This is a genomic window from Chitinophaga sp. CB10 (assembly GCA_001870995.2).
GTDB lineage: Bacteria > Bacteroidota > Bacteroidia > Chitinophagales > Chitinophagaceae > Chitinophaga.
Genome location: MLAV02000005.1, coordinates 57,672 through 115,342, shown reverse-complemented (window position 1 = coordinate 115,342; position 57,671 = coordinate 57,672). Strand labels below are relative to the sequence as shown.

Sequence of the window (57,671 nt, the reverse complement as noted above, 5' to 3'; positions counted from 1 at the left end):
TTCCAGGCGGCCGCGCGTGCAGGCAGTATGGCGCCGAGCGCCACCACCGGGAAAAACATGGCATTATACCGCATGGTGAAAGCCACTGCCAGCACAACGCCATGTAGCAGAAAAACAAGGGTACCGGGTTTATAGCGTACCCACAACAACAGCGCAAACCAGGTAAACCCGAGGGCAAGGAATAGCGCCTCTGTAATTATATAGTTGCTGAGGTAAAGAAATAAGGGGTTAATCAGTAGAAAGAGCCAGGCGCCATAGGTAAATAATTTACCTGGCCGCAGCATATATAGGATGGTAAAGTACAGGAAGAAGGCGCCGGCCTGCAGGCAAAGGTACTGGAATGCCATGAGCCCTGTTTCGGAACGCAGGAGGCTGTGTTGCAGCTCCAGTATCCGGGAATAGCCAACCGGCCAGAGGTCCGCCTGCAGGTGATACGCTGCGGCGGTCAGGTAGCTTTCGCTATCCGGCGTGATATCCATGTAGGGATAGATCCATTTAAATATCACCAGGTTTACAATAATGACTGCTATGGCTATCCCTGCCAACAGGAGGTTACGCCTGTCGGCAAGGAGGAACTGCCTGAAACTGGTATCCGTCAGTTTGGGGTCGCCGTAAATAGGTAATAACATTCGCGGTTATTTTGAGTCAGGTATGGCTCACTATTTATTTTTTCTCTTCATGATATTCCTGTTCGGTGTTGATACTCCAGATGTTTGCCTTTGTAACAATGCCGTTGCAGATGTTATCCACCGCTACCATGGCCGTTAGCATGGAGTGGTCGGAGTTGTTGTACTTATGCATGCCGTTGCGGCCTACGAGGAAAATATTTTCGAAGGAATCGATGTAGTTTCTCAGTTCATCGAAGCGGTCGTAGGTGCCGAAGTAGGCGGGGTATGTTTTTTCCATACGGAGTACCGTAGCGTCCAGCACATCTGCTTTTTGGGCGAGTCCGATTTTACAGAGTTCGTCGATGGCGATCTGTCGGATCTCTTCGTCGGGGAGTTCCCAGAAGCCGTCGCCCATGTTACAGAAGTATTCCATGCCCACCCAGGTGGTGCCGGGGTCCTTTACCATGAAGGGGCTCCAGTTGTTGAAGAGTTGCAGGCGGCCTACGCGTACATCTTTTTCCTGAATATAGATCCAGGTGTCTTTAAGGGTAATAGGTTTGTACTGGCCGGTTTTGCCGTCCTGGAAGCTGAGGTTTTTGAGCAGGATACCGATGGTGATGAAGTCGCGGTACATGAGCCCTGCCGCAATATTACGCACGTTTTCCGGCACATTGCCCTGTATATCCGCAATCAGTTCCTGCACCGGCATGGTGGAGAAGAAGTAATCGCCTTCGAGCATGACCGCTTCTCCGGTGGTTTTATCCAGCGCTTCGATGGCGGTGACCTGGTTGCCGTTCGTAAATATTTTTTTCACATCGTGTTCCATGAGGATGGTACCGCCGCGTTCTGTTACCTGTCGCGCTACCTCTTCCCAAAGCTGGCCGGGGCCGAATTTCGGATAGAGGAATTGTTCTATCAAACTGGTTTCAACATTTTTCTGGTTGATGTCTTTGGGTTTGCCGGCGTCCCATGCGGTTTTGAGGGCGTGGGAGATGGCTTTGCCGATGGAGATGCCTTTGATGCGCTGGGCGCCCCATTCAGCGGATATCTTAGCGCATTCGATGCCCCATACTTTTTCCGTATAGTCTTTAAAGAACAGGTGGTACAGCGTTTTACCGAAGCGGTTCACCATAAAATCTTCCAGGGATTTTTCCTGTTTACGTGGAAACAGCTGGGCCCACATGTAGGAGAACATGATGCTGATAGTCGTGGTGAGTCCCAGTTTTTTCAGGGTATCCAGGGAAAGCTGGATGGGGTAGTTAAAGAATTTTTTCAGGAAGTAGATGCGTGACAGGCGTTGGCGGACCAGCATAACGAGGTCGGGGTTCCGTGCTTCAAGCGTGTCTGTGCCAGTATTCGCCGGCTTTTTCACATCTCTGGTTTTGCGTTGGTACGTAATGCTGAATGTTTCGGCGGCTTCTTCCTGGGGCGGCATCATATGGAGCCACCATTCCATCACGCGGTCGGATTTGGAGAAGAAGCGGTGGCCACCGATATCTATCCTGTTACCTTTATAGTTCACCGTTTTTGATATTCCACCAATGTCAGTGCTTTTTTCCAGGACTATCGGGATGATGTTCGTGCGTTGAAGTAGTTCATAGGCGGCGGTCAAACCTGCGGGACCTGCCCCGATGATAATTGCTTTTTTTGCTGGCATACTATTATGGTTTTATAAAACAGCCAGTCCGGGTAAAGGGAGCGCAGCTGTTTTTGAGGGTGTCGACTTCAGGGTAGAACAGTGGGGCCGGTCATTTACTGCAATAATGATCTGCCTGCATATACAAGTATAGCAGTCCGTACTGAAATGGTATATCAGCGTTTAAAAAATTAGTGGGTTGGGGGAGATGTCTGGCGCTGCTGCGCTGCAAAACAACGGAATGGCCTTACCAGCGCTGATCAGTATGCCAGGGGGCCGGTGACGCAGATGTGCAGTATTTCCGGTTTTAGGAGCGGAAACGGCGGTAATCTTTCGCGGGTGAAATAGTATATCCGCATTACGTTGGCAACGCTGATGAATAACCGCAGTACCTGGCTAAAACTTCCATTTATAGAAAAACATCGGAGCCGCTTTGCCTTCGCTGATGGTCACATATCCGCTGTTGTCAGTAGTGATGGTAATGGCTTCCCCCTGTGCTTCCGGCTGGTAGGGGAGCTGTTTGCCGGGGCGGGCCATGGCTTGTTCTACGGTTTCGCCGGTCTTGCGGCGCCAGTAATACACCGTCGTGAGGGTTTTGAGTATGATGTGATGACCGTCCTTGGAGATGTCCGCCGATACTACCCATGTAAATGGCAGGGTGATCAGCTTTTGGAGAGTGGTTTTGTCGCCATCCTTGAAATCCAAGCTTGTTTTATAAAGGTGAACGGCTTTTTGCCGTTTGCTGATGATATAGATTTGCCGGGAGATGGGGTCAATCATGAGGGACTCCGCGTCTTTCGGGTGATCCGGGTATTCGAGTTTGAGCACATCGGCGGAGATGCTCCCTTTTGACTGGGGCTTAGAGGCAGGCTCCGGGAACCGGTAGATGCGTACATGGTCGCGGGTGCCGCTGTTATCCCCAATATCCGCCACATATACGTAGTATTTCCCTTTTACGGGGCCGGCCCCTTCGGCGATGTCTTCCCAGTCTCTGTTCGTCCCGTTTTCGATGGTAAGCACACTGATGACTTCCGCTTTATTATTGAGCAGGAATACGTCCGGTTTATTGCCGCTATCGTTATGGGACCAGTAGCAGTTTTTCAGCGGCACGGAGGAGGCTATGCCGGAGGCTTCCTTGAGCTTTTTATCGTTGATGTAGCCCATCAGCCGGGGGGTGACGGTAGCGGTCTGGGCAAAGCCCTGCAGGGAGGCGGCGATCAGCAGGAGGGAAGCAAACACAATCTGGCGCATAAAATGAACGGTTTAGCAGGCGTTAATTTAGGGATAATTCCCGGAAAAAGGCCGCGACGGTTGATACTGAGCGGGTTTTGAAATTTTTTTCTGAAAAAATATCCTGAAAAATTTGGAGGAAATGAAGAATGTCGTAATTTTGCCGTCCTGAAACGATAATGCCTGATAGTATAACGGTAGTACGACAGACTCTGACTCTGTTTGTCTTGGTTCGAATCCAGGTCAGGCAACAAGCTAAAAGCCGCAAATTTTCTTCCTGAAAGATTTGCGGCTTTTTTTATTTCCTTTTTTTCATCTTCATTGCAGGAAGAGCAGTTTTGTCATTTGTCTGCGGTTTCGTCGAATCTTTGTAATAATCTGATTATCAATTATATAAATTCAATTTCATTGGTTTTTTCAGGCAATAAATTCCGTATTTTAGTGGGATAACTTTTTCTCATGGAGCAGATCACGTTACCTAAATTCCATACCAATGCTGCCGGTAAAGTCAGAAACACGAAACTACCACGGAGTAAGTCCTTATGGCCGCTCTATGAAGCTATCAGTAACTCCATCCATGCTATTGAGGAAAAAGGAAATATTGCCTCCGGCCAGATCACTATCCGCATCCTGCGGAGAGGTCATTCCGCCACGCTGCAGGAGATGGAAAATGTGGAGGTGGCGCCCGTCACATCCTTTGAGATCGCAGATAACGGCATTGGTCTGAACGAAGATAATTACCAATCTTTTTTGACGGCCGATTCCGAATACAAAATTGAAAAAGGCGCCAGGGGCATCGGGCGGTTCGTATGCCTGAAGGCATTCAGCTCGATGACCTACGACAGCGTCTTTTTTGATCAGGATGGGGTACCCTGCAAGCGTTACTTTACGCTTAAGCCCACCGGCTTCTATGAGTATGCGCTCGGGCCTTTCGATACTTTGACTACAGGTACCAGGGTTATTTTGAATAATGTACATCCTGAATTTGAGCGGTATATCCCTAAAGAAATAAAGGAAATCGGAGAAAAGATAATTGAGCATTTCCTCGTTTATTTTGTATTGGAAAGATGTCCCTACATCCGGTTGATAGATAGCAATGGAAAAGAATTGTTACTGCAGGACCTGTACAGCGATAATATCAGGAAAAGCTTACTGGAAACCACTATCGTGCTGGGAAAGCATACGTTTTACCTGCATTTAATAAAGTTGTTTGATTCTAAAGGGAATCATAAACTTCATTACTGCGCCAATGAAAGAGAGGTCTCGGATGAAAGTTTATTGAAGTATTTGCCTGATCTCGGCAAATCCGTCCGGGATGCAAACGGATCAGAATTTACTTACCAGTGCTATATTACGGGGGACTATTTAAATGCAAATGTGAACAGTGAGAGAACCGGATTTAGTTTCCCGCTGGGAGATGCGGAGGAAGCTGAAGAAGTAGATAGTGAGGAAGAGTTATCCCTGACGCAGATCAGGTTGGCTATTATTGATGCGCTTGAAAATATTTTACAGGATTATTTGTATAGCCTGAGAGAAAATAAATTCTTACAATATCGGGAGCATATCATAGCGCACGCGCCTCAATTCAAGCCTCTCTTAAAATATAAGCCTGACAGCATCAGGAAAATGCCGCCCAACCTTTCAGGCGGCAAGTTGGATATAGAACTGTTCAAAATTCAGCATGACCTGGAAATCGAAGTGAAAGAATTAGGTATCAGCGTGCTTGAATCATCGTCCGATTTCAGGTCGTCTAACGAATACCTGCAGCTATATGAAGATTATATAGAGAAGTTTAATGATATCGGAAAGTCTAATCTCGCCAGGTATATTGTTCACCGGAAGGCTGTTATCGCACTGTTGGATAAATTTTTGGGAAGTGATGACCAGGGTGAGTTTCAAATGGAGGAAACTATTCACAATATTTTTTTCCCCATCAGAAAGGAGTCTGATGAAATCAGTTATGAACAACAGAATTTATGGCTGATAGATGAGCGGCTTTCTTATCATTATTATCTGGCTTCCGATAAGCAATTAAATCAAATTCCGGTCCTCAACGGAGCTGAAAGTAAAGACCGGTTAGACCTGTTGATCTTTAATTCCAGCTTTGCATTCGTAAATGATGAAGCTCCTCATAATTCAATCGTCATCGTTGAATTCAAAAGACCGGAACGGGATGATTATTCGACTGCACAGGAGAAGAAGAATCCGCTTGACCAGGTTATTGCATATATACGAACCATAAGAGAGCATGGGGCGACGGACAGAAGAGGTAAGCTTATACAGGTGGATAAGGAACGGACGCCTTTTTATGCCTATATCATTTGTGACTTTAATCAGCGCTTAACCAAAGTACTGGAAGACCGGGATTATAAAAGAACGCCGGACAACCTGGGGTATTTCTCTTTTCATGAAAAATACAATGCTTATGTAGAAGTAATCTCCTATCAAAAACTTTTGAAGGATGCCAAAAGCAGGAACCGGGTGCTATTTGACAAGTTAGGACTTCCGTAAAAATCTTCTACATGATGGCCTGCAATCGCCGCCACCTACACCACCACCGGCGGCACTCCTTCATACCTCACCTCCTCAATCACCGTTTCATCATCCGGCTTCGCCTTCCGCACTGAATTCACCGTCCAGTACTGCAACACATCCGATGGCTGTTCATACTGCAGTACATCGCGTATATCCGTGTCCGTTAGATCCGGCTTAATCCATTCCTCCGCCAGTTCATTGGTCAGCATCATGGGCATACGGCCCGCATTGTCCCCGCCATTGTGGATTTGCCGCATGACGTTGTTGGCGCTGCGGGTCAGCAGGGAAAACGTGGGGATGCGCTCGGGTTTATCCACATCCCAGGAGTTGGACAACGCCCAGAGCCCGGCAATGAAAAACACTTCCTGCTCCTGCGACTTAATATAATACGGCACTTTATTTTTCAATCCCGGCACTTCCCGGTATTCAAAAAAGCCGGTAACGGGGATGAGGCAACGCTGATTACGGATCGCGTTCCACAGCGTCTTAGGTTCCAGTACCTTCTCGCTGCGGGCGTTGAGGAACATCTGCCGCTGCCGCTTCACCTTCTCCGGCGTATTCAACATCTTCGGGATCGGGCCCCAGTTAAACAATGCCAGCTGCGGCACTTCGTGGTTGACCACCACCGGCCACTGCGGGTACGACATCCCGATTTTATGATACGTAGGCTCAAACTGCAAATTAGCGCCGGGCGCCGTCTGCAGCAGGGGCATAATCTTAAAAATGCTTTCAATCCTGGTAGTAAAGGCGATATCGTAACACATATGCTATCCGGTGATTAGTTGGTATAAAGGTACTTGTATTTCCTCTTGCCCGTACCGGAGCGCAATAATTAGTTCCCCGAAGTGTGTAAACAGCTCCGCCTCAACGGTACTGCTCGGCCGCCAGTTGGTATGGATCTGCATATATCGTTTCAGCTTTTCTGCGACCTCGCCACCTGGCTCCCAGGTTTTACCTTTCAGCATCGCGGTAAATACCTTGTAGCCTGGGGGCTGGCCTGCAGCAATAAATAATTTGTCCATCTCTTCAGGGCGATGCGCCTGGTATATATATTTTCGTTTGTCGAACCGGATGTGCTGAAAGTGCTGGTTCGCCTCCCCGATATCTTTATAGGGCGTTATCAAAAACGCCTCTTTCGTTTCCTTATCTCCGGGCTCAATGCCGGGCAAATAACTCTGCCTTACAAATAAAGTATAGCCTTGGCCCAGGAAGGCCGTTAGTACCGGCGGCGTAAACAATGCTAGCGGATTAAACATGACTCTACTATTTACGCATGTCCACAATCACCGCCGTTACCACTCCCCATACCTGGAAATCAGTATCTTCTGTGATAAGTACCGGTTTGTAAAAAGCATTTTCAGCATGGAGCACCCAGTTGCGGCCGGCTTTCACCAGGCGTTTGATCGTGTATTCCCCGTTTACCATCGCCAGGATAATATCGCCGGTACCGGGGCGTAACGACCTGTCAATCACCGCCATCGCGCCATCCGGCATGTTGGCGCCGGCCATCGCATCCCCCTTGATCTGAAAGATAAAAGTACTGTGGGGCTGGGAGTGAATTACCCTCGAAAGGTCTATCGTTTCTTCCATGTTGGCATTATGCAAGGGTAGGGTAACAATTTCTCCACTCAACTTCATCGCTTCCATAATCTGTTTTTTAAAATGCTAATATTATTGGCAAAATAAAACTAAAATTCTTAGTTAAAAAAATATTCTGCGAAGGAATTTTAAAAACTTTGAAAGCTATATTGGGAGCGGATTGTAAGAAATATATTGGGCCTCAATAATATGTGTATTTTCACTGATGAATACAGCGCAGCAGCATAGTTGGTTAAACGCCTGATCAGCCCTCCCTGAATTCATCCAGCAACCGCTTCACCTGCTTCGCATACTTCCCATACCTGGTATTTACATAAAGCTCCGTCACCACGGCCAGCCCCAGGATAACCCCTATCAATACCAGCAATACACTAGCCGCCTGCGATTTCGATATGGCCGCCCCCTGCATAAACAACGCATCCACCGGAATCTTTTCCTCATTGACAATAATCATCCCTATAAACAATACCAGGAAAGGCACCAGGCAATAAGTAAAGGCCTTATACAGCTCAATGCTCAGCTTAATATCATAATACACGGCATACAGGTTGTCCTTCGAGGTCAGGGCCGTATTGCTCATATTTTTATAAAACAAGAACAGCTTCGTAAAAAAGTACCCGCATATCAGCACGAAAATGAAATACAGTAAATAAAAAGGAAAAATCAACAGCGGGTTAAATTTCAGTGTAACCGGCGCAAACCCGATGATGATCACCGCCGCCAGCTGCATAAAAAATTCGTACCGCAGGTGCCTGCGAACCTTGTCTACCGGCATTTTGGCGGATTTTAATTTTTCCAGCGCATGGGGAATGTTAATGTTGCCGCCGGATTTATCGCTGTTCCATAAAGCATGTAAATTATTATCAAAAGTCATAACCTTGTTGTTGAATGAGTGCTTTTAATTTTGTTTTTGCCCTGTTCAGTTTAATACGGGCGTTACCTTCTGTAATACCTAAGTTTTCTGCTATTTCCCGGTGGGAGTAATTCTCGAGATGATAAAAGATAATAGCCTTTTCCAACCGTTCCAGCTTTTGTACCGCCTGGTAAAAATGCGCCAGCTGCAGCTCTTTGGTATGGCTGGTTTCATCGGCAGGGATTTCAGGGACGGCGTCAGTGGTGGCAGGCTGCTGCTGATCCTTCCTGAAAAACACAAGGGCCGTGTTGAGCGCCACGCGATACATCCAGGTCGAAAAGCTGCTCTGGTGGCGGAAATTATCATACGATTTCCAAAGCTGCAGTATAATCTCCTGTGCCAGGTCGTCCTGGTCATCCTTCGTATCCATATACATCCTGGATATCTTGTGAATGATGCCCTTGTGTTGTTCCATCAATTCCAGAAACGCTTGTTCTTTAGTTTTCAAAGGGATGATGCTTTAGTTCAGAATGGGTTCTACCGTATAGCCCTGGTTTTGCAACAGCCGGATCAATCCATCTTCCCCACCCAGGTGAGCCGTTCCAACGGCGAAGAAGTTACTGCCTTTTTGCATCATTGCAGGCATTTTCTTTGCCCAGTTGGCGTTCCTTACATGCAGCAGCCAGTGTTTGGCGTTTTGATCCATGGACTTGTCCGCCGTCATTTCCCGGTACAGCCGCTGCAGGTCCTCCGCTTTGTAATACGCAATCATATTGCGCATGATGCCGGCATTCTCTTCAAAGTCTTTTATCTGCGAAATCGTATAGTCGTCCGTGAAAGTTTTGTTGAAAAACATTAACTGCGCTTCCACTGATTCCAGCGTGTCCAGCTTGATTCCCCGGGCATTGGCCAGCTTCAGCAGTTCCGCTTCATACTGCTTCAGGTCCGTGCAGGGGAACGTCGCGATGGCCATGATACTATTAATCGTTGCCAGCGTGAAATGATCGAATTTCTCCAGCGGCGTTTTCAGAAATTTCCGCAGGATCGAGTCCAGTTCCCTATAGGTAGCTGGGTCCAGCCGTTTGCTCTGCGGCTCCTTACTGATGGCGGATGCCTGCAATACCTGCATCGCTTCCGGGCTGAACAGGTCCGTTTCTACCACGTATTTATCCGCGCTTTCCAGCGCCGCCTTTACTTTCGGCTTAATTTCAAAATCGCCGGCGCAAATCAGGTGAATCGTTCCAAACAGGTAGGAAGGCTTGTCCAGCCCGTTCCCACTGATCTTCCACAATACCGACTGCGCATCCGCATGCGGCGTAAACAGGCCTAAAAGAAGGCAAAAGGAGAGGATGTTTTTCATGATGTAAATGTTTTTGTTCCATTAGTATCCACCATTGCACTTTTGTTACACTTTCCTTTAAAATTTTTTGGGAGAGATGTCTAATGCCCCGATGCCTTACTGCAACGGCATGACCCCCTGCGCCATTCGTTCTGCCAACGCTACCCCGTTCCCCGCAGGCTTAAATCTCTCCCTAAACCCTAAAAAGAAATAACAGCGCTTATACATTAAATATAACAGTGCTTATACAAATGCTGCCTCCCCTGAAACCCGCTACTGTTAAGGATTTGTTACTATCCGCTCCCCCTGAAAAAAAATGTTTGTTTTATTGGATTTCTTTCTAATTTTGTACCCGAATTATGAAACAGAATATCCATACACATCATCACCATCATACTTACCTCACCGGTAGGCTGGGATGATTTTGTGTATATAAACATATTTGATCATCATCAAGGGCTTACCGGATCGGTAAGCCCTTTTTATTTGTCCAAAAGATGAAACTTAAAATCGCCATCCAGAAATCAGGCCGCCTGCACGATGATTCCATCAAACTGCTGAAGGAATGCGGGATCGACATCAACAACGGTGTCAACAAATTAAAAACCGAAGCCAGTAACTTCCCGCTGGAAGTCTTCTTCCTTCGTGATGATGATATTCCGCAGTACATCGAAGACGGCGTGGCCGACATCGGTATCGTTGGCGAAAACGTAGTGCTGGAAAAGAAAAAACAGGTCAACATCGTTGAGAAACTGGGCTTTGGCAAATGCCGCCTCTCCATGGCCGTACCTAAATCCGCTGAATACAACGGCGTGCAGGACCTGCAAAACACCCGCATCGCCACCAGCTACCCGGTGATTGTAGAAGAGTTCCTGAAACGGAATAACATCACCGCGGAAATCCACGAGATCAGCGGTTCCGTGGAAATCGCGCCAGGCATAGGTTTGGCCGATGCCATCTGCGACCTCGTGAGCAGCGGTTCCACCCTGTTCATGAACGGACTCAAAGAAGTGGAAACCGTCCTGAAGTCGGAAGCCGTACTGGCCGCTTATCACCACCTGCAACCGGAACAATCCCGGCTGCTCGATAAACTGCTGTTCCGCATCCAGGCCGTTAAAAAAGCGAAGAACAATAAATACATCCTGCTTAACGCGCCTAACGACAAACTGCAGGAAATCATCAGCCTGCTCCCGGGCATGAAAAGCCCTACGGTACTGCCGCTCGCCGAAGCCGGCTGGAGCTCCGTACACTCCGTGCTGAACGAAAATGATTTCTGGGATATCATCGAAAGCCTCAAAGCCGCCGGCGCACAAGGCATCCTCGTGGTACCGATCGAAAAAATGGTGATCTAAACTGAACTTGAATCATGCAGATTTATAAATACCCGGAGGCAAATACCTGGAACGAGCTGCTGAAACGCCCGGTGATGGACACTTCCGCGCTGGAGCAAAAAGTAACCGCCATCCTCCGGGACGTGAAAGAAAATGGGGACGCCGCCGTCAGAAAGTACGCGGAACAATTTGATAAGCTCGCCGCTCCTTCTTTTGAAGTAGGGCCGGCCGACTTCGAAGCGGCAGAGGCAGCGCTGGAACCCGCGCTGAAAGCGGCTATCCGGCAGGCGGCTAAAAATATCACGACCTTCCACAGCGCACAGCAGTCCATCCCGGAAGTGATCGAAACCATGCCCGGCGTACAATGCTGGCGCAAATCCGTGGCCATCGAAAAAGTAGGCCTCTACATCCCCGGCGGCTCCGCTCCGCTCTTCTCCACCATCCTCATGCTCGGCATCCCCGCTAAGATCGCCGGCTGTAAGGAAATCATCCTCTGCACCCCTTCCCTGCACCCGGCCATCCTCTACACGGCAAAGCTGGTAGGCATCTCCCGGGTGTTCACCATCGGCGGGGTACAAGCCATCGGCGCTATGGCCTACGGAACGGCTACCGTGCCGCAGGTGTACAAAATATTCGGCCCCGGTAACCAATACGTTACATGCGCCAAACAACTGGTGAATAAAGACGGCCTCGCCATCGATATGCCCGCCGGCCCTTCGGAAGTGGCCGTGCTGGCGGATGAGAGCTGCGTGCCCGACTTCGTGGCGGCGGATCTCCTTTCCCAGGCGGAACATGGCCCGGATAGCCAGGTGGTACTCGTTACCACCAGCGAAAAAGTGATCAACGACGTACAGGCCGCGCTGGACGCCCAGCTGGCACTGCTGCCCCGGAAGGACATCGCTACCGGCGCCCTCGCCAACAGCCGCATGATACTGGTGGATAACCTCAGCACCGCCATGGCCATGCTCAACGCCTACGCGCCGGAACACCTCATCCTGGCCTGCGAAGCGGCAATGGATGTAGCGGGAATGGTTACCAACGCGGGCTCCGTGTTTATCGGTAATTATACGCCGGAAAGCGCGGGCGACTATGCTTCCGGCACCAACCATACCCTGCCTACCAACGGCTACGCCAAAGCCTATAGCGGCGTATCGCTGGATAGCTTCGTGAAAAAGATTACCTTCCAGCAGATAAGCCCGGACGGCCTCACGCAAATAGGCGCTACCATTGAGGCCATGGCCGCGGCAGAAGGACTGGACGCGCATAAACAGGCCGTATCGGTACGACTCAAACAAATTAATAACAGGTAATAAATCTTTGGAAATGTTCGATCTCAACACCCTCCTGAGGGACAATATAAAAAGACTGGTGCCGTATTCCTCCGCCCGCGACGAGTTCAAAGGCGAAGCAAGGATCTTCATCGACGCCAACGAAAACAGCTTCGGATCGCCGCTGCCGGTAAGCTACAACCGCTACCCCGATCCCATGCAGTGGAAGCTGAAGTACAAACTGGCGGATATCAAAGGCGTACCGCCGCAAAATATCTTCCTCGGCAACGGCAGCGATGAACCGATCGATATCCTCTACCGCGCGTTCTGCCGCCCGGGTGTGGATAACGTGGTGCTTTGTCCGCCTACCTACGGCATGTACGAAGTAAGCGCCAACATCAACGATGTTATCATCCGCAAGGTGAGCCTCACGCCGGACTTTCAGCTGGACCTCGCCGGCCTGCAGGAAGCCGTGGACGAAAATACCAAACTGATTTTCATTTGCAGTCCTAATAATCCTACGGGTAATTCCATCAACCGTGCGGATATTGAAATCCTCCTCAACAACTTCGATGGGATCGTGGTGGTCGACGAGGCGTATATCAACTTCGCCCGCCAGAAGTCCTTCATCCAGGAACTGACGGAATATCCTAACCTGGTGGTGATGCAAACGCTCTCCAAAGCCTGGGGACTGGCGGCGCTCCGCATCGGTATGGCCTTCGCCAGCGAGGATATCATCAACGTGTTCAACAAGGTAAAAGCCCCGTATAATATCAGTCAGGCCGCACAGGAACTGGCATTGCAGGCGCTGGATAATGTAGCGCAGGTCAACGAGTGGATCCGCGAAATCGTGATCGAGCGGGACCTGCTTTCCGCCGCCATGGAGCAGCTGCCGCTGGTAAAGCAGGTGTACCCCAGCGACGCCAATTTCATCCTCGTGCAAACCATCGATGCCAGGGGCATCTATAATTACCTGACGGAAAAGGGCATTATCGTGCGGGACCGCTCCAAGGTGGAACTCTGCGCCGGCTGCCTGCGCATCACCATCGGCACCCCGGCTGAAAACCTGGAACTCCTGGATGCGCTTAAATCTTATCAACCACAAACTGAAAAAACTGTTTCTGCATGAAACGCGTGCTCTTTATAGACCGGGATGGCACCCTGATCAAGGAAGTGCCGCCCACTTACCAGATCGATAGCCTGGATAAGATTGAATTCTATCCCAAAGTATTTGTGAATATGGCCCGCATTGCCTCGGAACTGGGCTACGAGCTGGCCATGGTAACCAACCAGGACGGGCTGGGCACTGCCTCCTTCCCGGAAGATACCTTTTGGCCGGCCCAAAACTTCATCATCCGCGCTTTCGAAAATGAAGGAGTGCATTTTGATGAGGTGTTTATCGACCGCTCCTTCCCGGCGGATAATGCGCCTACCCGCAAGCCAGGTACCGGCATGCTCACCAAATACCTCACCGGGGAATACGACCTGGAAAATTCCTTCGTGATCGGGGACCGTATTACGGACGTGCAGCTGGCCAAGAACCTCGGGGCAAAAGCCATCTGGATGAACGAAGGCACCGGCCTGGGCAATGCTGAAGTGCAGGACAGCGCCGCCGCCCTGCGGGAAGTGATCGTACTGGAAAGTACCGATTGGGACCGGATCTACGAGTTCCTTAAAGTAGGACTCCGCACGGTAACGCATGTACGTAAAACCAACGAAACGGACATCACTATAAAGCTGAACCTGGATGGTACCGGCAAGGCGAAAATAGCGACCGGGCTGGGCTTCTTTGACCATATGCTGGACCAGATTGCCCGCCATGGCAGCATCGACCTGGAAATCACCGCCAAAGGGGATTTGCATATCGATGAGCACCATACGATAGAGGATACCGGCATTGCGCTGGGAGAAGCCATTGCCAGGGCATTGGGGGATAAGAGAGGGATAGAGCGGTATGGATTCACCCTGCCAATGGACGACTGCCTGGCGCAGGTGGGGATCGACTTCGGCGGCCGTAACTGGCTGGTATGGGAGGCGGAGTTTAACCGGGAAAAGATAGGAGAGATGCCTACGGAAATGTTCTATCACTTCTTTAAGTCGTTTTCCGATGGCGCCCGGGCCAACCTGAACATCAAAGCGGAAGGCCAGAACGAACATCATAAGATAGAAGCAATTTTTAAAGCTTTTGCCAAAGCCGTGAAAGTGGCTGTAAAGCGCAACCCGTCAAAAATGCAACTGCCTAGTACGAAAGGGGTGCTGTAATTTTTTACCCGGCGGGGAAAAAAATTATTTGCATTTAATGTAAAAATGTTTCATTTTTGCTTTCACTATGCAGAAAAACATGACAAATAAATATTGGTGGTGGCACGGAATCAATCCTTGATCTGTGTTACAGTGCCATGTTTCGTCTTGAATCATATTTGAAGGGCTCGCTGTTACACAGCGGGCCCTTCGGCTTTTTATCCGGTTCCCATTACAAAAAAAATCACTTTCACTTTTTAGGTTATCATATCAGTCATGCGTACCATTCAAGTAAAAACGAGATCCAAACAGATGCTGGCGGACGTATTCACGCCGGTGGGTATCTATCTGCGACTCCGTGACAAATTCCCCGGTTCTATCCTCCTCGAAAGTACCGATTACAGGGCCAGCGAAAACAGCTTCTCCTTTATCGGTATCAAACCCATTGCGGGGATTGAAGTTACATCCACCTCAAATTTTGAATTCAAGTATCCCAACCTCCCGGTAGAAAAGAAGCAGCTCAAAAACAGGGATGCTGTAACGGGGGAAATCGAGAAGTTCCTCAAAAACTTCACCTTCACGGGCAGCAATCCCATCCCGCTCGCACAAAGCCTCTTCGGGTACACCACCTTTGATGCGGTACAGTTCTTCGAAACGATTGAATTCAACAAGGAAAAACAGTCCGCCAATGTGATCCCGCTCATGCGATACCGTTTTTACCAGTATGTGATAGCGATCAACCACTTTAAAGATGAATTATACCTCATCGAAAACCAGGTGGACGGCATCGAAAGCGAATTTGAGCTGATAGAATCGCTCATCCGCCACAAGGATTCACCCGGTTACCCTTTCAGCGCTGTAGGCGAAGAAACCTCCAACATGTCGGACGCGGAATACATGCAAATGGTAGAACAGGGAAAACAACACTGCTTCCGGGGGGATGTTTTCCAGGTAGTACTCTCCAGAGCCTTCCAGCAGTCCTTCACCGGCGACGAATTCAACGTGTACCGCGCCCTCCGCTCCATCAACCCTTCCCCTTATCTCTTCTTCTTCGATTACGGCGATTATAAATTAATGGGTTCTTCACCGGAAGCCCAGCTGGTGATCCGTGACGGTAAGGCTACCATCCACCCGATTGCCGGCACCTTCCGCCGTACCGGGGATGACGCGCAGGATAAAATGCTGGCGGATAAACTCCTCCAGGACCCGAAAGAAAATGCCGAACACGTGATGCTGGTAGACCTGGCCCGTAATGACCTCAGCAGGAACGCCAAAGAGGTAACCGTGGAGTCCTACAAGGAAGTGCAATATTACTCCCATGTGATCCACCTGGTGAGCGAAGTAACCGGCAAGCTGGAACCGGGCCTGAATCCTTTTGCCCTCCTGGCTTCCACCTTCCCTGCCGGCACGCTCTCCGGCGCGCCCAAATACAGGGCCATGGAAATAATAGACCAGTATGAACCTACGCCCCGCGGCTTTTACGGCGGCTGTATAGGCGCCGTAGGTTTCAACGGCAACTTCAATCATGCTATCATGATCCGCTCCATACTCAGCAAGATGAATACGCTGTATTACCAGGCGGGAGCCGGCGTGGTGGCCAAATCAGTAGCTTCCTCCGAGCTGGAAGAAGTGAACAATAAACTCAATGCTTTAAAACAGGCCATCCTGCTGGCGCAAAAAATTTAGTCATGAATATCCTTGTATTTGATAACTACGACTCTTTTACCTATAACCTGGTTCACCTGGTTGAAAAAATTATAGACGGTAAAGTAACCGTTGTGCGTAACGATGAAATTCCTTTGGAGAAAGTAAAGGATTATGATAAGATCATCCTGTCCCCCGGCCCCGGCATCCCGGAAGAAGCGGGACTGCTGCTGCCTTTGATCAGGGAATACGCCCCTACCAAATCCATCTTCGGAGTATGCCTTGGTCAGCAGGCAATAGGCCAGGCTTTCGGCGCTTCCCTCATCAACCTGAAGGAAGTTTACCACGGGGTAGCCACCAACGTGAAGATCATTGCGGACAACGGCCGCCTCTTCCGCAACATGCCTAAAGAGCTGGAAGTAGGCCGCTACCATTCATGGGTAGTAGATGAAAAAACGCTCCCTTCAGAGCTGATCATTACCGCCAGGGATGAAGAAGGCTACATCATGGCGCTGCAGCACGAAAGCTATGATGTAAGCGGCGTACAGTTCCACCCGGAAAGTGTACTCACCCCGCAGGGAGAGCAGATATTGAGAAACTGGCTGGAAATGTAACCTGCCGCCACGTTTCACGCTTATCTAATTCTTCAGTCTATCACTAATATCACCATGAAAAAGATTTTAAATTACTTATTCGAACATAAAACATTTAGTCGCGATGCCGCTAAGGAAATACTGACCAATATCTCCAAAGGCATGTATAACGACAGCGAGCTGGCCGCGTTCATGACCGTGTTCCTGATGCGCTCTATCACCATCGATGAGCTGCTGGGCTTCCGCGATGCGCTGCTCGAGCTCTGCATCCCCGTTAACCTCAACGGCTACAACGTACTGGACATCGTAGGTACCGGGGGGGATGCAAAAAATACGTTTAATATTTCTACCTTGTCGTGCTTTGTAGTGGCCGGCGCCGGCGCTAAAGTAGCCAAGCACGGTAACTACGGCGTATCCTCCGTTAGTGGCGCTTCCAACCTCATGGAGCTGGTAGGGTACAAATTCAAGAATGACGACAGTAAGCTGAAAGCTGAGCTGGAAGCGGCCGGCATCTGCTTCCTGCATGCGCCGCTGTTTCACCCGGCATTGAAAAATGTAGCGGGGATCCGCCGCCAGCTGGGTATCCGTACCTTCTTCAACATGCTGGGGCCACTGGTAAACCCCGCTTTTGCGCAACATCAGCTGATAGGCGTGTACAGCCTGGAAATGGCCAGGGTGTACAACTATCTCTTCCAGCAAACGGATAAGCAGTTTGTGATTGTGCACAGCCTGGACGGATACGATGAAATATCCCTTACCGCCGATACCAAGGTGATCACCAACAAGGGTGAGCAGGATTGGACGCCGGAGCAGCTGGGCAAGCGTAGAGTACACCCCGAGGATATCTATGGTGGCAATACGCCGGAAGAAGCAGCTAAAATATTTTTGAAAATACTCAAGGGAGAAGGCACCTGGGCGCAGAACTCCGTCGTATTTGCCAACGCGGCGATGGGACTGTATAGCCTCGGTACCTACCAGACCTACGAGGATTGCTTTGCCGCCGCCGTGGAATCGCTGGAATCCGGCAAAGCATACAAATCTTTCCAGAACCTGATAGCATTACAATAATGAAAAATATCCTGGCAGAAATAGTTGCCCACAAACATACGGAAGTAGCTGCCCGCAAACAGTTGCGCAGCACGGCAGAACTGGAACAGGCGCCGTTGTTCGGAAGAGAAACATTGTCCCTCTGCCAATTCCTGCGCATGCCGGAAAAGACGGGCATCATCGCGGAGTTCAAACGCCGCTCTCCCTCCAAAGGCCTGATCAACGGCAATGTAACCGTGCAGCAGGTGACCACTGCCTACACCCGTTACGGCGCTTCCGGCCTCTCCGTGCTGACGGACGAAAAGTTTTTTGGCGGCACTTCTGACGATTTGCAGCAGGCGCGCAGCTACAACCAGGTGCCTATCCTCCGCAAGGATTTTATTGTGGATGAGTACCAGATTGTAGAGGCCAAAGCCATCGGCGCGGATGTGATCCTGCTGATTGCGGAATGCCTGGAAGCGGCGGAGGTAAAACAGCTTTCCACCTTTGCGCATAACCTGGGCCTGGAAGTATTGCTGGAAGTGCATAGCGAATCGCAGCTGGAAAAGGTGAGCGAGCATGTGCATCTCGTGGGGGTGAACAACAGGGATCTCATGACCTTCCAGGTGGACTTTAACCGTTCCTGCGAGCTGGCCCCGAAAATTACGGCCGGTAAGGTAAAGGTAGCGGAAAGCGGGATCAATGACCCTGCGGCTATTGTGACCTTGCAAAAGGCGGGCTTTGAAGGTTTCCTGATCGGGGAACATTTCATGCGGCAGGAAGACCCGGCACGGGCTTTTGAAAACTTTGTATCCGAAATGCGGAAGCTGGCTGGGAGATAGGAGCGGGTGGTTGCTCGCAGAGTGGCGTAGGGTGCGGATGGTTGCTCGCAAAGTGGCGTAAGGTGCAAAGAGGCAAAGAGGGGTGGGGGTCTTTGCAGATAGAGCGGATGGTTGCTCGCAAAGTGGCGTAAGGTGCAAAGAGGCAAAGAGGGGTGGATGTTTTTTGCAGATAGAGCGGATGGTTGCTCGCAGAGTGACATAAGGTGCAAAGAGGCAAAGAAAGGTAAGTATTGTTTTTAAGCTGTTAAGACTTGTGTTTGGTTACCTGCCTGTAAGCAGGCCGGCATCCAGCTTTGCGGGAAAAGGGCCGAAGGCCCACTTTGCTCCCTTAAAAACAACAAAACACAATCCTTTGCATCTTTGCGAGAAAAAATCCGCTTTAATCATCCTTTGCGAGAAAAAAATCCGCTTGCACGATCAAAACACCCCCCTCGCCAATAAATGACAAAAAACTAAAGAACAATCCAAATGCAAATAAAAGTTTGTGGCATAACAAAACTCAGCGACCTGCAAATGCTGGTAGAAAACAAAGCCGATTTTGCCGGCTTTATCTTCTACGAGCGCTCGCCCCGCTTTGCCGGCAACCGCATCGATGCCCGCTCTGTACGCGAAACCAAAGGCATCCGCAAAGTAGGCGTATTCGTAAACGCTTCCATGGAGCAGGTGCTGACCACCGTGGCAGCCTATGCGCTGGACCTCGTGCAGCTCCACGGGGATGAAACGCCGGAGTTTTGCGCGGCTGTGCAAACGAAGGTACCTGTCATCAAAGCTTTTCGTATAGGCGCCAGCGTCAACTGGGAAAAGGAGATCGCGCCCTATCTCCCGGTTACGAAATATTTCCTGTTCGATACCGCTTCCGAAAAAGGATATGGCGGTACGGGGGATCGCTTCAACTGGGAGCTGCTGCAACAGTATCCTTATCAACACCCGTTCCTGCTCAGCGGCGGTATTGCCCCCGGCCAGGAAGCGGAGATCGGCAGCCTGCAACTGCCACAGCTGTTTGCGGTGGACATCAACAGCAAGTTTGAAGACAGTCCGGGCGTAAAAAATGCTGAAAAAGTAAGCGTATTTGTAAAGGGCCTTCGCAACGCCCTGCAACAGGTACCCTAAACGAACTAATATTGATCAACATAAAAATTATTGTATCATGGACATTGCGATAGATACTAGCAAATCCAGGTATCATGTGGATAAGAACGGCTACTACGGAAGATTTGGCGGCGCCTATGTTCCTGAAATGCTCTATCCGAATGTGGAAGAATTAGAGCAGCAGTACATGGAAGTCCTGCGTGATCCCGGTTTCCAGGCGGAGTTTGAAGACCTCCTGAAAAACTATGTAGGCCGCCCTTCCCCGCTGTACTATGCCAAACGATTATCCGCCAAATACGGCGCGAAGATATACCTGAAAAGGGAGGACCTGAACCATACCGGCGCGCATAAAATCAACAATACCATCGGGCAGATCCTGCTGGCGAAGCGGTTGGGTAAAAGTCGCATCATTGCTGAAACCGGCGCGGGGCAGCACGGGGTGGCCACGGCTACCGTTTGCGCCCTGATGGGTATGGAATGCGTGGTGTATATGGGAGAAGTGGACATTGAGCGCCAGGCGCCCAACGTGGCCCGTATGAAAATGCTGGGCGCAACGGTGGTACCTGCCAGCAGCGGCAGTAAAACGCTGAAGGACGCTACGAACGAGGCAATCCGCGACTGGATCAACAACCCGGTAAATACCCATTACATCCTCGGCACCGCTGCCGGCCCGCATCCTTATCCGGATATGGTGGCCCGTTTTCAGTCGGTTATCAGTGAGGAGATAAAAAAGCAGCTGCTGGAACACGAGGGGCGTGAACACCCCGATTACCTCGTTGCCTGTATTGGCGGAGGCAGTAATGCTGCCGGCACATATTTCCACTTCCTGGACGTTCCGGAAGTGAAAATCATTGCGGTAGAAGCGGGGGGTAAAGGCATCCACAGCGGCTACTCTGCGGCCAGTACCAAGCTGGGTAACATCGGTATCATACATGCCTGCAAAACGCTGCTGATGCAAACGGAAGACGGGCAGATCGTAGAGCCGCACAGCATTTCAGCCGGGCTGGACTATCCGGGCATCGGGCCGATGCATGCGCATCTGTACGAAACAGGCCGCGGTGTCTTCCTGGACGCTACGGACGATGAGGCCCTGGCTGCCGGTTATGAACTGAGCCTGCTCGAAGGGATCATCCCCGCCATGGAATCCGCACATGCCCTGGCCAAGCTGAAAGACCTGGACCTCAAGCCCGAAGACGTAGTGGTACTGTGCCTGTCAGGCCGCGGTGATAAGGATTTGAACACATATATCACCCACATGAAAAAGTAAAGCGTATGCAGAACCGTATAGATCAACTGTTTGCTTCCAAAAAGAAGGACATACTGAACATATATTGCACGGCGGGCTTCCCGGAGCTGAACAGCACCCTCACCGTTATGAAGGCCCTGCAGGACAGCGGGGCGGACATCATTGAGCTGGGCATGCCTTTTTCGGACCCGCTGGCCGATGGTCCCGTTATCCAGGACAGCAGCACCCGCGCGCTGAAAAACGGGATGAGCCTCCACAAACTGTTTGAGCAGCTGGAAGGCTTCCGGAAAGAAATCCACGTGCCGGTGATCCTCATGGGCTACCTGAACCCCGTATTACAGTACGGCGTGGAGGCATTTCTGAAAAAATGTGCGGAAACAGGGATAGACGGATTAATTTTGCCTGACCTGCCGATGGCGGAATATGAGCAGGATTACAAAGCGATCTTTGAACAGTATAACCTGGACCTCATCTTCCTCGTAACGCCGGAAACCAGCGATGCGAGAATACGCAAGATTGATTCCCTCAGCAGGGGCTTCATTTATGCCGTATCCTCCAGCTCCACCACCGGTAAGGACAAGGATATGGGCAACCAGGAAGCGTATTTTGCACGGCTGAAAAGCCTGCAGCTGAACAATCCCGTGCTGATCGGCTTTGGTATCAAGGACAAGGCTACCTTCGATGCGGCGGCGGCTCATGCCAACGGCGCCATCATTGGTACCGCATTTATCAAAGCGCTGGAAGGCAGTACTGATATTGTCGCTACTGTAAAATCCTTTGTGGCCAGCATCCGCGAGGGCAAAACCCTGGCAGAAAAGACTATTTAAACTGATTATGAAAACAGTTATTGTAAAATATAACGCTGGTAATATACGCTCCGTGCAGTTTGCGCTGGAGCGTATAGGCGTAAACGGTATTGTTACGGATAATGTGGAAGAAATCCGGTCTGCCGATAAGGTAATATTTCCCGGGGTGGGCGAAGCCAGCACGGCGATGGCCTATTTGAAGGAGCGCAAGCTCGACCAGGTGATAAAAGACCTGCAGCAACCGGTACTGGGTATTTGCCTGGGTATGCAGCTGATGTGCAAGCACTCGGAAGAAAATGATACCGAATGCCTCGGCATTTTCGACAGCAATGTAAAGAAGTTCGAATCGCCGGTGGCCAACCTGCTGAAGATTCCGCAGATAGGCTGGAACAACATTACCAACCTGCACAGCGTGCTCTTTGAGCATGTACCGGAAAACAGCTACATGTACTTTGTGCACAGCTATTATGCGGCGCTGGGCGCGGATACCATAGCCATCACCAATTACGTGATCAACTACAGCTCCGCCCTGCAAAAAGATAATTTTTACGGGGTGCAGTTCCACCCGGAAAAATCCGCTACGGCAGGTTCCCGTATCATTGAAAATTTCCTGAACATTTAGCGATGAATATTCAACGTATCAGTGCCGCAGATACATTGCAGCTTCGCAGGGAGGTGCTTTACCCGAACGAAACGCTACAGGCGGTGAAGGTAGAGGGCGACGATGACGGGCTGCATTTCGGGGTTTATGAAGGGACACAACTGGTAACAGTTGTTTCGTTGTTTATACAGGGGCCTGAAGCGCAATTCCGCAAGCTGGCCACGCATCCTGCCTGTCAGGGCCGGGGCTATGGAAAAGCCATCCTGGCGCATATCACGGATTTTTGCCGTGCCAACGGGGTGAAAACACTCTGGTGTAATGCCCGCAACACGGCCGTTTCCTTCTACGAGCAACTGGGTTACCGGACCGTAGGAGATTACTTTACCAGGCAGGGGATCGTATTTGTGAAAATGCAGATCCCTGTCGAAACCAAGATCATGTCATCATTTGAAATAATTCCTGCCATTGACATCATTGATGGCAAGTGCGTGCGGTTAACGCAGGGCGACTACAGTCAGCAGAAAGTGTACAACGAGCATCCGCTGGAAGTGGCCAAAGAGTTTGAAGCGCTGGGCGTAAGGCGCCTGCACCTGGTAGACCTGGACGGGGCTAAAAAAGGCGCCGTGGTAAACTGGAAAGTGCTGGAAAATATTGCCGGCAAAACTTCGCTGGTGACCGACTTCGGCGGAGGCATCAAAACGGAGAAGGACCTGCAGATCGTATTTGAAAGCGGCGCGGCGCTGGCCACCATCGGCAGCGTGGCGGCAAAGGAGCCGGAGCTGTTCTTCAGCTGGGTCAAGCAATACGGCCCGGAAAAAATCTTCCTTGGCGCAGATGTGAAGGAAGAGAAAATTGCCGTGGGCGGCTGGCTGGAAACCACCGGTTTATCAGTGTATGATTTCCTGCAAAGCAATATTGCCCGTGGCGTTCATAATATTTTCTGCACAGACATCGCGAAGGACGGCTTGCTGCAAGGCCCCAGCGTGGACTTGTATAAGAAAATCCTGGAGCGCTTCCAGGGTATAAACTTTGTGGCCAGCGGCGGCGTAAGCAATATCGACGATGTGGCGGTGCTGAAGGAGATCGGCTGTAGCGGCGTTATCATCGGTAAAGCCATCTACGAAGGGAAAATTTCCATGGCCGAATTAAAAACATTCCTCTAAAAGATCATTTTATGCTGACCAAACGAATCATACCCTGCCTGGATATTAAAGACGGCAGGACGGTGAAGGGGATTAACTTTGAAAATATCCGCGATGCAGGCGATCCTATTGAGTTAGGCGCGCTGTACGCTGCCCAGGGCGCCGATGAGCTGGTGTTCCTGGATATAACGGCTACGAATGAACGCCGTAAAACTTTATCGGCCCTGGTGACCGAAATAGCCCGTCATGTGAACATCCCGTTTACGGTGGGCGGGGGCATCGCCAGCGTGGAAGATGTGAGCGTGCTGCTGCAATCCGGCGCGGATAAGATTTCTGTAAATACCTCCGCGTTCAAGAATCCCGGGTTGGTAGACGAGCTGTCGCGCCAGTTCGGGAGTCAATGCATCGTACTCGCCATCGATACCCGCTTTGAGGGGGACGACTGGTATGTGTACCTGAACGGCGGCCGTGTCAAGACGGAAGTGAAAGCTTACGACTGGGCGAAGGAAGCCGTAGAACGGGGCGCCGGGGAAATCCTGCTGACCTCCATGAACAACGACGGTACCAAGCAGGGCTTTGCCCTGGACATTACCGGTAAGCTGGCGCAAAACCTGAATGTGCCGGTAATCGCTTCCGGTGGCGCAGGTACCATGGAGCATTTTGTGGATGTGTTCCAGACGGCGCAGGCAGATGCAGCCCTGGCCGCCAGTATTTTCCACTACAAAGAAATTGAAATACCTACGCTGAAGAATTACCTCTATCAGCAAAACATCAATATGCGGTTCTAACCATCAAGAGTAATCATTTATGCAGATAGATTTTAAAAAATCCCCGGACGGCCTTGTTCCAGCTATCATCCAGGATGCGGCAACGCAAAAAGTGCTGATGCTGGGATATATGAACCAGGAGTCGCTCGATAAAACATTGCAGGAAAAGAAAGTAACGTTTTACAGTCGCTCCAAGCAACGGCTCTGGACCAAAGGAGAGGAGAGCGGCAATTTCCTGTTTGTGCAGGATGTGAAAGTGGATTGCGATGCCGATACCCTGCTGATCAAGGTAAACCCTGTGGGCCCGGTATGCCATACCGGTGCGGATACCTGCTGGGAGGAAAAGAACCTCAGCAACGACTTCCTGTTTGAGCTGGAAGGCATTATTACGGACCGTTTGAACAATCCTTCCGAGAACTCCTATACTTCCAAACTTTTTGCCCGCGGTATCAATAAGGTAGCGCAGAAAGTGGGAGAGGAAGCCGTAGAAGTAGTGATTGAGGCAAAAGATAACAACAATGACTTATTTTTGAATGAATCTGCCGACTTGTTGTTTCATTACCTGATCCTCTTACAGGCTAAAGGGTTCACACTCAGCGATGTGATCGCAGTGCTGAAACAAAGGCATAAATAGTTATATTTATAAAAAATATCTTATGAAGCGTTTTTTGCTGATTATGGGAACAGTATTGCTCTCTGGTGCTGCATTTGCCCAGGAAGTAGTATCTGGTGTGATTAAGGGAGGTACGGGCAAGTACCTGTATTTGTTTGATGATGAGGATAATAACCCGGATGATTCGGTACTGATCAAAAATGACCAGTTCAGTTTTAAGGTAAAGGCGGGCAAACAGCCAACCATCCATGCGCTGATCCTGCAAAACACCGATTATCCGATGTTGTTTGTAAGCGGGGAAGGGGCCGTACATGTAGTAACATCCGCAGCAACGTTTCCGATTGCCACTGAAATTAAAGGGGGAACCAACACGCGGGACCTGCAGGCGTACCAGCAGGCTTTTGAGCCGTTGATTAAGAAGGCCAATGAGCTGAATAAAGAGGCCCGCGGTATTGCCGGTGATAATGAAGCCGCGAAGCAGGCTTTCCGTGATAAGGCGGAGGGTTTTGGCAACGAGGTGGTGAAGGTGGGTTCGGCGTTTGTAAAGGCCCATCCCAAAAGTATAGCGAGCATCTGGCTCATGTTAAACGAACTGCGTAACAGGCTGCAGCCGGATGCGTTTAAGGAAATGTTTGCCGGGCTTGATAAGTCGGTACAAAATTCCAAATACGGGGAAATGGCCACCGCCTATATAAAAAGTATCTACCGGGATGCAGTGGGCGTACCTGCGGAAGATTTTGCGCAGGAAGATGCAAAAGGCCAGCTGGTAAAGCTTTCCTCGTTTAAAGGCAAGTATGTGCTGGTAGATTTCTGGGCCAGCTGGTGCGGCCCATGCCGGCAGGAAAACCCTAATGTAGTAAAAGCTTATAATAAGTATAAAGATAAGAATTTCACCATCTTAGGCGTTTCGCTCGACCAGGATAAAGATCGCTGGCTGCGTGCCATTACCCAGGACGGACTGGCCTGGACGCAGGTATCCGACCTGAAAGGCTGGGGCAACGAAGTGGCCGTACAATATGGTATTCAATCTATTCCGTCCAATTTCCTGATAGATCCGACCGGTAAGATCATTGCCCGGAACCTCCGTGGCGAGGCTTTGGAAGCAAAGCTGGCAGAGCTGTTACATTAGCCGCTTATCATTTTAAGGTTGATTAGATGCTGCCTTTTGAGGAAATTTGTTATTCGTAAAAATAAAAACCAATGAAGAAATTAGTCATAGGTGCCGCATTGTTAATGCCGGCATTATTGTTTGCCCAGGATAAAAAAGCTGTCACCGCAAAACCTTTCACCATTCAGGGCACCGTATCCGAGCAGAAAACCCCTGCGAAAGTTTTCCTGAGAATGCGTAAATCAGGCGAAACTTTCATCGATAGTACCGTTACCAAAGACGGGAAGTTTACTTTCAGCGGCACGCTGGAAGAGCCAACTATGGCCAGCCTGATGCTGGCGCCGGAAGATGCCGGCAAATCCGTGTCTATGCGCAGGGATATGCTTGCGGTATTCCTGGATAAAGGTACCGTTACCATCACTACTACCGATTCTATCAGCAAGGCAACCGTAACCGGTTCCAAAGCTAACGACGACTATAATAAACTCAGCGAGCAGCTGAAAGGCGTAACCGAGGCCGGCATGGCATTGCAGCAGCAATACCGCGCCCTCTCCCAGGCTAAGGATAAGGAAGGCATGAAAGCGCTGGAAGCCCGTTACGACAGCCTGGATGCAGCAGAGAAAGCAATTGAGACCAACTTCTTCAATGCCAATACATCTTCACCGATCGCCCTGTTTGTACTCAACCAGGTGGCTGGTTACGATATTGATGTGAAAGCCGTAGAGCCGCTGTACAAAAAACTGAGCAAAGAGGCGAAAAACCTGCCTTCCGGTAAAGAGTTCGCAAAAAGACTCGAAGCCGCCAGGAAAACCGCTATCGGTAGCCCTGCACTGGATTTCAGCCAGGCTGACAGCACGGGGAAAGCGATCTCACTGGCTTCCTTCCGCGGTAAATATGTACTGGTGGACTTCTGGGCCAGCTGGTGTGGTCCTTGCCGTGCGGAAAACCCTAACGTGGTAAAAGCTTACGAAAAATTCAACCCTAAAGGGTTCGAAATCCTCGGCGTATCCCTGGATGATAAAAAAGACAAATGGCTGGCTGCTATCAAGGCGGATAAACTGACCTGGCAGCATGTATCAGACCTGAAAGGCTGGAACAACGCCGTTGCTGGCTTGTATGGCGTGCGCGCTATTCCGCAGAACTTTTTGATTGATCCTAAGGGTAGGATTATTGCAAAGAACCTGCGTGGCGAGGAGCTTGAAAAGAAACTGGCGGAAGTGCTGAACTAAGCGCAGCTGCTTTTAAATATTTCAGAAAGAGGGTGTATCTGTTACAGATGCACCCTCTTTTTTTAATATAGCCCTCAGATCATAGTAGCAATGCGGGGCCTGCTATTGCAGCAGCCTTTTTTATGAGGCTATTGCAAAGTAATTACCGTCTTTTTTAGCCCTATCCTAAAAATAAATTTGGTTAGTTACGAAAGTTTCGTAGATTTACGAAAGATTCGTAGTTATAAGTTCATCATCAAACTCAAACCTCAATGGAAAAGCTTAGTCCGCAGGAAGAAGCTGCAATGATCGCCATCTGGAAAGCCGGGAAAGGCTTTGTGAAAGACTTCCTGGAAGTCCACGCTGCGCCCGCGCCTCCGTACACCACCCTGGCGTCGACCATCAAAAACCTGGAGAAAAAAGGGTTCGTGGAAAGCAGGAAAGTGGGTAACGTATATGAATACTCGCCCCTGATCGAGGAGCAGGTGTACAAGAAGAAGTTTATGAACAGCTTTGTGAAGGATTACTTCGCGGACTCCTATAAGGAGCTGGTTTCCTTTTTCGCAAAGGAGAAGAAGATTTCTCCGGATGAACTGAAAGAGATTATTAACATGATTGAGAAAGGCAAATAAACATGCAACTATGGTACCTGCAATCCTCATCTATCTGCTGAAGGCCAATGTGGCGCTTACCTTGTGCTTCCTGGCTTACCGCTTTGGGCTCCGGAAGCTGACATTTTATACGCTCAACCGGGTGTTCCTGTTGCTGGGCATCCTCGTGGCGGCGCTGTTCCCGTTGATTGATATTAACAGCTTCGTACACCGGCACGAAGAAATAGGGCAGGTACTCACTTATGTGCCTGATTTCAGCCAGTGGCAGGAAACGCCGCATTTCAACTACTGGAACATCCTGGTATATGCTTTCTGGGCAGGTGTTGCGCTCATGGTAGGGCGTTTTATGATACAGCTTCGCTCAATGTACAAAATCCATAGAAGCGCAACGGACGATGCCATCAATGGCACGCCAGTGAAGGTATTGCACTCGCCGGTAAACCCGTTCTCCTTTTTCCGGAACATCTACATCAACCCTGTATTACACCAGCCGGATGAAATTGATGATATTCTCCTGCACGAGCAGGTGCATGTACGCCAATGGCATAGCGTGGATGTGATCATGGGCGAACTCAATAACATTTTTTACTGGTTCAATCCCGGCGCATGGTTGATGAAATCAGCCATACGGGAGAATCTAGAGTTCATCACCGACCGTTACCTGTTACGCCAGGGCGTGGACCGGAAGACCTACCAGTACAGTCTTTTAAAAATAAGTGGGATCCCATATGCGACGGCCATCGCAAACAACTTCAATTTCTCACACTTAAAAACAAGAATTATGATGATGAATAAAAAGAAATCATCAACCTATCACATGCTGCGGTACGTTGTGCTTGGCGCTATGGTTGGCGGGATTGTTTTGTCCCTCAATTATAGTCGCGCTGCAACCAACATGGTGGCGGATATCAATCCTTTCGCCCACCCGGCAGCCAAACCTGCACCGGCAGCTATGCCTGCCGCTACGCCGGTAACCTCGCCTGCTGCGGATACCAACAAGCCAAAGGAAGTGAGGAAAATAAGGGTGGAGCGCGAAAAAAAGTCACCCGGCGATTCCGCAAAGGGGCGGGTGATTGAAATACGGAAGTCGGGTAAAGGCGCAGATACTTACACCATTGGCGCAGATGAAGCGGTATTTGTAAGTGGCGATAATGTACGCGCTGTTGCAGATAGCTCCGGTGACCAGCCGCGCATCGTGTTGGTGTATAATGCGGATTCCACCAAAGGAGAAAAAGTAGTAGTAGGCCGCCCTGGCGTCATCACCGGAAAAGGCAAAGCGACCACTTACGCCGGAACCGTAACAGAAGTGCGGTCAAAACAGGGTAATGTTATTGGATTAAGAGTGGATACCGGCGGCGTAAAAACTGTTCGCATTACGGGCAATGGCGCTAAAGGAAAGAAACCTTTGTATATCCTCGATGGAAAAGTAATAGATGAAAGTGAAATGAAGGAGGTAAATCCTAATACTATTGAATCCGTTAGCGTGCTGAAGGGAGAAAATGCTACCAAAGCTTATGGTGAAAAAGGGGCAGACGGAGTGATCGTTATTAAACTGAAAAAGACAAATTAAGATATTGGCGCCATTCAATAGCTTGTAATTTTATTACTATAAAGGTCGCCTAAACAGGCGACCTTTTTTATTATGATTTGATGCAAGAGAAAACCAAAGGCGTTATTTTGCTGTCCTACGGCGACTGAATTTTACTGATTCCGCGCAACGGAGCCCGCTACTGGCCTTACGCGCCAGGAATCCATCAGTTGCTATCTTATTGATCTCGCGCAACGGAAACCGAGATTCGCCAGCCCGGATTCCGGCGTCGTCTTCATCCTGGCCGACACCCGGTAACCGCGGCAGTATTCATCGCTGCACATATAGGAACCGCCCCTGATCACATGTTTTACCTGCCCCGGGTCTTCAGGATCAAATGCCGCTGAAGGGCCGGTAGGATTAACGGACAGCTCTCCGTCTTTCCCATAGTAATTGGCGTTGTATAAATCGTGAACCCATTCCCAAACGTTGCCGGCCATGTCGTACAGGCCATAACCGTTAGGCATATACGATTTTACGGGAGCGGTGCCCACGAAGCCATCAGTAGCGGTATTTTTATAAGGGAAATTACCATTCCAGGTGTTGGCTTTCGGTTTGCCGGCGGTAAGTTCTTCTGTACCCCAGGGGTAGGGCTGATTTTTGAGTCCGCCGCGGGAGGCGTATTCCCATTCCGCTTCCGTAGGCAGTCGTTTATTGGCCCATTTGGCAAAGGCAAGGGCATCTTCATAGGAAACCTGCGTTACAGGATGGTTTTCCCTCCCTTTAATATCGCTGCCGGGGCCTTCGGGATGCCGCCAGCTGGCGCCAGCCACAAAGCTCCACCATTGTGACACATCGTTGAAAGGGACCGCATGGTCCGGCGGGGTAAACACCAGCGCGCCGGCGGCCAGCATGCTGCTGTCCGGCTCCGGAGAGCCCGGCGGAAGGCCACGCATCAGCTCCTCTTTGGAGATGGGCTTTTCCGCCGTGGTCACATAGCCCGTCTGCGCTACAAACAGCGCAAACTCCGCATTGGTGACTTCATGTTCATCCATATAAAAGCTGTCCACCTTGACGTTGTGTTTAGGGTATTCGTCCGCCACGCCGGTATTGTCGTCCGCGCCCATGCTGAAGGCGCCGGCAGGAATGAGTACCATATGGTTCAATGTATCCGGCGATGCAAAGGCGGCTGTTTCCCTCGCGGGCTGTTTCCCCTGGCCGCAGGAGGCAAGCCCTGCAAGACTGCCGAGGATACAGATATTAATAATAAATTTACTGTTGGTCATGGTCTTGTTCCCTGTTTGATCATCAAAAATAGCAATATTGAAATGGGGATAGCCTGTTTTTTTCCGGTGGCTGCCGCTAGCCTAAAGTGGAGGTTAACAATTTCATAATTATTTTTTTACGCAAAGAGTCGTAAACTGCATCAGAATATCACTTTGCTTATGCAAGATTCCGGCATGCCCTTTAGCCGAAAGGATTTTGGGGATGACTTTTTATGGGGCGTAACTATATCCGCTTTTCAAAATGAAGGCGCCTTCAGCGATGATGGCAAGGGCCCCTCTATCTGGGATACTTTCTCCGCCCGCAAAGGCAAGATCAAGGATCGCAGTCATGCCCGGGTGGCTACCGATTTCTACAACCGCTTCCTCCAGGATATACTGCTGGCAAAGATACTGGGCTTCTCCGTTTTCCGTTTTTCCATCGCATGGTCCCGTATTTTACCGAAAGGTACAGGAGAGCTGAACCCTCAGGGGATAGCATTTTACCACAAGGTGATAGACGCCTGCCTGGAAATAGGGCTGGAGCCATATATCACCCTATACCATTGGGACCTGCCCCAGGCCCTGGAGCAAAAAGGCGGCTGGTGCCACCGGGGCGTTGTATTTGCCTTTGAAGAATACACCAGGATCTGCATCCGTGAATATGGCGCTAAAGTGCGCAACTGGATTATCCTCAACGAACCTTTCGGCTACACCGCCCTGGGGTATATGCTGGGCGTGCATGCGCCGGGCAAATTCGGGCTATCCTATTTTCTGCCGGCGGTACACCATACGGTACTGGCTCAATCCGGCGCTGCCCGCATTATCCGCGAGGAAATGCCGGAAGCCAACATCGGCACTACCTTTTCCTGCTCCCAGATTATTCCTTATACCAACAATGAAAAGGACTTATATGCGGCCCGCCGTGCGGATGCCCTTTTTAACCGCCTCTTTATAGAACCCTCGCTGGGCCTTGGTTACCCGGTGGATGATTTTCCGCTGCTGAAAAAAATCGGGAAACGCTATGCCCTGTGGCGCGACTGGGAGAAGCTGCCTTTTGAATTTGATTTTATAGGCGTACAGAATTATTTCCCTTTGGTGGTGAGATATAATGCCTTTATGCCTATCCTCGGCGTATCGGAGGTAAAGCCCCGCGCCCGCAATGTGCCGGTGACAGGCCTTGGCTGGGAGATCAACGGGAATGGCCTCTATGAAGTACTAAAGCAGTTCAGCGCCTACAAAGGCGTTAAAAAGCTGATTGTTACGGAAGGCGGCGCCTCCTTCCCGGATACCCTGGAAGAGGACGGAGCGGTGCATGATACGGCACGTATCAACTATTTCCGGGAGTACATCGCCGCAGTGCTAAAAGCCCGCCGGGAAGGCATTCCGGTGGACGGCTACTTCGCCTGGACGCTGACGGACAACTTTGAATGGGCGGAAGGATACAGGGCGCGGTTTGGCTTGGTGTATGTGAATTTTGAAACGCAGCAAAGGATCATAAAGGATTCGGGGTATTGGTTTAAGGAGTTGCTGACGGAGTAAATAGTTGAAAGGAGGCATATGATTCAAGTTACATTATTGCGATTACGCTGTCGGTGCTGATCATGCGTTTAATGGTAGCGCAATGCATCCAGGTACGGTGTTGAGATCGGCAGTTTCAGTGGCCGATAATGTTGAAGCAACGCAAAATAGTTGCCAATGCAGCCATAAATTTTTCTCTATACCCAAAAAACAAACAAAAAAGGACCGCCTCCCGGCAGCCCCTTCTCTCCCCAATACTACTCATAATGCCGCTTAATAAACCATATATCCCTCAAACTAAAATTAAACACCGCATTCACATAATTCTCCTTAATCAACCCGTTATTCATCGTCCCGCGCTGGCCCGCTTCCACGCCTATATAATACCGCAACGCCCCGTTCCGGCTCGGTACGGAAAACCCCAGCGTGCCTGATTTATCCGTCACCGGCGTATGGTTGATCACCAGCGGCGATTTGTTATAACTAAATCCCACCTGGAACGTCATACCCTCATAAGAACGATTGTAGTACTGCTTTTGCAGCGCGTATTCAAAACCGGTGGAATACCGCTCCCCATCCTGGTAATAATACCCGGTGCCTTTGTTGTCAAGCCCGTTCCACTGCTGTTTGCGATAGTCCGCCACCCAGGTGAAAGCCCCGTTACTCAGCGATATACCGGCGCCTATTTCATTCGGCAGCGTAAACCAGGAAGGCTCCCGGTCTTCCGTGAACAGCACCGTTTCATCCTGGTTGATGATGTTCAGTTTCTGTTGTAGCTTCATTTTTGTTTGGAAGCGGTAAGTAGCGCCCAGCCCCAGCTTCCAATCATCCGTAATCTTGCCCTGGTACTGCGCGCCTACCGTGAAGTTGGGTTTGAACGTATAGGAATGCCGCTGCGTAACAATAGAATCCGAACCTACCGACTGCGATACATCCAGGGGCCCGAACAAAAAGTTGGTCGCCACGCCCGCGGAAAAATTCTTCGACAACCGGAAGCCGTTCGAAATGTAAGCCCGGTTAAGCCCGCCCGTCCCCGTCATGGTACCGGTTACGGCTGTGCCGCTGCCCGTGATGTACTCCTTGCTGAGGATTTTGTAATCCACTGAGCTGAACGGCGTGATGCCCGCGCTGACGCCCCACCAGCTGGCCGCTTTAAAGCCGATGGCCAGGCGTTTGAAGTTCAGGTCGCCCGCGGTTTGACTCAGATTTTTCCCCTGGTAGCTCACGCTTTGCGCCCGGAGGGATAAGTCCAGCATAAAATTCTGGGTAGGTATTGCACTGTAGGAAGCCGGATTCAGGTCGTTCAGGTAACCGGTGGGCCTTGCCCCTATGCCGGTGCTGCTCAGGCCAAAATTGCGGCTGTAATCCCTTGTTTCCAGGTCGCCGATGCCAAAGGCCGAATAAATCGAATTCAGTCCGTGCTGCGCTTTGGCATAATTGCCCAACAGCAGGAGCAGCCAAAATATATTGTGTTTCTTCATGCTAATACTTCCTATTTGTACAGTAAATAGTACACCTGGATTTTCAGTTTGCTCCCGGCGTTTTGCGGATCCCCCAGCACGAGCCTGTCCAGGGTGGTTTTTGCATCGCCGCTGCTCGGCGTCAGCGCCAGTCCGCGGGTAGTGAGGCCGTCGGCGGAAAGCTCGGATTTACAGTACGCCGTGATATCGTAAGAGTAGTAAGTGTTCTCGTTAAACAAATCATCCTTCACCAGCGTACCGTAGGAAAGCGTATCCGTAATATTATTCGCGTTATCAATGCGGCAGAGCGCCAGCCGCGGCGGCAGGCGGTGATCCGTATAGCTGCCGGCAATGGGTTTCAGGGTAAGGATCACTTTCATCAGTTGAAAATATTTTCCCAGCTGCAGCAGGTTTTTAAGATAGGGAATGTCCATTCGTGTAATCACTCCCGTTATAGGCTGCATGTAACCGGCGTTGTTGGTACTGCTGGTAGGTAATGTTCTCATCGTGGGCCCCAGCGCGCTGATGGCGGTTTGGGAGCGGTCGTAGTCAATATGGTTGAACTGCACGCTGCTGTTCGTGAATTTAAAATCCACGTATTTCACCTTTGTGATCAGTTCATTGTTATGATAATACAGGCGCATGTACAGCGTGCTGTCCTGCGCCTGGAAGCCGCTTACCGCCTGGCTGAGCGGGCCCGCTGTGATATAGAGCCCTTTGAAAAACTCCTGCCAGGTGTTGGTGGTGCTGATGTCCGCGCTTTTGCTGCGGATCATTTCAAATAACTGTGCCCCCAGCGTGTTGGACATTGGCACGCTGATGGTCTTATCCGTATGCGGGCGGATCACTCCCGTGTAACTGCCGATAGGCGTGGTTTCCGTTTGAAAAGTATTATTGTTGTAAATATTGGTATAGTTCGTGGCCGGCTTTATGGTTTGCTGCACGCGGTAGATGCGCAGGTCCTGCGGCCGCGTGGTATCGCCCTGGTAGTAGGTATTCGGCATCAGGATCAGGGCCATGGAGTCGTAGGCGGCCCCGTACTCCGGGATATCCAGCGTGGCCGGCGCCGCCAGCTGGAAGTAAGTGCCGGCAGTGATTTTCCCAAACAGCGGATCATTGTTGTAGCCGATGAGCGCCGCCCCGGAACCGGAGGTGGGCACCGAGTCGTACTGGATGTTTTTCATCGTTACGGACAAAGTATCGCTGATGATATAATCCGTCGTTTCATTATTATCTATGATGTTATCATAGGTAAAGCCTGTCTTCTGGCAGGAGGGGAGTACTGCTGACAGTAACAGCAACGTTAGCAAAACCCATATGCCGGTGTACTTATAAATCATAGTGCGCAATTTTAGACAGGATCAATACTTACTTGCCGCGTAATATGCCAACCCGGGAAATTCATCGACGAATCGCAGCATCCGTTCCATGTGACGCCAATACGCGCCCAGCGGGCGTTCCCGGCCGAAAGAATACTACTGGCAGATAAAATGCTGGTATTTATCCGGTAAAAAGGGGGAAATGTCTATTTCCTGTTTGCCGGAATGCTGCTGCGGATAATTTTGGCGCAGTTAAAAAGCACATGCAAATGCGAAATATCAGCAGTTATAGTTTATTATTGATCGCTTCCCTGGTGGCCTCCTGCTCTAAAGACAGTACCACCACCAGTAAGGTAGGTAACTGGATCCGACGTTCTGAATTTGAAGGGGTGGCAAGGAGCGCCGCTGCCTCCTTTGTGATTGATAATAAAGCCTATGTTGGTACCGGTTATGATGGTACCAACCGGTTACAGGACTTTTGGTCATACGATGTTGATATGAACCAGTGGACGCAGAAAGCCTCCTTTCCCGGCGCTGCGCGTAATAACGCCAGCGGCTTTGCTGCCGGCGGAAAAGGATATGTAGGGATTGGTTACGACGGACTAAATAAACTCAGCGATTTCTATCAATACGATCCTTCAGCCAACAGCTGGTCCAAAAAAGCCAACTTTGCCGGCACCGCCCGCTATGGCGCAGTAGGGTTCAGCCTTACCAAAGGCGGGAGCGAATACGGCTATTTTGCCACCGGCTACGATGGCAACTGGTTAAAGGATAACTGGCGGTACGACCCCGCAACGGACAGCTGGACGCAGGTGCAGAGTATGAACCTCGGTAAAAGGACCGACGCTTCCGTGTTCGTAATCAATAACAAGGCATACGTTTGTATGGGTATCGCCAACAACGGCAACATCGCGGACTTCGCGTCCTACGATCCCGAGGCCGATAACTGGAAAACCCTGCGGTCCATCTCCAATGCTACGGATGAAAGCTTCGACGATGCGTATAATTTTGCCGGCTATGCCGCCGCCGCATTCGCTATCAAGGGCAAAGGCTATGTAGTCAGCGGCCTGAAAAGCGGCCTGTCTACCGCCGTGTGGGAATACGATCCTGCTTCCGACCTCTGGACGCAGAAAACCGATTTTGAAGGCGCAGGCCGGAGTTACGCTACCGGCTTTGCCGCTAAAGACCGTGGCTTTGTTGTGCTGGGAACCAGCTCCAGCCAGCCTTTTGACGATATGTGGGAATTTGATCCTTCTGCTGAATATAACAAGAATGACTAAACGAAAATATTTGTGGATGGCCGGCATATTGGCTTTGCTGGCCGCTGTTGCCTGGCAGGCGAATGCCCGCAAACAGCAGCCCGCGGATATGCTCGCCGTGGTGGTGGAACCCTTTCAGATCCGCGATGGATGGGGGTATAAAGTAAATGTGGATGGAAAAACATTTATCTACCAGGATGTGATACCAGGCGTACCCGGAAATCATGTTTTTAAAACCAAAACCGACGCGCTGCGGGTAGGGCAGCTGATGGTGGAGAAGCTGACGAATCATAAAATTCCTGCTGTCAGCCCAGCAGAAATTCAGCAGCTTCAAATTAACTATTGATGTAGTCTTTTATTAAAATTGGCAGCCGGCGCCTCCATGTGTTACGCATGGGGGCTTTGCTATTGGCGCCTGCTACATCCGCCAGCAGCCTGTATTTTCGCAGATTTTAAGGTTTCTTTAAGAATATTTTAATTGGATATTTTATTTTAACATATTGTCAATACTTGATTAACACATTTTAACATAAGGATAACCTCAACTATACTATGTTCGCTGCATCATTTCACAGATGCCTAATTTCAAACAACTTTTTAAGTATCGTCCGTTCGTCATCAGCCTGCATGTATTGGCGTGGGTATGTTTCCTGTTTATGCCCTTTTTCATATACAGGATACAGATCCTGCATACGGGCTTTTTTGTAAAGGAGCTGATCGATAACCTTTTTTTGATCGGGCTTTTTTACCTGAACATTTACGTACTGATACCGAGGTTTTTCAACCAGAAGAAAATCGGCGTCTACCTGGGCAGCATCGTCCTGTTAATCCTGTTCATCACGCTGCAACAGGTGGCGCTGGACTACTACCTGCTGGGCAGCAGGATGCGCCCGGGCATGGCTATACGCTTTGATAAAAGACTGCGCGAAATGCAGGTAACTTCTCAGGGGGATAGTTCGTTTAAAGTTTTGGGGGAAATGAAAGCGCTGCCTGGGGTAGCTGCTGACGTTGTCACTTCCGCACTCCCGGCTGAGAATTTCCATGTCGCCCTGGCCGCTGATTCCGCTACGTTCGTGCCGCCCATGCACCGCCGTATGCGTATCCTGGAAATGGGCGGGCGCGCTTCCTTCTGGGACTTCCTGTTGTTCCCTGAAACGCTGCGCCGCTCCGGCTTTTTCGCGATGCTGATGTTGTTTATGAGCGGCTTTATCAAAATTGCGCAGGAGTGGTTCCGTTCCGAAAAGCAACGGGAGGAGCTGAAAGTGGAGAAGTTAAACGCGGAATTAAAATTTTTAAAGTCGCAGATTAATCCTCACTTCCTGTTTAACTGTCTAAATACCATCTACTCCCTGGCGCATAAACGGTCCGATCAAACGGAACACGCTATACTAAAGCTTTCCACGATCATGCGGTATATGATTTACGATGCGAACGTGGCCAGGGTGCGGTTGGAGCAGGAGCTGAAATACCTGTCGGATTATATCGACATCCAGCGGTTACGCCTGCCCCATGATATTGAGGTGACTTATGATGTACGCGGCAACACGGCGGATCTGCTGATAGAGCCTATGCTGCTGGTGCCCTTTGTGGAAAATGCGTTTAAACACGGCATCAGCTATGCCGAACCCTCTTTTATTAACATAGACATATTGCTAGACGAAAATATGATCCGACTAATTGTTAAAAACAGCCATTTCAAAGAGCGGGTGGCGGAGAGAGGCGGAATTGGGCTGGATAATGTCATGAAACGACTGGAACTGCTTTACCCTGAAGATCATCACCTGGACGTCAGGGATGCTGGAAACGAATTTATTGTTGATCTTAAACTGTTGCTGAAAAAATGATCAAATGTATCGCTGTTGATGATGAGCCACTGGCACTTGAAATTATTGAAGATTATATCCGCAAGGTGCCGTTTTTATCGCTGGAAGGTAAATTTGAAAATGCAGCAACCGCTCTGCGCTACCTGCAGGATGAGCCGGTGGACCTGGTTTTCCTGGATATTAAGATGCCCGATATCACGGGTATCCAGTTCCTGAAATCGCTCAAACACCCGCCAATGGTGGTTTTTACCACCGCCTACGGGGAGTATGCCCTCGACGGCTTCGACCTCGATGTGGTGGACTACCTGCTGAAGCCCGTACCTTTCGAACGCTTCCTCAAAGCCGCCGCCAAGGCGCGGGAGCTGATGGCCGCCAATCAGCATAAGGTGAACCCTGTGGCCGAGGCCGCATGGTTAAATGATTATATATTTATTAAAACTGAATATAAGATTATAAAAATCAACCTGGAAGATATCCTCTTCATCGAGGCGCTGAAAGACTATACCAAAATTTATACGCAACTGCAGCCCGTGCTGACGCTGCGCAGCCTCAAGTCGTTCGAAACGCGGCTGCCGGCGGATAAATTCATCCGCGTGCACCGCTCCTACCTGGTTTCGCTCAATAAAATAAATTCCGTGGAAAAAAACACGGTCATGATCGCCAATCAGTCCATCCCAATCAGCGATGGCTACCGGGACCGCTTTTACGACGTCATCAACAAAAATTCGTAATTCGTATTTTTTTCGGACCTTTGCTAAGTTTTTTGAACAACCATTATTATTCTTTTTTTCAAAAACCAACGCATTGGAAAGAATATATTTTGACAACGCGGCCACCACGTCGCTGGACCCGGCAGTATTGGAGGCAATGCTGCCATACATGACCGAAAAATTCGGAAACCCGTCTTCCATCTACTCCTACGGAAGAGAATCCCGTTTGGGAATTGAAAACGCGCGCAAAACCGTAGCCAAAATTCTCAACGCTCACCCGGGAGAGATCTTCTTTACCTCCGGTGGTACAGAAGCGAGCAACACCGCTATCAACGCGGCCGTGAAGGACCTGGGATGCAAACACATCATCTCTTCCCCGATCGAACACCACGCTACCCTGCACACCGTAGAACACCTGCATCACCAGGGTGTGGCGCTTTCCTTCGTGAAGCTGCTGCCGGATGGTCATGTGGACCTCGCGCACCTGCGCGAGCTGCTGGCCGGTTCCAAAGAGAGAAGCCTCGTGACGCTGATGCACGCCAACAACGAAATCGGCAACCTGCTGGACATCCACGCGGTGGGCGCCCTCTGCAAAGAGTTTGACGCCATCTTCCATTCCGACACTGTGCAAACCGTAGGGCACTATCCTTTCGACCTGAGAAACACGCCGGTGCATTTCATTACTGGCGCGGGCCACAAATTCCACGGTCCTAAAGGCGTAGGTATCCTCTACATCAACGAAAACGTGAAGATCACGCCGTTCATACAGGGCGGAAGCCAGGAACGCAACATGCGCGCCGGTACCGAAAACCTGTATGGTATCATCGGTTTTGCGAAAGCGCTCGAACTGGCTACCGCCCACTACGAAGAGCATAGTCAGCATATCGACGGCCTGCGTAAGTACATGGCGGAACAGCTGCAGCAGCACATCCCCGGCGTTACCTTCAACGGGGACCTCTATGGCCGCAGCCTGTACACCGTGCTCAATGCTTCTTTCCCGAAAACAGAAAAAAGCGAAATGATCCTGTTCAACCTGGATATCAACGGCATCTGCGCCTCCGGCGGCAGCGCCTGCACATCCGGCGCCAATGCAGGCTCCCACGTAATCCGCGCTGTCAACAGTAATCCTAACCAGATTGCCGTACGCTTCTCCTTCTCCAAAAACAATACGAAAGAAGAAGTGGATACCGTGATTGCGAAACTGAAAGAACTGATTTAAATTTTTGGCGCGGAAGTCCGGGGCCGGTGGCCCCGGATGAAGCGCTGTATGATACTATGGTTATTCTGTATGACTTACAGAATACACCTGATAAACTTCTTCCTTGCGTTATTAAGAGAGCAGCTTCGGCTGCTCTTTTTTTATGGGCATAAAAAAACCGTCTCAGTTCCCTGAGACGGCCTTTTTCAGCTTGCCGCTTTTCAATTTTACTTAGTGCATAAACTCCTTAATATCCTGCATGATCCGCTTTGCAATATTATCCGCAGTGGTTTCATTCTGCGATTCAGCATAAATACGGATAATCGGTTCGGTATTGGAAGTACGCAGATGCACCCAATCAGTTTCGAATTCTATTTTCAGCCCGTCCTCGGTGTTGATAGGCTGATTTTTATATTTATCCTTTATCTTTTCGAAGATAGTTTTTACATCCACTCCTTTGTCCAGCTCAATTTTGTTTTTAGAGATGAAGTAGTCGGGGTAGCTGTTGCGCAGCGCTTTGATGCTCTTTCCGCTGTGTGCCAGGTGGCTCAGGAACAGGCCAATGCCGATGAGCGCATCGCGGCCGTAATGCAGGTCCGGAACGATGATGCCACCGTTGCCTTCACCGCCGATCACGGCGTTGGTTTCCTTCATCTTCCTTACCACGTTTACTTCGCCTACGGCAGACGGGGTGTACACGCCGCCATGTTTGAGCGTAACGTCCTTCAGGGCGCGGGTGGAAGAGAGGTTGGAAACGGTGTTGCCCTTACGCTTGCCGAGAACGTAATCCGCTACGGCCACGAGGGTATATTCTTCACCAAACATGCTGCCATCTTCACTTACGAAGCACAGACGGTCTACGTCCGGGTCTACCGCAATGCCCAGGTCAGCTTTTGATTTGTTTACTTCGTTGGAAAGCGCCACGAGGTTTTCCGGCAGTGGCTCCGGGTTATGGCTGAATTTACCGGTCACTTCTCCGAATAACACTTCCACCTGTTCTACACCCAAAGCTTTCAGCAGGGCAGGAACGAAGATGGCGCCCGTGGAGTTCACCGCGTCCACCACTACTTTGAAGTTACGTTTCCGGATAGCTTCCACATCCACCAGCGGATAATTTACTATCAGGTCGATGTGCTTCTGCAGGTAGGAATCATCCTGGGTGTAAGTACCCAGTTTGTTCACATCGGCAAAGTTGAAGTCTTCGCTGGCAGCGATTTCCAGGAGCTGCGCCCCGTCTTCGCCGGAAATGAATTCACCTTCACTGTTCAGTAATTTCAGGGCATTCCATTCTTTCGGATTGTGGCTGGCGGTGAGAATAATACCACCCGCAGCTTTTTCCATCTTAACGGCTACTTCTACGGTAGGCGTAGTGGATAAACCAAGGTCTACCACGTCTATACCTAAGCCCACCAGGGTGGAAACCACCAGGTTTTTCACCATTTCCCCGGAAATACGGCCATCACGGCCAATTACTACCTTCCGGTTGTCTGTGTTCCTGCTAAGCCAGGTGCCGTAAGCTGCTGTGAATTTTACTACGTCTACTGGAGAAAGTCCCTCGCCGGGCCTGCCGCCTATGGTTCCGCGTATGCCGGATATCGATTTGATCAGTGCCACAAGTTTCGTTTTTTAAAGGAAGGCAAATATAAAAAAATCCGTGCCAGATTTCCTAATTAGTAAATTGTGATGAACCGGGGCCTAAACCGCTCATTATACGCCTCCAAACACGCCTTATCTAATAACTTATAACTATATTTGCAGCTACGCTTTTAAAAAAACGGCTATACGTTACATGCAAAACTTCTGGAAGAATATACCCCGGTATATTCGATATGTGTTTGTTCAAACGCTTTACCTGTTCCTGCTGATGGTTATGTTCAGGCTGATCTTCTACCTGTTCTTCTTCAAAACCACCATCACAGATGCGGCCGTGATCTCCAAAGCATGGTACCTGGGGCTTAAATTTGACATGCGTCTTACATTGATCCTGATGGCGCCCCTGCTGATTGTCACGTTAATTTTCAGAAACAGCTACTTCACGCGCAAGCCTATACGTAAATTTAACTTTGCCTACCTGTTTATACTCTACCTCGGGCTCACCTTATTATATATACTGGACCTCGGGCATTACGATTACCTGGGCATCCGGCTCGATCCCTCCGTACTCCGCTTCCTCGCCAAAGGCGAACGCGCCGATAACGCCCGCATGGTATGGCAGAGTTATCCCGTAGTGCGCGGCGTGCTGGCCATCGCCCTGTTTATGTTCTTCCTCCTGGTTATTCAAAAGCGTACCTGGAAGCATTTTGCCGCCCAGCCGGAGATATACCTCCGCAAAGGCGCCTTCATCGGTTGGACCAGCGCCCTCATCCTCCTCACCGCTGCCGGTATCTACGCCAATTTTGCGTACTTCCCGCTGCGCTGGAGCCAGGCCATGTTCACCCGGGATAATGGCGTTACCAGCCTGGGGCTCAACCCCATCCTGTATTTCGTATCTAACCTGAATGTAAAAGGCGACTCGTTTGACCTGGAACTCACCCGTAAATATTACCTGCCAACAGCGCAGTACCTGGGCGTGGACCAGCCTAATCCGCAAACGCTGACGTATAAACGACAAATCCCGGGGGATAGCTCCAAACCCAGGCTAAACATCGTGCTCGTCATGCTGGAATCCACCGGTGCAGCGCCTACCAGTATCTACGGCAACCCCATGCAGCCTACGCCCAATATGTTGCGGCTGGCCAACGGGGGGATCCTCTTCAAAAATTTCTACGTGCCGGCGGTAAGCACCGCCAGAACCGTATTTGGCGTTACGACCGGCCTGCCGGATGTTACCCGGGTACGCACCGCCAGCCGCCATCCGCAGATGCTGGACCAGCGGGTGGTAATGGACCAGTTCACCGGCTACGATAAATACTATATGCTCGGCGGTAACACCAACTGGGCAAATATCCGCGCGGTATTCACCAACAACGTGGAAGGACTCAAAATTTTCGAGGAAGGGGACTGGAAATCGCCCAAGGCGGACGTTTGGGGCGTGTCCGACTTCGACCTCATCACCGAAGCCAGCGCCATCTTCAAGGAGAACAACGATAAAAAGAAACCTTTCATCGCCTTCCTGCAGCTGGCAGATAACCACCCGCCGTACACCACCACCAAAGGCAACGGCGATTTCAAAGCCCTCCGGGAAAAAGACCTGGACATGGAGAAATTCAAAAAGTCCGGTTTTGTGAGCGTGGACCAGTTCAACGCCCTGCGCTATGAAGATTATAACGTGGGCCACCTGATCGACATGGCTAAAAAAGACGGCTACCTGGATAATACCATCTTCGTATTCTTCGGCGATCATAACTGCATCCTCAACCCGTACAGCTTTATGCCCCTGCCGGAATACGAAATGGCTACCGGCAGCGTGCACGTAACCGCTTTCATGTACAGTCCCAAACATATCACACCGGGCCAGGTGATCACCACCCCGGGCAGCCTCCTGGATATTTATCCTACCGTGGCCGGTATGGTAGGGATGCCGTATAATAACTATACCATGGGTATGAACCTGTTCGACAGTACCCGGGCCAATGGCAAATACGTATTTATCTCCTACGTGCGCAACCAGCAAGGGTATTATGCGATGATAGGGGACCAGTACCTCTACGAGGTAAACGACAAAACCGGCGAGCCGGCCCTGTACGACCTGAAAGGCAATCCGCAGAAAAACGTGGCCGCCCAACTGCCGGATACGGCAAAATATCTGGATAATTTAACACGTGGCTATTACGAAAGCACACGATATTTACTGTTTAATAATAAAAAATAATCATACGCAGTGGAAGCAGAAAAATCATGGTTCAAAGATTGGTTCAATTCTCCTTATTATCACCTCTTGTACAGCAACAGGGATGAAAAGGAGGCTGCTGCTTTTATTGACAAACTGCTGGCTTACCTCCGCCCCGCGCCGGATGCTGAAATGCTGGACGTAGCCTGCGGTAAAGGGCGCCATGCCAAATACCTCGCGGATAAAGGGTATTATGTAACCGGGATAGACCTTTCCACGGAAAGCATCAACGTGGCCAAAAAAATGGAAAATGATCACCTGAGCTTTTTCCAGCACGATATGCGTTTACCCTTTCGCGTTAATTATTTCGACGTCGTATTCAACTTCTTCACCAGCTTTGGCTACTTCGATACCCAACGGGACAACGATAACGCCCTGCGTACCCTGACCAACGCCCTCAAGCCGGGCGGCAAACTGGTACTGGACTACCTGAACAGCAACTATGTGGCCGCACATCTTGTTAAAGCTGAAGTGAAGGAGAAAGATCATGTCGTGTTCGACATCCACCGGGAGTTGCAAAACAACAAGTTCCTCAAGGAAATCAGTATCCTCGATAAGGAAAAAATGCGCAGGCTGAAGTACACGGAAAGTGTGAACGCATTTACCAGGGAGGATTTCCGGGAAATGCTGACCCGGCAGGGAATGGAGATCACGGAAATATTCGGAGACTATCATTTTAACAGCTATGATGCCCAGCAGTCGCCCCGGCTCATCATCATAGCCACAAAAACACAGCCATGCTAGACAGTTTACTTCGTGGCGATCTCAGGTTATTTTTCCATATCAACGGGCAGTGGCACAACGCGCTGCTGGACGTCATTATGCCAATATTGCGGGAGCCCTACATCTGGGCGCCCCTGTACCTGTTTCTGGCGTTGTTCGTGACCATTAACTTTGGCTGGAGAGGATTTTTCTGGATCGTTTTCTTTCTCATCACCTTCGGGATTTCGGATCAGCTAAGCTTGTTCCTGAAAGATTATTTTGGCAGGATAAGGCCCTGCCGCGACCCGGTGGTGTCCCACTATACCCGGGTGCTGGTGGTGTATTGCCCTATGAGCGGCAGTTTTACCTCCAACCACGCTGCCAACCATTTTGCGTTGGCTACATTTTGTTTCTTAACTTTAAAATCATTCTTTGGCCGATATACCCTGTTATTTTACCTGTGGGCGGCGGCAATAGCCTACGCGCAGGTATATGTGGGCGTACACTATCCGCTGGATGTAACCGGCGGCGCCGTGCTGGGATCCCTGATCGGGCTGCTCAGCGGCAGCTTTTTCAGCCGGCGCATTAGACTGGAACCAGAATTGAAAACATGAACTGGAATTATCTGATACTTGTACTGGTTGCAACGATCGCCGGGGGCGTCATCCCGATGACGGTGAGGCACATCAGTGCCAACTTCACCATCTACCTGCTGGCATTCACCGGGGCCTTCCTCTTCGGGGTCACTATCATGCACTTGTTGCCTGAAGTCTACCACGAGCTGGGGCATGCCGCCGGCGCCTATATCGTCCTGGGCTTTTTCCTGCAGGTATTCCTGCAGCAGCTGTCCCATGGCATGGAACATGGCCATTCGCACCTCCCGCACGAAAACCACCATCACCATATTGCCGTTACGCCGCTGCTCCTGGGGCTGTCCATCCATGCCTTCATGGAAGGCATTCCGCTGGGCTTCCGGTATGAGGACCAGTCGGCCCTGCCTTCGCTGATGCTGGGCGTAGCGGCGCACAAAATTCCGGAAGCGCTGACCCTCATTACGGTGATGATCCACGCCCATAAAACCAAATCGCAACTCTGGCAGATACTGGTCATCTTTGCGCTGGTGACGCCTGTTGCGGCAATACTTGCCGGTTGGCTGGGGCATCGTTTCGAAATCGTTTCGCACTACCTGGTGTACCTGGTGGCGCTGGTCATTGGCGCTTTCCTGCACATTTCTACCACTATTTTCTATGAAAGCGGTACCAAACACCATGAATTAAGCCGTAAAAAAGTGATGGCGATAGCACTGGGACTGGTACTGGCATTTATTACACTGATATTTGAATAATTATTATTTTTAGACTTTATATCATGGAAGTCGTCATTATCCTCATCCTCATTTTACTCAATGGCCTATTCTCGATGTCGGAGATAGCATTGGTGTCCGCCCGTAAAATCCGGTTGGAACACCTCGCCAATAAGGGGGATGAAAAAGCAAAGGCCGCGCTGAAGCTGGCCAACAACCCGGACAGGTTTCTTTCTACCGTCCAGATCGGCATCACGCTTATCGGTATCCTGACCGGTATCTACTCCGGTGAAAATATCAAGACAGATATCGTCAACTGGCTCAATAATTATCCTGCCTTACAACCATATAGCAGCCCCCTGGCCACTACCATCATTGTAGTTGCCATTACCTATTTCTCCCTCGTGCTGGGGGAGCTGGTGCCTAAGCGCCTGGCCATGGCCAAACCGGAGGCGATCGCCAAAAATGTGGCCCGCCCCATGACGGTGATCTCCTGGCTCACCTGGCCCTTCATCTGGTTACTGAGCGCCTCCACCAATATACTCGTAAAATTATTTAACCTCCGCCCGAACGATAGCTACGTGACGGAGGAGGAAATCAAAGCCATGATCAACGAAGGCACCACTTCCGGCGCCATCGAGGAAACCGAACAGGAAATTATTGAAAGGGTATTCCATCTGGGCGACCGGAACATCACTTCCCTGATGACCCACCGCACGGATATTACCTGGCTCGATATCAACGAAACCATCGACACTTACCAGACCAAAATCCGCGAGAGCCTGCACTCCGTGTACCCGGTCTGCGAAGGGGAGGTAGACGCCCTGAAAGGCGTCGTGTCCATCAAGGACCTCTACGCCGTCGCAGGGAAAGCCCTGCCGCTGGCGCAGGTAATGAAAAAACCACTATTCGTTCCTGAAAACAACACCGCCTACCAGGTACTGGAAAAGTTTAAGGAAACACACATACACGCCGCATTCATCGTGGATGAGTACGGTACGTTTCTTGGTATGATCACCCTCAACGATATATTGGAGGCGATCGTAGGGGATATGCCGGAAACTGAAGAATATGACAGTTACGAGATGCACCTCCGCGACGATGGCAGCTACCTGGTGGATGCCCAGATTCCGTTCTACGACTTCCTGGCCGAGTTTGACAAGGAAGACTGGATGAATGAATTTGAACAGGATTTCGATACCCTGGCCGGCTTCATCCTCCACCACCTGGAACATATCCCGAGTACCGGTGAAAAATTCAGCTGGAAAGGGTTTACCTTCGAGATAGTGGACATGGATGCGCATCGTATCGACAAAGTCATGGTAGTTCCGCCTATGCAATCAACAGACGAAGAGGACTGATTTTCTTCCCTGCACACGTAGAAACCGCCAACGTAGTTATCCGTATTTTAATGAACGGAGTGCCTTAATTATTTGGATAAACCCAGCTTTATGCTAAATTTGGGCACTTTTTTACATAAACAATAAATTTAATTTAATAGTAACCATGGTTGCAATAGGAAGTAAGGTGCTGTCCCTGGAAGAAGCGTACAGGGTTCTTTACAACGGTGAAGAGCTGGTATTGGAAGCAGCGGCTTTACAACAGGTGGAAGCCAGTTTTGAGTTTCTGAAGAAGTTTTCCGCGAAAAAACTGATCTATGGTATCAACACCGGCTTCGGGCCGATGGCGCAGTACCGTATCAGCGATGAAGATACCTTCCAGCTGCAATACAACCTGATCCGCAGCCACAGCTCCGGCTCCGGCAAACTGTTATCCCCGGTACACACGAAAGGGCTGATGATCGCCCGCCTCAGCAGCTTTATGCAGGCGCATTCCGGCGTTCACCCTGAAGTGGTACACCTGCTGAAAGACCTGATCAATAAAAACGTATATCCGTGTGTGTTTGAGCATGGCGGCGTGGGCGCCAGCGGCGACCTCGTGCAGCTCGCTCACCTTGCGCTGGTGTTGATTGGCGAAGGAGAGGTTTTTTATGAGGAGAAGATCCAGCCCACCGCGGAAGTATTTGCCCGTCTGGGCCTTAAGCCTATCGGCATCCATGTGCGGGAGGGATTAGCGATCATAAATGGTACATCCGCCATGACAGGCGTGGGTTTAGTGAATCTGATAGAGGCCAGGCGCCTCCTGGCCTGGTCTGTCACCATCTCGGCTATGATCAATGAAATCGTGGAAGCCTTTGATGATCATTTGTCGGCAGAACTCAATGCGGTTAAAAAGCATGAAGGCCAGAACAAGGTAGCCGCCATCATGCGGGAAATCCTCGTGGGCAGCAAAATGGTGCGCCACCGTCCGGATCACCTCTATAAAGAACTGGAAGAAGAAATTTTCAAAGATAAAGTACAGGAATACTATTCCCTCCGCTGCGTACCGCAGATCCTGGGCCCTGTGTTCGATACCCTGAAACAGGCCGAGCAACTGGTGGTGCAGGAGCTGAACTCCGTGAGCGACAACCCGGTGGTGGATCATCATAAGGAAAACGTATTCCATGGCGGTAACTTCCATGGCGACTATGTTTCCCTGGAAATGGATAAAATCAAGATCGCCATCACCAAGCTGTCTATGCTCTCCGAGCGCCAGCTGAACTACCTCATGAACGAAAAGCTGAACCACAAGTTCCCGCCGTTCATGAACCTGGGCAAACTGGGCTTCAACTTCGGAATGCAGGGCGTTCAATTCACCGCTACTTCCACTGTGGCGGAAAACCAGACGCTTTCCTTCCCGATGTATGTACACAGCATTCCCAACAACAATGACAACCAGGATATTGTAAGCATGGGCTGCAATGCCGCGCTGATGGCCGGCAGGGTGATTGGGAATACCTTCGAGGTACTGGCCATCCAGGTGATGACCATGCTGCAGGCGGTAGATTACCTCGGCTGCCAGGACAGGCTCGCCGCGTTTTCACACAAAATTTACGAAGAGGTGAGAGCGATTTTCCCTAAATTTATTGAGGACAGTCCTAAATACAAGGACCTGCAGAAGATCAGGGAGTACCTGATGGCAAACCAGCCGGTACAGTTGTAACAGCAAAAAAATTCAAGCAATGAAATGTGCGCTTATCACCGGCGGCTCAAGAGGCATAGGACGGGCAGTATGTATTAAAATGGCGGAACAGGGCTACCATGTTCTGATCAACTATAAAGGCAATGAGGCAGCGGCCCTCGAAACACTGGAAGCGGTAAAGGCAGCCGGCAGCACCGGCGAACTGCTGCAGTTCAACGTGGGCAGCGCCGAAGAAGTAAGCCAGGTGCTGGGCGCCTGGATCGAAGGACACAAAGATGATCCTATTGAAGTACTGGTGAATAATGCCGGCGTGCGGGAAGACGGGCTGATGTTCATGATGAGCGAAGCGCAATGGAATAACGTACTCAATATCAGCCTGAATGGTTTTTATCATGTCACCAAACAGGTACTCAGCGGCATGCTGATGAAACGCTACGGCCGCATCATCAACATGGTGTCCTTATCCGGCATTAAAGGGCTGGCCGGGCAAACCAACTATTCCGCCGCCAAGGCAGGCGTGATCGGCGCTACCAAAGCGCTGGCGCAGGAAATCGCCAAACGCGGCGTTACCGTAAACGCAGTGGCCCCGGGTTTTATCAAAACCGACATGACGGCAGAACTGAATGAAAAGGAACTTGCCGCACAAGTACCGATGAACCGCTTCGGTACCGCGGAAGAAGTAGCTGAAGCCGTGGCATTTTTTGCCTCCAAAGGCGCAGGGTACATCACCGGTGAAGTGCTGAGCATCAACGGTGGACTATATACCTGATAATAATCCAACTAATAGTTAACCGCTCCTATTATGAACAGAGTTGTGATCACAGGATTGGGAATCTACTCCTGCATAGGTAAAAACCTGGAGGAGGTGCGAGATTCATTATATAAGGGCAAATCCGGCATTGTACTGGACCCCGAAAGGAAAGCATTCGGATACCGCTCCGGCCTCACCGGCAAGCTCGAACGTCCTGAGCTGAAAGGCTTACTGGACAGGCGCGCCCGCCTCATGATGCCCGAACAGGCCGAATTCGCATTTATGGCCACCAGGGAAGCCCTGGCCATGGCTAAAATGGACCCCGATTACATCGAAAAAACTCCCGTAGGTATCCTCTACGGCAACGATAGTTGTGCAAAACCAACCGTAGAAGCCAACGATATCATGCGGGAAAAGAAAGATACCATGCTGGTGGGCTCCGGTTCTGTATTTCAGACCATGAACTCCACCGTAAACATGAACCTGGCCACCATCTTCAAACTGAAGGGGGTCAACTTCACGGTGAGCGCGGCTTGCGCCAGCGGCTCCCATGCTATCGGCCTCGGCTATATGTTTATTAAAAACGGCATGCAGGATGCAGTGATCTGCGGAGGCGCCCAGGAAGTGAATATTTACGCCATGGGTAACTTCGACGCGATCGCGGCATTCTCCACCCGCGAGCATGACCCTGAACGGGCCTCCCGCCCGTTTGACCGCGACAGGGACGGGCTCGTGCCCAGCGGCGGCGCAGCCACGGTGATCCTGGAAAGTTTGGAGTCCGCACAAAAAAGAGGCGCTACCATCCTTGGCGAAGTGCTGGGATACGGCTTCTCCTCCAACGGCGCGCATATCTCCAATCCTACCGTGGACGGGCCGGTGCGCAGCCTGCAGATTGCCCTCAGCGATGCGGGGCTCCTGGCAAAGGACATCGAATATATTAACGCCCACGCTACTTCCACGCCGGCAGGCGATGCCAGCGAGGCGAAAGCGATCTACGAGGTGTTTGGCGGCAATGTACCGGTGAGCTCCACAAAATCCATGACCGGCCACGAATGCTGGATGGCCGGCGCCAGCGAAATCGTTTATTCCATGCTGATGCAGCAAAACGGGTTTATCGCCCCAAATATCAACCTCGAAAACCCGGACGACGATGCCGCCAGGCTGAATATAATTAGTAATACAATTAATAAAAATTTTAATATATTTTTGTCTAACTCTTTCGGATTCGGAGGCACCAACTCCTCCCTGATCGTAAGAGCGTGGGATGGGAAGTAGAATAGTTGCCATTTTAGAGTGTACGCTGTTGCCTTACATCTGTGAGTTATAAACTCATATATTCCCTGGTGTGTGTAACTCCCAATATATTCTTAACTTTGGCGCTCGGACTAATTTGAAGATTTTACAGGCTTGGTTGGTAACCGTAACATTTTTTCATCAACCTATATCTGTTATACGTTATATGGAACTTAAAGAAGTAATAACTGTCACAAACAAATTTCTGGTAGAGGAGTTTGAAGCTAACCTCGAGGACATCACGCCGGAAGCTAATCTCAAAGCTACGCTGGACTTGGATAGTCTGGACTATATCGACATGGTGGTAGTAATTGAAGACAACTTCGGTTTTAAAGTGAAACCTGAAGATTTTCAGAACATTGTCACCTTCCAGGATTTCTATAATTACGTAACTGCTCGTATTCAGCAAAAAGAACTCGTATAATGCCGTCCTGGCAGGGAAAGTCGAAAGGAAATAAGCTGGGTTACAGTATCTTTATTGCCATACTACGCTATGGTGGTGTGTATCCTGCTTATTTCCTGTTAAGGTTTGTAGCCGCGTATTATTTTTTGTTCTCCTGGAGTTCTTCCAGACCTATTTACCATTATTTTCATACCAAAGCGGGTTTCGGCAGGTTTAAATCGTTGATCAACCTGTACAGGAATTACTATGTCTTTGGGCAGACCATCATCGATAAGGTGGTGGTGATGGCTGATATGGCCAATAAATTCACGTTCGATTTCGATGGGGAGCAGCACCTGCGCGATATTGTCAGCGGCGGCAAAGGCGGCATCCTGCTCAGCGCCCACCTGGGCAACTGGGAAGTGGCCGGCCACCTCTTCAAACGCCTGCAGGCACGCATCAACATCGTGATGTTCGACGGTGAACATGAAAGAATCAAAGAATACCTCTCCTCCGTGACGGGTGGGCGTAATGTGAATATCATTGTCCTGAAGGACGACCTGTCCCACATCTATGCCATCAACGACGCACTGAGCAACCAGGAGCTGGTATGCATGCACGCAGATCGCTTTCTGCCCGGCAATAAGACCATGACGGCGGAACTCCTGGGTTCCCCGGCGCAGTTTCCCCTGGGGCCATTCCTGCTGGCATCCACGTTCAGGGTGCCCGTTTCAGCGGTTTTCGCGTTTAAGGAATCGGCTACGCACTATCACTTTTATGCCACCGAACCGCGGATTTACAGTGGCCGCAGGCAGCAGGAGCAGGCTTTAAAGGATTTTGTAGGAGAGATGGAAGAGAAGATCCGGAAGTATCCTACCCAATGGTTTAACTACTACGATTTCTGGGAGGAATAAGTAAAATGGCCGCCTGAAGAACCGGTGTCATAACAACTATCCGTAATATCTACCGGTTTCCCGGTAGAAATAAATTCCGGGATTATACTGTTAATAAATTCATATAATTCTATTTACTTCGTATTTCTTTTTTTACAATAAATTGTGAAGATGTTTATTCATACAGACGATATTACTGCATATATACCGCAACGCGCGCCCATCGTGATGATCAGTGGCATACTGGAAGTGGAAGGGCCGCTTACCCGCACCGCGCTGGACATTGCCGCGGATAATATTTTCGTGGAGGAAGGCTACTTCACAGCCCCCGGCCTCATGGAAAACATGGCGCAGACGGCCGCCGCAAGGATCGGCTACATCTCCCGCCAGCAAAACGTGCCGGTGCCGCTGGGATTTATCGGCGCCGTGAAAGATTTTGAAATTTTTGAATCACCGCCCGCCGGAGCCACCATTGAAACTACTGCCGTTATTGGCGCTGAAGTGTTTAACGCCACAATGGTAAACGCCAAAGTAGTGTATCAAGATAAGGTGATGGCACAGTGTGAACTTAAAATATTCATCAACCCCTAAAAAAAACTTAAGCATCATGAGAACCAGTGCATTCATTCTGGTAGCAGCCTTTATGCTGGGTACTGTATTTACTGCAAAAGCGCAAAAACTGAAAAACTTCCTGGACAATAAGGATTCCTCCTTTACCTGGCTGGGTATAGATTTTACGCAGGCGCGCCTGATCGGGGATGCAGGGGCTAAGCCAATCGATTTTGTGGACAGCCACTTTGCAGGCATCAACCAGGTGGTTGTAAACGAACCTAAAAAGTACGATGTGCCAGGCAATTTCCGGCACGAAAACGTCACCTACGACATCAGCCTGGTGAACAAACGTAACTCCGCCATCAATCCCGACAACTTTAAATCAGACAACAGCGCTGACCTGCACCGCCTCACCGAAGACGATGTGGCCAAACTGGTAAAAGGTTTCGACTTCGGCGGTAAAAAAGGCATCGGCGCCCTGCTCGTCATGGACGGCATGAGCAAAACCGATAAAAAAGCATCTGCCTTTGTTACCCTCGTGGATATGGGCAGCCGCCGCGTACTGATGGCCGAAAGGATAGAAGGAAAAACCGGCATGGCTTTCGGTAACCGTAACTACTGGGCGCTGCCGGTCAAGTACATCCTCGATAATTTTCACGACGATTACAATAAGCTGAGAGAGAAATATGCCAACGCCACCGACCCGGTAGAACCAGCACCGGCTCCTGCGCCAGCGCCTGCGCCGGCATCCAAAAAATCAGGCAAAACCGGCGTGGCCAACACAAAAGCTCAGCCAGCAAAAAAGAAAAGCTAAGCATGCAATTAACCGAAAGCACTACCATAAAGATTAGATTCAATGATTGTGATCCCCTGGGGATCGTATGGCATGGGAATTATGTGCAGTATTTTGAGGACGGAAGAGAAGCTTTCGGTGAAAAATACGGATTGCGCTACCTGGATATTGCCGCGGAAGGTTACACCGTGCCGCTGGTCAATATCCAGTGCGATTATAAGCGCCCGTTGCGCTATGGGGACCAGGTAGTGGTGCAAACCACCTACGTGGACGACCTGGCCGCGAAACTCAGATTTGAATACGTACTTACACACGCAGTTACCGGGGAAGTAGTGGCAAAAGGATCCTCCGTGCAGGTCTTCCTGGACAAGGAATCCTCCCTGCTGCAACTTACCCTGCCGCCGTTTTTCAGCAAATGGAAACAGGCGCACGGACTGCTTTAAAAGGGTAATATGCAAAAGGTATTTGTTGCAGCTGATAACATCGTGAGCCCCCTGGGCAATACTACCCTTCAGAATTATGAACAGGTACTGCTGGGCAATTCAGGAATCAGCCTGCATGACAACGCAGCCTATGCCGCTGCTCCGTTTTATGCCGCCATGCTGGCCCCCGGTCAGCTGGCATCCTATACCGGCAGTAATAACTTAAACGACTATACGAAATTTGAACGGCTGTTAATCGCTTCCGTATCAGCAGCTTTACCGCAAACGGACATCCCGCTGCAAAGCAACCGTACCGGCCTGATAGTTTCCACCACCAAAGGAAATATCGAACTGCTGGAACAGGGCGAAGCCGCCGGCAGTGCCGCCCCGGTAGCGCACATGCAGCTCGGCTATTCCGCCCGCAGGGTGGCCGCATTTTTTGGCATTACCAACGAGCCGGTAGTGGTGAGCAGCGCCTGCATCTCCGGGCTGGTAGCCATCCTCACGGCAAAGCGGCTGATCAGCGCCGGCGTGTACGACCACGTCATCGTTACCGGCGCGGATGTACTCACCCGCTTCGTATTGTCAGGCTTCCAGTCGTTCCAGGCAGTAAGCGCCGCGCCCTGCCGCCCTTTTGACGCCGCCCGCAACGGCGTTACCCTGGGAGAAGGCGCCGCCACGGTGATACTGACCACCAGCGAGGCGCTCTCGAAAGACTTTGTGTTGGGTACAGGAGCGGTCAGCAATGACGCTAACCATATTTCCGGGCCCTCCCGCACCGGGGAAGAGCTGGCCGCGGCCATGAAACTGGCCCTCGAAGGCTCCGGCATCTCCCCTGAAAAATTAGGATTTGTATCCGCGCACGGTACCGCCACCCTGTACAACGACGAAATGGAAGCCAAAGCCCTGCACCATGCCGGGCTGGCCAACATCCCGGTGAACAGCCTGAAAGGCTACTACGGCCATACCCTCGGCGCAGCGGGGCTGATAGAAGCCATCGTTAGTATGAAAGCGCTGAAGGAAGGCGTGATACTGCCAACAAAAAATTATGAAACTTCCGGCGTAAGCATGCCGGTAAAAATAAGTAACGCCATCGCATCTACGCAGGCGCGCCACTTCCTGAAAACCGTTTCAGGATTCGGCGGCTGCAACGCTGCTATGGTTTTTAGTTTAATCAGCTGATTGCTGCCGCCTGATTTATCCCGGACTTCAGCTACATATTTATCATTGTCGTGTTTAATAAAGAAACAAAAACAGCATTACAGGCTAAAGAAGCCGCTTTATGGCTCGCATTTGCTCCAATTGCATTCCAGGCTACACGGGCACTGCGTGATATGGGCATTTTAACAGCAGTAAGCAAGAGCGGTTCCAAAGGTATCACCATCGAGGAGATCATGGAACAAACCAATATGAACCGCTATGCCGTAAGAGTATTGCTGGAAGCAGGTTTGGGTATGGAGCTCGTCATCGTAAATGACAAGAAGTACACCCTCACCAAAACCGGTTATTTCATTTTGCACGACGAACTTACCCGCATCAATATGGACTTTACCCAGGATATCTGCTACAAGGGCATGTATCACCTGCAGGAAAGTCTGAAAGAAGGTAAACCCGCCGGCCTTAAGGAACTGGGCCCGTGGGATACCATATACCCCGGCCTTTCCCTGCTGCCGCCAAGCGTAGGTAAAAGCTGGTTCGACTTCGATCACTACTATTCCGACCTGGCCACGCCGGCCGCGCTGGACATCGTGTTCGAAAACAAACCTAAAAAGCTGCTGGACATCGGCGGCAACACCGGTAAATGGGCGCTGGCCTGCACCGCTAAGGACCCGGATGTGGAAGTAACCATCTTCGACCTGCCGGGACAAGCCGGCCTGGCGCAGAAGACCATGAAGGAAGCCGGTGTGGAAAACCGCGTGCATTTTCATATCGCCAACATCCTGGATGAAAGCATTCCTTTCCCGAAAGGTTTTGACGCCATCTGGATGAGCCAGTTCCTGGATTGCTTCTCCGAAGCGGAGATCGAATCCATCCTCTCCCGCTGCCGCGAAGCCCTCAACGACGACGGTACCGTTTATATCCTGGAACCGTTCTGGAACCGCCAGCAGTTTAAGTCTGCCGCCTTCTGCCTGCAGCAGACCTCCCTCTACTTCACCGCGATGGCAAACGGTAACAGCCAGATGTACCATACGGACGACTTCTTCCAGTGCATCGAAAACGCCGGGTTGAAGATCACCGAGGAGAACAACCAGATGGGATTGAACTACACGCTGCTGAAGTGTAAGAAAGCATAATTACGATACATAGTGCCTTGCAATTAATATACAAATCTTATATCCCAAATTTTGCATCGTATGAAAACTGAAAAAGTCGATGTACTGGTTATAGGCGCTGGTCCTGCGGGATCGGTGGCCGCCTCCATCATTCACCAGGCTGGCTACTCGGTGAAGGTGGTGGAAAAATTGAAGTTCCCCCGTTTCGTCATCGGGGAAAGCCTGCTGCCGCGCTGTATGGATGCCCTGCAGGAAGCTAAATTCATTGACGCCATTGCAGCAAAAGGGTTCCAGCAGAAGTCGGGCGCTAAGTTCGTAAAAGGCGACCTCGTATGCGACTTCCAGTTTAAGGACCAGTACACACCGGGCTGGCAGTACACCTGGCAGGTAACCCGGGCCGACTTTGACAAAACCCTGGCCGATACGGTGGAAGAGATGGGCGTGCCGGTAGCATACGAAACTACGGTGACGGATATCCGCTTCAACGGATCGGATTCTGTGACCACCGTGGAAGATGCCAACGGCGGGAAATATGAGATCGAAGCCCGCTTTATAGTGGATGGCAGCGGCTATGGCCGTGTTATCCCCAGGCTCTTCAACCTGGAAAAAAACTCCAACCTGCAGCCCCGTAAGGCGCTGTTTGCACATACCAAAGACGTTCGCCGCTCCATGGCCGATGAACCTAACCGTATTACGGCTGTGGTGCATAAAAAAGGCACCTGGATCTGGATTATCCCTTTCTCTACCGGCGTTACCAGCGTGGGTTTTGTGAGCGATCCGGAATTCTTTGACGGTTTCCCCGGTACGGACGAAGAGAAATACCGCGCCATGCTGGAAGCGGAACCCTATACCAGGGAGCGTTTCCGGGATGTGGAGCTGGTATTTGAACCGCGGGTACTGCAGTCCTGGTCCGCCACTACGGATAAATTCTACGGTGAGGGCTATGTGCTTACCGGCAACGTGACAGAATTTTTGGACCCGATTTTCTCATCTGGCGTAACTTTGGCCTGCGTATCCAGCCAAACGGCTGCCAAACTCGTGATCCGCAAGCTGAAAGGGGAAGCGGTAGACTGGGAAAAAGAGTACATGGAACCTACCATGCAGGGCGTAAATACCTTCCGTTCGTATGTAATGGCCTGGTATGAAGGAACTTTGGATAAAATATTCTTCTCCAAAAATCCGGACCCTGTTATCAAAGGGCAGATTTGTTCCGTACTGGCGGGTTATGTATGGGATATGTCCAATCCGTTCGTTACCAATCACGATACGGCGCTGAAGCGACTGGCACGCACCATTGAATTAACGGAGATAATAAAAAGCGAATCATAGTTTGAGTAATAGTGCATATATAACGGGTACCTGTATTATCCGGGAGAACAAAATTTTTCTCAATGATAAGCTGGTATGGGAGGGCGAAGGGCCCGGTTTGCAGGAGCTGTTG

At 50.4% G+C, this 57,671-nt stretch carries 56 protein-coding genes and 1 tRNA gene (2 of these 57 cut by a window edge); 44 read left to right on the top strand and 13 right to left on the bottom strand.

From position 1 onward, the window contains the following. From BOC67_RS09275 to BOC67_RS09265, 3 genes are all read right to left on the bottom strand, one after another. Window positions 1–629 carry the 5' end (the start) of a hypothetical protein gene (locus tag BOC67_RS09275; RefSeq protein ID WP_291909723.1) on the bottom strand. The gene continues 889 nt to the left of window position 1, outside the view, so only the first 629 of its 1,518 coding nucleotides appear in the window; it begins with the start codon at window positions 627–629; its stop codon lies beyond the left edge, outside the window. Window positions 630–663: 34 nt separating this feature from the next. Next, the gene (locus BOC67_RS09270) at window positions 664–2,265 is read right to left on the bottom strand and encodes an NAD(P)/FAD-dependent oxidoreductase (RefSeq protein WP_291909721.1); all 1,602 of its coding nucleotides are present in this window, start codon (window positions 2,263–2,265) and stop codon (window positions 664–666) included. A gap of 375 nt (window positions 2,266–2,640) precedes the next feature. Beyond that, complete coding sequence (locus BOC67_RS09265) at window positions 2,641–3,495, bottom strand: hypothetical protein (protein ID WP_291909719.1); 855 nt, start codon at window positions 3,493–3,495, stop codon at window positions 2,641–2,643. Between the two features lie 159 nt (window positions 3,496–3,654). Between BOC67_RS09265 and BOC67_RS09260 the strand changes: the two genes are divergently transcribed. Then, window positions 3,655–3,725: transfer RNA gene (locus BOC67_RS09260), tRNA-Gln, on the top strand. 412 nt (window positions 3,726–4,137) lie between these two features. After that, window positions 4,138–5,985 (top strand): hypothetical protein, encoded by a 1,848-nt coding sequence (locus tag BOC67_RS09255; protein ID WP_291909717.1) that lies wholly within the window; start codon window positions 4,138–4,140, stop codon window positions 5,983–5,985. Window positions 5,986–6,020: 35 nt separating this feature from the next. On the opposite strand, the gene BOC67_RS09250 is transcribed toward BOC67_RS09255, so the two are convergent. The 6 genes from BOC67_RS09250 to BOC67_RS09225 all read right to left on the bottom strand — a co-directional run bounded on the left by BOC67_RS09250 (window position 6,021) and on the right by BOC67_RS09225 (window position 9,821). Beyond that, complete coding sequence (locus BOC67_RS09250) at window positions 6,021–6,773, bottom strand: SOS response-associated peptidase (RefSeq protein ID WP_291909716.1); 753 nt, start codon at window positions 6,771–6,773, stop codon at window positions 6,021–6,023. A 3-nt stretch (window positions 6,774–6,776) separates the two neighbouring features. Further along, a complete protein-coding gene (locus BOC67_RS09245; RefSeq protein ID WP_291909714.1) occupies window positions 6,777–7,265 on the bottom strand; it encodes a hypothetical protein in 489 nt (162 codons plus the stop codon). Window positions 7,266–7,272: 7 nt separating this feature from the next. Beyond that, the gene (locus tag BOC67_RS09240) at window positions 7,273–7,656 is read right to left on the bottom strand and encodes a S24 family peptidase (RefSeq protein WP_291909713.1); all 384 of its coding nucleotides are present in this window, start codon (window positions 7,654–7,656) and stop codon (window positions 7,273–7,275) included. A gap of 196 nt (window positions 7,657–7,852) precedes the next feature. Next, on the bottom strand, window positions 7,853–8,482 hold the full coding sequence (locus BOC67_RS09235; RefSeq protein WP_291909711.1) for a hypothetical protein: 630 nt from the start codon (window positions 8,480–8,482) through the stop codon (window positions 7,853–7,855). Beyond that, window positions 8,472–8,969: an RNA polymerase sigma factor gene (locus tag BOC67_RS09230; protein WP_291909709.1), complete on the bottom strand. Its 498-nt coding sequence runs from the start codon at window positions 8,967–8,969 to the stop codon at window positions 8,472–8,474. Before BOC67_RS09230 ends, BOC67_RS09235 begins: the two co-directional genes overlap by 11 nt. A 12-nt stretch (window positions 8,970–8,981) precedes the next feature. Then, window positions 8,982–9,821, bottom strand: coding sequence for a TraB/GumN family protein (locus BOC67_RS09225; RefSeq protein WP_291909707.1), 840 nt, complete (start codon window positions 9,819–9,821; stop codon window positions 8,982–8,984). Window positions 9,822–10,297: 476 nt separating this feature from the next. Here BOC67_RS09225 and hisG point away from each other — a divergent pair, with 476 nt between their 5' ends. From hisG to BOC67_RS09130, 19 genes are all read left to right on the top strand, one after another. Further along, complete coding sequence (hisG, locus tag BOC67_RS09220; protein ID WP_291909705.1) at window positions 10,298–11,152, top strand: ATP phosphoribosyltransferase; 855 nt, start codon at window positions 10,298–10,300, stop codon at window positions 11,150–11,152. A gap of 14 nt (window positions 11,153–11,166) precedes the next feature. Further along, window positions 11,167–12,441 (top strand): histidinol dehydrogenase, encoded by a 1,275-nt coding sequence (hisD, locus tag BOC67_RS09215; RefSeq protein ID WP_291909704.1) that lies wholly within the window; start codon window positions 11,167–11,169, stop codon window positions 12,439–12,441. Between the two features lie 13 nt (window positions 12,442–12,454). Beyond that, window positions 12,455–13,528, top strand: a complete 1,074-nt coding sequence (hisC, locus tag BOC67_RS09210) for a histidinol-phosphate transaminase (protein ID WP_291909702.1) — start codon at window positions 12,455–12,457, stop codon at window positions 13,526–13,528. Further along, window positions 13,525–14,661, top strand: a complete 1,137-nt coding sequence (hisB, locus tag BOC67_RS09205; protein WP_291909701.1) for a bifunctional histidinol-phosphatase/imidazoleglycerol-phosphate dehydratase HisB — start codon at window positions 13,525–13,527, stop codon at window positions 14,659–14,661. Before hisC ends, hisB begins: the two co-directional genes overlap by 4 nt. Before the next feature lie 255 nt (window positions 14,662–14,916). Further along, a complete protein-coding gene (locus BOC67_RS09200) occupies window positions 14,917–16,326 on the top strand; it encodes an anthranilate synthase component I family protein (RefSeq protein WP_291909700.1) in 1,410 nt (469 codons plus the stop codon). Between the two features lie 2 nt (window positions 16,327–16,328). Continuing rightward, on the top strand, window positions 16,329–16,898 hold the full coding sequence (locus BOC67_RS09195; protein WP_291909698.1) for an aminodeoxychorismate/anthranilate synthase component II: 570 nt from the start codon (window positions 16,329–16,331) through the stop codon (window positions 16,896–16,898). A 54-nt stretch (window positions 16,899–16,952) separates the two neighbouring features. After that, entirely contained in the window at window positions 16,953–17,945 is a 993-nt protein-coding gene (trpD, locus tag BOC67_RS09190) for an anthranilate phosphoribosyltransferase (RefSeq protein ID WP_291909696.1), read from the top strand. Next, on the top strand, window positions 17,945–18,745 hold the full coding sequence (gene trpC, locus BOC67_RS09185; protein WP_291909695.1) for an indole-3-glycerol phosphate synthase TrpC: 801 nt from the start codon (window positions 17,945–17,947) through the stop codon (window positions 18,743–18,745). The genes trpD and trpC overlap by 1 nt, the downstream gene beginning before the upstream one ends. A gap of 468 nt (window positions 18,746–19,213) precedes the next feature. Next, complete coding sequence (locus BOC67_RS09180) at window positions 19,214–19,855, top strand: phosphoribosylanthranilate isomerase (protein ID WP_291909694.1); 642 nt, start codon at window positions 19,214–19,216, stop codon at window positions 19,853–19,855. 37 nt (window positions 19,856–19,892) lie between these two features. Continuing rightward, a complete protein-coding gene (gene trpB, locus BOC67_RS09175; protein ID WP_291909692.1) occupies window positions 19,893–21,101 on the top strand; it encodes a tryptophan synthase subunit beta in 1,209 nt (402 codons plus the stop codon). Window positions 21,102–21,106: 5 nt separating this feature from the next. Continuing rightward, window positions 21,107–21,907 carry a tryptophan synthase subunit alpha gene (gene trpA, locus BOC67_RS09170; protein WP_291909689.1) on the top strand — a complete coding sequence of 267 codons (801 nt, stop codon included), beginning with the start codon at window positions 21,107–21,109 and terminating at the stop codon, window positions 21,905–21,907. Between the two features lie 7 nt (window positions 21,908–21,914). Then, window positions 21,915–22,508, top strand: coding sequence for an imidazole glycerol phosphate synthase subunit HisH (gene hisH, locus BOC67_RS09165; RefSeq protein WP_291909688.1), 594 nt, complete (start codon window positions 21,915–21,917; stop codon window positions 22,506–22,508). Window positions 22,509–22,510: 2 nt separating this feature from the next. Continuing rightward, the gene (gene hisA / locus BOC67_RS09160) at window positions 22,511–23,650 is read left to right on the top strand and encodes a 1-(5-phosphoribosyl)-5-[(5-phosphoribosylamino)methylideneamino]imidazole-4-carboxamide isomerase (protein ID WP_291909687.1); all 1,140 of its coding nucleotides are present in this window, start codon (window positions 22,511–22,513) and stop codon (window positions 23,648–23,650) included. 11 nt (window positions 23,651–23,661) lie between these two features. Next, on the top strand, window positions 23,662–24,417 hold the full coding sequence (gene hisF, locus BOC67_RS09155) for an imidazole glycerol phosphate synthase subunit HisF (RefSeq protein WP_291909686.1): 756 nt from the start codon (window positions 23,662–23,664) through the stop codon (window positions 24,415–24,417). A gap of 19 nt (window positions 24,418–24,436) precedes the next feature. Next, a complete protein-coding gene (gene hisIE / locus BOC67_RS09150; RefSeq protein WP_291909683.1) occupies window positions 24,437–25,030 on the top strand; it encodes a bifunctional phosphoribosyl-AMP cyclohydrolase/phosphoribosyl-ATP diphosphatase HisIE in 594 nt (197 codons plus the stop codon). 22 nt (window positions 25,031–25,052) lie between these two features. Beyond that, complete coding sequence (locus tag BOC67_RS09145) at window positions 25,053–26,138, top strand: TlpA disulfide reductase family protein (RefSeq protein ID WP_291909680.1); 1,086 nt, start codon at window positions 25,053–25,055, stop codon at window positions 26,136–26,138. Between the two features lie 71 nt (window positions 26,139–26,209). Continuing rightward, entirely contained in the window at window positions 26,210–27,346 is a 1,137-nt protein-coding gene (locus BOC67_RS09140) for a TlpA disulfide reductase family protein (RefSeq protein ID WP_291909677.1), read from the top strand. Between the two features lie 251 nt (window positions 27,347–27,597). Beyond that, window positions 27,598–27,957 (top strand): BlaI/MecI/CopY family transcriptional regulator, encoded by a 360-nt coding sequence (locus BOC67_RS09135; RefSeq protein WP_291909675.1) that lies wholly within the window; start codon window positions 27,598–27,600, stop codon window positions 27,955–27,957. A 10-nt stretch (window positions 27,958–27,967) separates the two neighbouring features. Further along, a complete protein-coding gene (locus tag BOC67_RS09130; RefSeq protein WP_291909673.1) occupies window positions 27,968–29,506 on the top strand; it encodes a M56 family metallopeptidase in 1,539 nt (512 codons plus the stop codon). Window positions 29,507–29,697: 191 nt separating this feature from the next. Here BOC67_RS09130 and BOC67_RS09125 read toward each other — a convergent pair whose 3' ends face one another. Beyond that, window positions 29,698–30,750 carry a formylglycine-generating enzyme family protein gene (locus BOC67_RS09125; RefSeq protein WP_291909670.1) on the bottom strand — a complete coding sequence of 351 codons (1,053 nt, stop codon included), beginning with the start codon at window positions 30,748–30,750 and terminating at the stop codon, window positions 29,698–29,700. A 159-nt stretch (window positions 30,751–30,909) separates the two neighbouring features. Between BOC67_RS09125 and BOC67_RS09120 the strand changes: the two genes are divergently transcribed. After that, window positions 30,910–32,268 (top strand): GH1 family beta-glucosidase, encoded by a 1,359-nt coding sequence (locus BOC67_RS09120; protein WP_291909668.1) that lies wholly within the window; start codon window positions 30,910–30,912, stop codon window positions 32,266–32,268. 236 nt (window positions 32,269–32,504) lie between these two features. On the opposite strand, the gene BOC67_RS09115 is transcribed toward BOC67_RS09120, so the two are convergent. Beyond that, window positions 32,505–33,728: a hypothetical protein gene (locus BOC67_RS09115; protein ID WP_291909665.1), complete on the bottom strand. Its 1,224-nt coding sequence runs from the start codon at window positions 33,726–33,728 to the stop codon at window positions 32,505–32,507. Window positions 33,729–33,739: 11 nt separating this feature from the next. Continuing rightward, on the bottom strand, window positions 33,740–35,047 hold the full coding sequence (locus BOC67_RS09110; protein ID WP_291909663.1) for a DUF4270 family protein: 1,308 nt from the start codon (window positions 35,045–35,047) through the stop codon (window positions 33,740–33,742). Window positions 35,048–35,295: 248 nt separating this feature from the next. On the opposite strand from BOC67_RS09110, the gene BOC67_RS09105 reads away from it, so the two are divergent. From BOC67_RS09105 to BOC67_RS09085, 5 genes are all read left to right on the top strand, one after another. Further along, entirely contained in the window at window positions 35,296–36,306 is a 1,011-nt protein-coding gene (locus tag BOC67_RS09105; protein ID WP_291909661.1) for a kelch repeat-containing protein, read from the top strand. Then, entirely contained in the window at window positions 36,299–36,631 is a 333-nt protein-coding gene (locus BOC67_RS09100) for a DUF4907 domain-containing protein (protein WP_291909658.1), read from the top strand. The genes BOC67_RS09105 and BOC67_RS09100 overlap by 8 nt, the downstream gene beginning before the upstream one ends. 229 nt (window positions 36,632–36,860) lie before the next feature. Next, complete coding sequence (locus BOC67_RS09095) at window positions 36,861–38,129, top strand: sensor histidine kinase (protein ID WP_291909656.1); 1,269 nt, start codon at window positions 36,861–36,863, stop codon at window positions 38,127–38,129. Then, the gene (locus BOC67_RS09090) at window positions 38,126–38,839 is read left to right on the top strand and encodes a LytTR family DNA-binding domain-containing protein (protein ID WP_291909654.1); all 714 of its coding nucleotides are present in this window, start codon (window positions 38,126–38,128) and stop codon (window positions 38,837–38,839) included. Before BOC67_RS09095 ends, BOC67_RS09090 begins: the two co-directional genes overlap by 4 nt. A 73-nt stretch (window positions 38,840–38,912) precedes the next feature. Next, window positions 38,913–40,037 carry a cysteine desulfurase family protein gene (locus BOC67_RS09085; protein ID WP_291909650.1) on the top strand — a complete coding sequence of 375 codons (1,125 nt, stop codon included), beginning with the start codon at window positions 38,913–38,915 and terminating at the stop codon, window positions 40,035–40,037. A gap of 210 nt (window positions 40,038–40,247) precedes the next feature. Here BOC67_RS09085 and glmM read toward each other — a convergent pair whose 3' ends face one another. Next, a complete protein-coding gene (glmM, locus tag BOC67_RS09080) occupies window positions 40,248–41,630 on the bottom strand; it encodes a phosphoglucosamine mutase (protein ID WP_291909647.1) in 1,383 nt (460 codons plus the stop codon). Between the two features lie 175 nt (window positions 41,631–41,805). Between glmM and BOC67_RS09075 the strand changes: the two genes are divergently transcribed. The 17 genes from BOC67_RS09075 to BOC67_RS08995 all read left to right on the top strand — a co-directional run. Continuing rightward, a complete protein-coding gene (locus BOC67_RS09075; protein WP_291909645.1) occupies window positions 41,806–43,827 on the top strand; it encodes an LTA synthase family protein in 2,022 nt (673 codons plus the stop codon). Between the two features lie 9 nt (window positions 43,828–43,836). Beyond that, a complete protein-coding gene (locus tag BOC67_RS09070) occupies window positions 43,837–44,589 on the top strand; it encodes a bifunctional 2-polyprenyl-6-hydroxyphenol methylase/3-demethylubiquinol 3-O-methyltransferase UbiG (RefSeq protein ID WP_291909642.1) in 753 nt (250 codons plus the stop codon). Continuing rightward, window positions 44,583–45,161, top strand: a complete 579-nt coding sequence (locus tag BOC67_RS09065; RefSeq protein WP_291909638.1) for a phosphatase PAP2 family protein — start codon at window positions 44,583–44,585, stop codon at window positions 45,159–45,161. Before BOC67_RS09070 ends, BOC67_RS09065 begins: the two co-directional genes overlap by 7 nt. Further along, a complete protein-coding gene (locus BOC67_RS09060; protein ID WP_291909635.1) occupies window positions 45,158–45,892 on the top strand; it encodes a ZIP family metal transporter in 735 nt (244 codons plus the stop codon). The genes BOC67_RS09065 and BOC67_RS09060 overlap by 4 nt, the downstream gene beginning before the upstream one ends. A 23-nt stretch (window positions 45,893–45,915) precedes the next feature. Beyond that, a complete protein-coding gene (locus BOC67_RS09055) occupies window positions 45,916–47,211 on the top strand; it encodes a hemolysin family protein (protein ID WP_291909632.1) in 1,296 nt (431 codons plus the stop codon). 145 nt (window positions 47,212–47,356) lie between these two features. Continuing rightward, a complete protein-coding gene (hutH, locus tag BOC67_RS09050; RefSeq protein ID WP_291909630.1) occupies window positions 47,357–48,892 on the top strand; it encodes a histidine ammonia-lyase in 1,536 nt (511 codons plus the stop codon). 19 nt (window positions 48,893–48,911) lie between these two features. After that, window positions 48,912–49,640 carry a 3-oxoacyl-ACP reductase FabG gene (gene fabG / locus BOC67_RS09045; RefSeq protein WP_291909627.1) on the top strand — a complete coding sequence of 243 codons (729 nt, stop codon included), beginning with the start codon at window positions 48,912–48,914 and terminating at the stop codon, window positions 49,638–49,640. 33 nt (window positions 49,641–49,673) lie between these two features. Beyond that, entirely contained in the window at window positions 49,674–50,897 is a 1,224-nt protein-coding gene (locus tag BOC67_RS09040) for a beta-ketoacyl synthase (RefSeq protein ID WP_291909624.1), read from the top strand. 184 nt (window positions 50,898–51,081) lie between these two features. Then, complete coding sequence (locus tag BOC67_RS09035) at window positions 51,082–51,339, top strand: phosphopantetheine-binding protein (RefSeq protein WP_291909621.1); 258 nt, start codon at window positions 51,082–51,084, stop codon at window positions 51,337–51,339. Beyond that, window positions 51,339–52,211 carry a lipid A biosynthesis acyltransferase gene (locus BOC67_RS09030; protein WP_291909619.1) on the top strand — a complete coding sequence of 291 codons (873 nt, stop codon included), beginning with the start codon at window positions 51,339–51,341 and terminating at the stop codon, window positions 52,209–52,211. Before BOC67_RS09035 ends, BOC67_RS09030 begins: the two co-directional genes overlap by 1 nt. Before the next feature lie 150 nt (window positions 52,212–52,361). Then, a complete protein-coding gene (locus tag BOC67_RS09025; protein WP_291909617.1) occupies window positions 52,362–52,781 on the top strand; it encodes a 3-hydroxyacyl-ACP dehydratase in 420 nt (139 codons plus the stop codon). A gap of 16 nt (window positions 52,782–52,797) precedes the next feature. Further along, window positions 52,798–53,556 (top strand): hypothetical protein, encoded by a 759-nt coding sequence (locus BOC67_RS09020; RefSeq protein WP_291909614.1) that lies wholly within the window; start codon window positions 52,798–52,800, stop codon window positions 53,554–53,556. Between the two features lie 2 nt (window positions 53,557–53,558). Beyond that, window positions 53,559–53,978 (top strand): thioesterase family protein, encoded by a 420-nt coding sequence (locus tag BOC67_RS09015; RefSeq protein WP_291909612.1) that lies wholly within the window; start codon window positions 53,559–53,561, stop codon window positions 53,976–53,978. A gap of 9 nt (window positions 53,979–53,987) precedes the next feature. After that, complete coding sequence (locus BOC67_RS09010; RefSeq protein WP_291909609.1) at window positions 53,988–55,139, top strand: beta-ketoacyl synthase N-terminal-like domain-containing protein; 1,152 nt, start codon at window positions 53,988–53,990, stop codon at window positions 55,137–55,139. A gap of 50 nt (window positions 55,140–55,189) precedes the next feature. Continuing rightward, window positions 55,190–56,251, top strand: a complete 1,062-nt coding sequence (locus BOC67_RS09005) for a cyclopropane-fatty-acyl-phospholipid synthase family protein (protein ID WP_367115550.1) — start codon at window positions 55,190–55,192, stop codon at window positions 56,249–56,251. Window positions 56,252–56,311: 60 nt separating this feature from the next. Then, entirely contained in the window at window positions 56,312–57,559 is a 1,248-nt protein-coding gene (locus BOC67_RS09000; protein ID WP_291909605.1) for an NAD(P)/FAD-dependent oxidoreductase, read from the top strand. Window position 57,560: 1 nt separating this feature from the next. Next, a protein-coding gene (locus BOC67_RS08995; RefSeq protein WP_291909603.1) for a hypothetical protein crosses the window boundary here: on the top strand, window positions 57,561–57,671 show its 5' end (the start). 501 nt of this gene lie beyond the right edge of the window; only the first 111 of its 612 coding nucleotides appear in the window; it begins with the start codon at window positions 57,561–57,563; its stop codon lies beyond the right edge, outside the window.

Coding starts and splice junctions, on each gene's coding strand:
- BOC67_RS09250 (WP_291909716.1), bottom strand. CDS start 6,773: ATGTGTTACGATATCGCCTTTACTACCAGGATTGAAAGCATTTTTAAG.
- BOC67_RS09030 (WP_291909619.1), top strand. CDS start 51,339: ATGCCGTCCTGGCAGGGAAAGTCGAAAGGAAATAAGCTGGGTTACAGT.
- BOC67_RS09145 (WP_291909680.1), top strand. CDS start 25,053: ATGAAGCGTTTTTTGCTGATTATGGGAACAGTATTGCTCTCTGGTGCT.
- fabG (WP_291909627.1), top strand. CDS start 48,912: ATGAAATGTGCGCTTATCACCGGCGGCTCAAGAGGCATAGGACGGGCA.
- hisH (WP_291909688.1), top strand. CDS start 21,915: ATGAAAACAGTTATTGTAAAATATAACGCTGGTAATATACGCTCCGTG.
- BOC67_RS09015 (WP_291909612.1), top strand. CDS start 53,559: ATGCAATTAACCGAAAGCACTACCATAAAGATTAGATTCAATGATTGT.
- trpC (WP_291909695.1), top strand. CDS start 17,945: ATGAAAAATATCCTGGCAGAAATAGTTGCCCACAAACATACGGAAGTA.
- BOC67_RS09055 (WP_291909632.1), top strand. CDS start 45,916: ATGGAAGTCGTCATTATCCTCATCCTCATTTTACTCAATGGCCTATTC.
- BOC67_RS09270 (WP_291909721.1), bottom strand. CDS start 2,265: ATGCCAGCAAAAAAAGCAATTATCATCGGGGCAGGTCCCGCAGGTTTG.
- trpA (WP_291909689.1), top strand. CDS start 21,107: ATGCAGAACCGTATAGATCAACTGTTTGCTTCCAAAAAGAAGGACATA.
- hutH (WP_291909630.1), top strand. CDS start 47,357: ATGGTTGCAATAGGAAGTAAGGTGCTGTCCCTGGAAGAAGCGTACAGG.
- BOC67_RS09105 (WP_291909661.1), top strand. CDS start 35,296: ATGCGAAATATCAGCAGTTATAGTTTATTATTGATCGCTTCCCTGGTG.
- BOC67_RS09100 (WP_291909658.1), top strand. CDS start 36,299: ATGACTAAACGAAAATATTTGTGGATGGCCGGCATATTGGCTTTGCTG.
- hisD (WP_291909704.1), top strand. CDS start 11,167: ATGCAGATTTATAAATACCCGGAGGCAAATACCTGGAACGAGCTGCTG.
- hisA (WP_291909687.1), top strand. CDS start 22,511: ATGAATATTCAACGTATCAGTGCCGCAGATACATTGCAGCTTCGCAGG.
- trpD (WP_291909696.1), top strand. CDS start 16,953: ATGAAAAAGATTTTAAATTACTTATTCGAACATAAAACATTTAGTCGC.
- BOC67_RS09135 (WP_291909675.1), top strand. CDS start 27,598: ATGGAAAAGCTTAGTCCGCAGGAAGAAGCTGCAATGATCGCCATCTGG.
- BOC67_RS09245 (WP_291909714.1), bottom strand. CDS start 7,265: ATGTTTAATCCGCTAGCATTGTTTACGCCGCCGGTACTAACGGCCTTC.
- BOC67_RS09060 (WP_291909635.1), top strand. CDS start 45,158: ATGAACTGGAATTATCTGATACTTGTACTGGTTGCAACGATCGCCGGG.
- hisB (WP_291909701.1), top strand. CDS start 13,525: ATGAAACGCGTGCTCTTTATAGACCGGGATGGCACCCTGATCAAGGAA.
- BOC67_RS09225 (WP_291909707.1), bottom strand. CDS start 9,821: ATGAAAAACATCCTCTCCTTTTGCCTTCTTTTAGGCCTGTTTACGCCG.
- BOC67_RS09095 (WP_291909656.1), top strand. CDS start 36,861: ATGCCTAATTTCAAACAACTTTTTAAGTATCGTCCGTTCGTCATCAGC.
- BOC67_RS09195 (WP_291909698.1), top strand. CDS start 16,329: ATGAATATCCTTGTATTTGATAACTACGACTCTTTTACCTATAACCTG.
- BOC67_RS09115 (WP_291909665.1), bottom strand. CDS start 33,728: ATGAAGAAACACAATATATTTTGGCTGCTCCTGCTGTTGGGCAATTAT.
- BOC67_RS09140 (WP_291909677.1), top strand. CDS start 26,210: ATGAAGAAATTAGTCATAGGTGCCGCATTGTTAATGCCGGCATTATTG.
- BOC67_RS09235 (WP_291909711.1), bottom strand. CDS start 8,482: ATGACTTTTGATAATAATTTACATGCTTTATGGAACAGCGATAAATCC.
- BOC67_RS09110 (WP_291909663.1), bottom strand. CDS start 35,047: ATGATTTATAAGTACACCGGCATATGGGTTTTGCTAACGTTGCTGTTA.
- BOC67_RS09265 (WP_291909719.1), bottom strand. CDS start 3,495: ATGCGCCAGATTGTGTTTGCTTCCCTCCTGCTGATCGCCGCCTCCCTG.
- BOC67_RS09065 (WP_291909638.1), top strand. CDS start 44,583: ATGCTAGACAGTTTACTTCGTGGCGATCTCAGGTTATTTTTCCATATC.
- trpB (WP_291909692.1), top strand. CDS start 19,893: ATGGACATTGCGATAGATACTAGCAAATCCAGGTATCATGTGGATAAG.
- BOC67_RS09130 (WP_291909673.1), top strand. CDS start 27,968: ATGGTACCTGCAATCCTCATCTATCTGCTGAAGGCCAATGTGGCGCTT.
- BOC67_RS09020 (WP_291909614.1), top strand. CDS start 52,798: ATGAGAACCAGTGCATTCATTCTGGTAGCAGCCTTTATGCTGGGTACT.
- BOC67_RS09240 (WP_291909713.1), bottom strand. CDS start 7,656: ATGGAAGCGATGAAGTTGAGTGGAGAAATTGTTACCCTACCCTTGCAT.
- BOC67_RS09075 (WP_291909645.1), top strand. CDS start 41,806: ATGCAAAACTTCTGGAAGAATATACCCCGGTATATTCGATATGTGTTT.
- hisG (WP_291909705.1), top strand. CDS start 10,298: ATGAAACTTAAAATCGCCATCCAGAAATCAGGCCGCCTGCACGATGAT.
- BOC67_RS09125 (WP_291909670.1), bottom strand. CDS start 30,750: ATGACCAACAGTAAATTTATTATTAATATCTGTATCCTCGGCAGTCTT.
- hisIE (WP_291909683.1), top strand. CDS start 24,437: ATGCAGATAGATTTTAAAAAATCCCCGGACGGCCTTGTTCCAGCTATC.
- hisF (WP_291909686.1), top strand. CDS start 23,662: ATGCTGACCAAACGAATCATACCCTGCCTGGATATTAAAGACGGCAGG.
- BOC67_RS09255 (WP_291909717.1), top strand. CDS start 4,138: ATGGAAAATGTGGAGGTGGCGCCCGTCACATCCTTTGAGATCGCAGAT.
- BOC67_RS09200 (WP_291909700.1), top strand. CDS start 14,917: ATGCGTACCATTCAAGTAAAAACGAGATCCAAACAGATGCTGGCGGAC.
- BOC67_RS09000 (WP_291909605.1), top strand. CDS start 56,312: ATGAAAACTGAAAAAGTCGATGTACTGGTTATAGGCGCTGGTCCTGCG.
- hisC (WP_291909702.1), top strand. CDS start 12,455: ATGTTCGATCTCAACACCCTCCTGAGGGACAATATAAAAAGACTGGTG.
- BOC67_RS09180 (WP_291909694.1), top strand. CDS start 19,214: ATGCAAATAAAAGTTTGTGGCATAACAAAACTCAGCGACCTGCAAATG.
- BOC67_RS09090 (WP_291909654.1), top strand. CDS start 38,126: ATGATCAAATGTATCGCTGTTGATGATGAGCCACTGGCACTTGAAATT.
- BOC67_RS09040 (WP_291909624.1), top strand. CDS start 49,674: ATGAACAGAGTTGTGATCACAGGATTGGGAATCTACTCCTGCATAGGT.
- BOC67_RS09010 (WP_291909609.1), top strand. CDS start 53,988: ATGCAAAAGGTATTTGTTGCAGCTGATAACATCGTGAGCCCCCTGGGC.
- BOC67_RS09035 (WP_291909621.1), top strand. CDS start 51,082: ATGGAACTTAAAGAAGTAATAACTGTCACAAACAAATTTCTGGTAGAG.
- BOC67_RS09025 (WP_291909617.1), top strand. CDS start 52,362: ATGTTTATTCATACAGACGATATTACTGCATATATACCGCAACGCGCG.
- BOC67_RS09120 (WP_291909668.1), top strand. CDS start 30,910: ATGCAAGATTCCGGCATGCCCTTTAGCCGAAAGGATTTTGGGGATGAC.